The sequence below is a fragment of the Mariniphaga sp. genome (assembly GCF_041687215.1).
Classification (GTDB): Bacteria; Bacteroidota; Bacteroidia; order Bacteroidales; family Prolixibacteraceae; genus Mariniphaga.
This window is the reverse complement of sequence record NZ_JAWLCI010000048.1, coordinates 1-42,249: the sequence shown is the minus strand read 5'-3', so window position 1 is coordinate 42,249 and position 42,249 is coordinate 1. Positions and strand designations below refer to the sequence as shown.

Genomic DNA, 42,249 nt, shown 5'->3' with positions numbered 1-42,249 from the left:
AGAAGGAATGGCACAATATGCCTTTTGGGCAGCCAAAAAAACAAAATCATCTATTCTGAAAGCCGACGGCTGGCACCACCGTACCGATGCACTTTCTTCTGTTATTATTTTGATTGGAATCGCTGTGGGGAATACATTCTGGTGGACCGATGCAGTTTTAAGTTTTATTGTTGCTATTATGATTGGCTGGGCCAGTTACCAGATTCTTTCAAGTGAAATAAAATCGTTACTTGGGGAAAGCCCTTCCGAAGAACTTTTGCTCTCCATCCAAAAATCGACACAGGACGTGTTTGATGCGCCACTTCATTTGCATCACATTCATATTCATACCTACGGCAGGCACACCGAACTGAGTTGCCACATCAAGCTTCCTCCTGAAATGCCGTTAAATGAAGCCCACGAAATCTGCACGAAAGTGGAAGATATTATTATGGAAAAGTTTGGATTTGTTTCCACTGTGCATCCCGAACCCATTGAATTGTAATTCACCTGCTGACTTGAGATCAGCTGGTGAATAGTCATAATTGAGCAGGTGGACTAAGAGCCACCAGCTCAACCAGAAACGGGATCACGGCAGCTCCACAATCTTTATATTCCTGAAATGAATCTCAGCGCCCTCGGCTTCCAGGCATATGTATCCCTTCTTTTGTGACGACTTGCTGATACCGTTTACGAATTTTCCGTTCACTGAAAGTTTGACGGTTCCATCCACACAAACCACATCGTAGGTATTCCATTCCCCTTTTCCTTTACAGCGGTTTTCAACTGATTTACTGCGCACGCCTCGTGGATTATCCGGCACAATTTCCACGCCGCCAACACCGAATAATTCACCGTGAACATAGGCAATGGGCGGTTTTTCCCCGTTGCGGATGTTTTGGTTCACCCAGTCGAGTTCCAGCATTTGTACTTCCACGCCGTCAGGCAGCCGGTTTTCACCAGGTTCGGCTTTACTCCACACAAATGTGCCCGAATTTCCACCGGCTTCCATGTGCCGCCATTCAATGTGCATGATAAAATTTTCGTACTCTTTTTCGCTGCGTATAACTCCAATGGGCAGTCCGGTGCAAACCAAAATATCCTCTTCAATCCGCCAGGTTTCCGGTTCGGTATTCACCTGAAACCATTTTACAGATTCTCCGCTAACATCGCCGGCTTCAACCACATTTTGCCACGGAACTTCTTTCCCAAAAGTGGCCACCAAATCCTGCGCATTCAACAATGAAACTTTAAACAACAATACAGTGCAAAATGGCACAATGAATAATATTACTTTCCTCATCACTTTAAACTTTAAACTCTATACTCTGAACTTTGAACTTTGAACTCGAAGGACAAACTCGAAACTTTAAACTCGAAACTTTAAACTTTGAACTCTGTTCTACCCCGCAGTATTCGGAACTCCCGCCTGTGGAATTTCCTCTTTTATTTCCGGAACCGGACCAAACGCATAAGTTTTCGGCCCCAGATACAAATCGGAATTCATCATTTCTTCCCAGGTTACATCTTTGCCGGTGTAGGCGGAAATGCGCCCCATAATGGTTACCAATGTTGAGTTTATCTGAGCTTCTGCATCGCTGATGGGATTTCCGGTACGAATAGCTGTTACCAAATTGATGTGTTCCTGCACAAAAGGATTGGTCACTTTCCATTCCGAAGCGGTATCTCCCTCTTCAGGGTAAGGATATTCCCAAACCAGGTTTCCCTGTAAATCATATAATTTTCCGGCGGCATTGGCATAGCCTTTTGTTCCGTTAATCTGTTCCACTTTTTTGTTGGTACAACCGTTTATCTGACGGGCGGCGCAGTGGGTACGCAATCCGTTTTCATATTCATATTCAATGCTGAAAAAATCGTACTGGTCGCCGGTAACCCTGCGCTGGCGTCCACCCCAGCCAACCGCGCGAAGCGGATTCTGCCCGATATGCCAGTTCATTACATCCACTTCGTGAATAAACTGCTCGGTTATATGGTCGCCCGAAAGCCAGCAGAAATTCACCCAGTTGCGCAGCATGTATTCCATGTCGGTCCATTCGGGCTGACGACTTCGGAACCAAAGCGCCCCGCCATTGCGGATAATATTTGCCCCGGTAATTTCGCCAATCGCACCATTTTGCACGCGGCGATACGTTTCCATGTAATCTTTTTGAACGCGACGGATAGTACCACTAACCATACTCAACCCGGCAGCTTCCGCCTTTTTTGCCGATGCCATAACAGAACGGGCACCAACAGGATCAACTGCAACAGGTTTTTCCATAAATATGTGCTTCCGTGCATTTACAGCAGCTTCAACATGCGCCGGCCTGAAATGCGGCGGAGTGCAAAGCAATACAACATCTACTCCGGAATCGATCACTTTTTCGAAACTGTCGAAACCGATAAAGCAGTTTTCGTCCGCAATTTCCACATTTCGTTCTTCTTTCAGTTTTGCCCGGCAGTTGTCAATTTTATCCTGAAATACATCGCCTAAAGCGGTAATTTGAAGATTTGGCCCGGCATCTAAAAAATTAATGGCAGCTCCGGTTCCCCGGCCACCGCAGCCAATTAATCCGGCTTTAATCACTTTCCCGTCGGGTGCCTGATCGAGCAGTTTGGGAAGTTGGATTTCCTCTTTTTTCGACGAAGGCGCGGAACACGATGTTAAAATTCCGGCAGCACCCAAAGTGCCCAAAGCTGTTTTGGCAATAAAATTACGGCGGTCAATCCCTGGTTTGATGTTCATGATAATTATTTTTAAAATGAATGTAAAATATTCGCAGAACTCCTTATTAGTTCGCTAAATTATTAAAAACCTTGCGCGGATGAACAATTTTTTTAAAATTTATTTGGAATTTTGTGTTTGGTAATAAATCAAAAATTCGATTACATTTGTCAAAAACAACAGGAAAACTCATTGGGCAACCTAAAAAATACGACTGACGCCAAATTAACTTACCTCATTAAAACCGGCGTAAAAGAAGCTTTTCAGGAGCTGTTCGAAAGGTATGCCCCACGCATTTACCAGTTTTCCCTTTCCTATTTAAAAAACGAGCAGGATGCGGAAGAACTGGTGCAGGATGTTTTTCTGAAAATATGGGAAAAACACGAAACACTCGATAAATCGAAAAATATAAAAGCATTTATTTTTAAGGTGGCGGTAAACACCATTTACGATTTTATCCGCCGGAAAAACATCGAAAGCGTTTATAATGACTTTGCCGGTGCAAATTTTGAATCGCAACCCGACAGCACCTGGCACCAGGTTATTTTTGATGAGATGCTCGACAATCTGGATGTTCTGGTACAGCAAATGCCAACAGAACGTCAGAAAATTTTCCGGCTCAGCCGCGAAGACGGACTGACCAACGACGAAATTGCTTCAAAATTAAATCTTTCCAAACGGACCGTGGAAAACCAGTTGTACCGGGCCATCGCCTTCCTGAAAAAACATTTCAGGACCGATTCGTTGTTCGCCCTGCTTTTCCTCTACCTGTGGTGTGGTTAACCGGGTGGCGCGAATTCCGATTCGGGCATTTTGCATTGGTACAAATTGAAAAAGGAAATGCATAAATGCGTAAATGCATCAGTTTAGGATTTTGTCATTCAAAAATATTTTCCTCCAACCTTGAGTAAATCCCTTTCTTCATTCGTATTACTATTAAATATTGAATCAGAGTTTCAAAAAAAAAATTCGCAAATAGGTTAGGTTAGTTTAGTTAGACAAAACCGTTTCGGTCTTCCGGGACGGTTTTTTGAATCAATAAAACAAGATAATACCCCATATTGAATATCCAATATTCAATATCCAACCTGTCTGTATTTATATCTTTATTTTGAAATTCTGTATTGAATATTGGCTATTGATTATTTCCTTTCAACCATTTACCAATAAAACGGGCTGAAAGCCCATTTGCATCGGGCTGAAATAAGCCGGACTTTCAGCCCGAATATTCAAACACATTAAATTTTTTTCAACCGTAAATGAGTATATTGTCTATGCTATTCGTATTACTATCAACTGAGAAATAGAAATGAACAATCGAATTAAAAACATATTGCACAAAGGAAACGCTGAAAATGCCGATATTAAAGACCGGCAGGAAATGCTCGCCCTTTTTCACCAACCGGAAAAGGAATACGAACTGAAAGGTAAACTGATAAAAGAGCTGGACGAATGGAACGTTTCCGAAGACTTCCTCCCCAACCTGAAAAAAATGTTTGCCCGCCTTTGGAATACCATTGAAAAACGGGAACAGCGGAAAACTCTGAAAACCCGTTACCTGAGTGTGGCCGTGCGCGTTGCCGCGGCGCTGGTAGTCGGACTGTTTCTGGGAATTTATGTTACTTCCCTGGTCAACCGCCCGGAGCCCGTTTTTTACACCGCCCACTCCCCCATGGGTTCGGTTTCGGAATGGAACCTGCCCGACGGCACAGTTATTTTCCTGAACTCCGGTTCGGAAATCAGGTACAGCGTAAATAGCAAAAAGGCGCCCCGCGAGGTGTTCCTGACCGGCGAAGCCTGGTTTCAGGTGAAAAAGGACAAAAGACGGCCATTTGTGGTGCACACCCCGTTTTACGACGTGCAGGTTACCGGCACCCGCTTTAACGTGAAAGCTTACGCTGAAGAAAACAGAGTGACTACCACACTGGAAGAGGGTGAAGTGATCATTCATTCCGAAAAAAATCCGGAACTGGCCGAAGGCATTGTGCTGAAATCCGGACAGCAACTGACACTGGCAAGCGATGCTGAGAATCCTGAAGTTAATGAGGTGAACACCCGGTGGTTTACTGCCTGGAAAGACAACAAACTCATACTGGTGAACATGCCGCTAAAAGAGCTGATTGTATTGCTCGAACGGAAATACGGGGTGGAATTTGTAGTAAAAGACGAAAACGTGTTGAATTACCATTGCGATGCCACCTTCCAGGGAGAAACCCTGATAGAACTGATGGACATTTTAAAGGGAATGATAGCCATCGACTATAAAATTGCAGGACAAACCATTGAAATAACATCTGACAAAACCCGAAAAAAAGGAGGAGCTATGAAATGAACTGACGGTGCAGCCCGGCCCGATCCGACCGGGGAAACACCTTAAAAAAGCAGGCCGAAAGGTGCGGGAACACCTGCCGGCCCGGATTGTTTCGAATTTGGTGCCGAACCTGAATAGTGACAAGCACCAGTAAAGCTATTAATCAAAACATTTAAAAGTATGAAAAAATTTTGGAAACCGCCTTTTCAAAAAAACGAAAAGGTAAAAAAACTGATTTTAACCATGAAACTGACGGTTTTTATTTTGTTTCTAACTCTGATGCAGGTTTCGGCCACCGTGTATTCGCAGGCCACCAAATTTTCATTTCGGGCCGAAAACAAGCAGGTGGTAGAAGTGCTGCGCCAAATTGAGGAAAACAGCAATTTCCGCTTTTTCTTCCTGCGCGAGCAGGTGGATGTAGAGCGCAAAGTAACCGTTACCGCCCGCGAGGCCACCGTGGAACAAATCCTCGAAGAATTGTTCCGGGGAGAGCTCGTAAGTTACGAGTTTGCCAACGAAGCTTTGATTGTACTTACGCGCAGCGACAATCCGCTGGGTAGTGTAAACAGTTATTTACAGGGAAACATGCAGCAACCCGCTGTCTCAGGAACTGTTACTGACGAATCGGGACAACCACTGCCAGGTGTAACGGTGGTGGTAAAAGGCACCACCCGAGGAACGGTAACCAATGCTGATGGAAATTATTCTCTTACCAATATTCCTGAAGATGCCACTTTGGTGTTTTCGTTTGTGGGAATGCAGACGCAGGAAATTGAAGTAAGCGATCAATCTATAATAGATATTTCGATGCAGGAAGAAACCACCGGAATTGATGAAGTTGTTGTTGTTGGATATGGCATTCAAAAGAAATCACACCTTACCGCAGCCGTTGAGCAAGTATCGGGTGATGTTTTGGTTAATAGGCCAGTCAAAAACATATCTGAAGCAATTCAAAATACCATTGCAGGGCTTTATGTTGAACCAACCGACGGAGGGCCTGCCTCTGCTCCAAATATTAACATTCGCGGATTTACCGGATTTAACACAAAGGGAGGTCCGCTTGTTTTGGTTGATGGTGTTGAGCGCAGAATAATTGATGTAAATCAGAATGATGTTGAATCAGTTACCGTTTTGAAAGATGCAGCGGCATCTGCAATTTATGGTTCAAGAGCTCCTTCAGGAGTTATTCTAATTACCACTAAAACTGGACAGAAAGATGATCAAATTCGGGTTAATTACAGTGGGAGCTACAATATAGGTGAACCAATTGGAATGCCGCACTGGGCCAATTCATATGAATTTGCTGAAAAAATAAATGAGCAGTACCGGAATTCACTTCAAACGCCTATCTATAAAGAAGAAACGATTCAGTTAATGAGAGATTACGCTTCCGGGAAAATAGACTATAATAATATTGAGTTGCCAAATGGTCAATGGGGAGCCCACTGGGATATGTTTGCAAACAGCGAATGGTTTGATATCATGTTTAAAAGCCAAGTACCCAGCCAACAGCATAATATCAACTTTTCCGGAGGTACAAAAAATACCGGTTATTACGTAGGACTCGGGTACAATGAATCTATGGGAATTATTAAAGGTGCAGATGATAAAAAAGACAGATATACGGCTCTTTTAAAAGTAAATACAGACGCAACAGATTGGTTAAGTCTTAGGCTAAGTATGAATTATCTGAAAACAGATGAAGTAGCCGTAAACTACAGAGGCCGTGGACCTGATTATGCAGATATCTGGCAAAACGCAGCAGCTACTCTGCCTAACTGGGCCGATATAAATCCCAATGGCAGTCCTTCGTTTTTAAGTAGTGGCCCATCCTTGCGTGGCGACGGTGGAAACCAAATCAGCGATAGAAATGAAATGACCATGACAGGCGGATTTACAATAAAACCTTTTAAAGATTTTAGTTTTAGGGGAAATTATACGTGGAGGAATTTTACAAGCCATTTTAATCGCAATAGTTTTGTAATTACTGTCACAAATCCTGATGGAAGCTCCCGTAACTCAGCAAGGTCTGTAACACAAAGTAGTGTAATTCGAATGATGGACCTGCAAAATTACCATACACTTGACCTGGTAGCTGATTATATAAAACAAATTAAGGAACATTCCATAACCGCATTGATAGGTTATCAGGAAGAGTATAACCGATATACACAACTGAGTGGAACAGGTAGAGATTTATATACAAATTCGGTACCTACCATAAGCACAACCTATAATCCAAATCCATCTGTTTCCGATGCTTTAAATCATTGGGCCACACAGGGCATTTTTGGCAGGCTCTCATACAATTATGCAGAGAAGTATTTTATTGAATTTAACGGACGTTACGATGCGCATTCAAAATTCCCGTCCGATATCAGATGGGCATTTTTCCCATCGGTTTCTGCAGCATGGAATATTGCAAAAGAAAACTTCTGGTCAATTGAACAAGTAAGTATGTTAAAATTAAGAGGAGCCTATACTTCATCCGGGAATCCGGGATCGGGTAATTATTTATATTTACCTACGATGGGGACTGCTATTGGAGCCGGAGATGTGTTGCTTGACGGAACGAAACCAAATATGGTTTTTATGCCTGCTCTGGTAAGCTCTGATTTAACCTGGGCGAAACCCAGAACACTTGGTTTTGGTGTTGATATTTTGGCATTGGATAACAGACTCGATGTTACTTATGACTGGTATCAGCGTACCATTTATGACCAGGCGGGTCCGGCTAAACTTTTACCTCAAACAATTGGAACAGGTCTGCCAAGCGTTAACAACGCGGTTAGTGAAACGCGAGGCTGGGAATTTACAATAAACTGGCGCGATAAAGCATTGGATATCATGGGGAAACCATTGAATTATCAGGCTAAATTCAATATTTCTGACTATATAGGATATGTAGTTGAATATGAAGATAATATTAACGGTTTAAGAAGTTTATGGACGCCCGGACAGGTGTTTGGAGAATATTACATTTATGAGTCAAATGGTATAGCACAAAATGTTGATGAAATCGAAGCCAGTGTTCCTCAGGGAGGAGCATGGTATTACCCGGGTGATCTGATGATGAAAGATTTAAATGGAGATGGTCAGATTAATGCAGGAGAAGGAAATAGATGGTATGCCATGGGCGATCAAATTGTGGGTGGTTACAATTATCCGAGGAATTCCTATGGTGTTCAACTCTCTGCTGATTGGAACGGGTTCGACGTTTCTGTGCAATTATCAGGTGTTCCAAAATGGAAAGTATTTTCGAGCAATTTTTATGTGAGGCCTGCCGCGCATGATGTCTGGAATTCAAAATGGTTTACAGTACATCGTGAATTAGGCACATGGACACCTGAAACTCCGGATAATTATTATCCACGGCATTCATTCAAAACGTATGCGGCTAACGACCAGTACCAATTAAACCTGGCCCACCTAAAAATTAAAAATTTGCGAATCGGATACAATTTGCCAAAACTATTGGTAAACAAAGCCAGGTTAGACAGAGTGTATGTTTACACCAGCATTGAAAATTTAGGATACATTTATTATAAGTCAATAATAAAATACGAACCAGAGATTATTTCCCGATACGGCGGAATGGGATATCCTCCGCAACGTCAGTTTTCATTTGGTTTAAACATTGGCATATAACATAAAAATTAAAAATATGAAATCAAAACTTAAATATATTTCGATATTGCTTATTGTTTTTGGAATATCGTTTAATAGCTGCCAGGAGGATTTTCTGGAAAGATATCCTCTTGACGAGATGACTGATGCAACCTTCTTTACTTCAGCAAATGACTTAAAAGTAATGGTAAATGGTTTTTACAGACTTTTGCCTAGATATCATTTTCAAAACGCAGGTGGTACTGTTGCCTTTAATATTTATCTGGACGCAAATACTGATATTCAGGTTGCCACAGGAGCATCGGGAGCGTTGTTGCAAAAAGGAAGCAGCGGCGAAGCACCTGCGACAGATGGAACCTGGAATGGCAATTTTTCCTGGATAAGACAAATCAATTATTTAATTGAAAACTCGGGGCGCGTGGAAAGAGATGCAGAAGTTGACCAATATACAGGTGAAGCTTATTTCTTCCGTGCATGGGTTTATTTTAATATGTTGGTCAGATATGGTGATGTTCCTATTTACACCGAAGTCCTGGAAACAGATAGCGAAGCTTTGTACAAAACAAGAGATTCCAGATACGATGTTGCAAAATTTATTATTCAGGATTTGGATTCAGCTATTGTAAAGATGGGATGGAAAAATTCAAATTTCTCAAAACTTGGAAGAGTAAATAAAGAGGCTGCAATAGTTATGAAAGCCAGAGTAGCATTGTATGAAGGTACCTGGGAGCGTTACCACGGAGCAAAAAATACGCCTTTTGCAGTTGAAGGACAAAATGGCAATGAATTTTTACAAATCATTGAACCTGCTATATTGCAGTTAATTGACCATCAGGGAAGTACACTATTCACTAGGGGAGGTCCGTTTAATGAGGCATACAATCAACTGTTTTCACAACAGGATGCTTCTACTTCTGAAGGAGTATTTTTATATCGGGTATATGATGTCAATGGAATTGTTGGGCATAACTTTTACGACAGGGTAGTTGATAATCCACAATCTCCAACAATGAACCTGGTAGAAAATTACCTTGATAAAAACGGAGTTCCACAAGAATTAACTTCTTTGCCAATAGATTATATAAGTTTAAATAATTTAGGTGAAAATCTGGATCCGCGATTCAGACAATCAATTTGGACGCCGGACAGAGGGCCCCAAAATAAAATACCCGGTTTTGAGCCACAGGCTCTTCCTTCAAGATATCCACCAATCAATAATGTATATTCCAATAACTATGCAGCAACCGGACTTCGTTTCTGGAAAGGTGCTATTTTTGATGCCAATGAATGGAGAAATGGTTCTACCGATGATGTATTAATACGATATGCTGAAGGTTTACTGGCATTGGCAGAGGCAAAAGCAATATTAGGTACAATCAACCAGGCTGATTTGGATAAAACAGTTAATTTACTTCGCGGCAGAGTTGGAATGGCACCCATGAATTTAGCTGATGTACAAAGTTGGTCTGTATCCTATTCATTGCAAAACGGATTTGAGCCTTCTGAATCAAATATCGTTAACGAAATCAGGCGGGAACGTTTATCTGAACTTGCTTTTGAAGGACATAGGGATAAAGATTTAAAAAGATGGGCCGTTTTTCATAATGTCATTAATGGATGGAAACCCAAAGGCGCACATGCCCAGGAATTTGCAGATTATTTTAATGATCAGCAACGACTGATGGCAGATGGTTTTAGTGAAAACGATGCAAAAAGTTATGCATTGACATTAGGAGAGGATTATGACGTTTTCACCGATGGATTTTTAAATCCGTTTTTTATAACTCCTGAATTTAAATCGACAGGTGAAGGTTACTTTGTTGAACCTGGTCGAGTATATTTAGCACCAATTCCTAAAAATGAAATTGAATTGTATATGGAAGATGCTGGTGTTGAGTTAAAACAAAATCCTGGGTGGTTCTAATCCATAATTGATAATTTAAAAAGTTTACACTATGAAGAAAAATATTTTATATCTGGTTGTCTTAATGTTTGCAGGATTATTGTTTTCCTGCGAGCCCAGAATTGATTTCGATGAAGGACAATGGGGTGATACTGCATTTATTACAAATGTGGGTATTTTTACCCTTCAGGTTGATGAGCATCAGCTTCAGGAATATTACGAAAATGGTACTTTAACGCCTGCCCGAAGAAGACTTTTTATATCAACCGGAAATGCGACAATTGATAATGAAAATTTTATCGCTACAGTAACAGTTCCTGCTAATCAGGATATTACCAGAGCTGGAATTGTAATTTTTCATCAATCTGTTCGTGTGGAACCTGTTGGGAGTTCACCGGTTGCAGGTATAATAACCGATTTATCGGCGAAGGAATTTGTGTATAAACTTGTTTCTGCAGATGGAACTACTCATGATTGGACGATAGAGATTGTTCAGCAGTAGAAATAACGTTTTTAAATTAATAGATTAAGCCTTGAAATAGCAGGCTTAATCTATTTTTTTTACGCTGGGTTCCGGTTAATTTTGAAGTTTTGATATGAACGATAATTGAATCAACTAAATGAAGAATACTAAGGGTAAATTTATAATAATTGCATGGTTGTTGATCTTAACATCCAATTCCTTTTCTCAGCAATCAATTCCAATCCCAACCCCGGCCCAGCTTCAGTGGCAAAACGCCGAACTGGCAGCACTCGTCTGTTGGGATCTTCATGCACACGATGGAGAATTTTATGTGCAAAGCCAGGCTCGAATCACACCAGTTGAGGATTACAATATTTTTAATCCGCAAAAATACGATACTGACCAGTGGATAAAAACATTGAAAGAAGCTGGTTTTAAAATCGCCATATTAACGGTAAGCCATGAAACAGGCTTTTTTCATCATCAAAGCGACGCAACGCCTTATTGCATGAAAGCTCTGAAATGGCAGGATGGGAAAGGTGATGTATTGCGTGATTTCAAAGCTTCTTGCGAAAAATATGGAATTTTGCCCGGTGTTTATATCGGAACCCGCTGGAATGCGTTTTATGGCGTTTACGATTTTAAAGTCAATGGAAACAACCAGTTCGCAAAAAATCGCCAACTTCACTACAACAGCATGATTGAAAAGGTTGTAGAAGAAATATTCAGCAACTATGGCGACTGGGCCATGGTTTGGTTTGATGGCGGTGCGCACGGCCCCGAACAGGGAGGGCCAGATGTGTTGTCGGTTTTTGAAAAATATCAGCCCAACTGCCTGTTTTACCACAACCTGCAACGTGCCGATATGCGCTGGGGAGGTAGCGAAACCGGTACTGTTCCATACCCAAGTTGGGGAACTTTTCCATATCCCTCCACCGGAGCTGGCGAAAGCGCAAAAGAAGAAATTCATGCAAATAATTTCGCATTGCTAAAACACGGGGATCCCAATGGAAGCTATTACATGCCTGCCATGAGCGATGCCCCGTTGCGCGGACATGGCGGGCACGATTGGTTTTGGGAACCTGAACGTGAACACACCATTTATCCGCTCGAAAACCTGGTGGAAATGTATTACAATTCTGTAGGGCACAATACAACGCTAATATTGGGGGTAACTCCAAATCCTGAAGGATTGTTTCCCGAAGCTGACGCATCCCGGCTGATTGAATTTGGCAATGAGATTGAACGAAGGTTCTCAAATCCAATTGCTTCAACTTCAGGCAGAGGGGATATAATAAACCTGGAACTTCCTGAAATGCAAACTGTCAACCAGGTAGTCATAATGGAAGATATCGCTCACGGAGAACGTGTCAGGGAATTTATCCTCGAAGGCAAAACCAGTGATGACTGGCAGGAAATTTTCAAGGGATCTTGTATCGGACATAAATTTATTCACCGGTTTAATTCAACAGAGATAACTGAATTGCGCCTCAAAATTTCAGAATCGACAGGCACACCACAAATAAAAGGTTTCAATGTGTATAATATTGAAAAATAATGGATATGAAAAAAATAGGATTCATTGCAATCGTTGGATTTTGCCTGTTGTGTTCACTTACTTCCATAGGCCAGGAAATTAATGCCTTAAGAGAGAAATTTTCAAAAACAGAATTTCATTTCGATGAAGTAACCGGAATAGGTTTTGAAGAAGGTGTAACACGCCGCGACCCCAGCGATGTAATAAAAGTAGGTCAAACGTATTATGTATATTACACCAAAATACCTGATGCCGAGCCAAAATACTGGGGAGCCGGATATTGGGGAGCAAGCGTTTGGTGTGCCAAATCGGAAGACGAGGGATTCACATGGACCGAAGTTGGTGAAATGCTGGATGTTGGCGAAGATGGCAACTGGGATTCGCAAGCTGTTTTTACGCCAAACATTCTTTATGCCAATGGTAAATACTACTTGTATTACACGGGGGTAAAACCTACTCCGGGAAATCCCGATGGAGAATTCGAGAACAACAATATAACAGATATTACAGCCATTGGCGTTGCCGTATCCGATACGCCAACCGGACCTTTCATAAAAGTTTGCGAAGAACCCATATTAAAAGTAAGTGTAGAGCCCGAAAAGTTTGACAGTTACCGGGTTGACGACGCCTCTTTACTTTACCGAAATGGTTTGTATTGGCTGTATTATAAAGGCCGTTCATTGGTTGGCGGACAAGGAGGACCAGCTCACACAGCCATGGGTGTTGCCTTTTCAAAATATCCGGAAGGTCCTTATACCAAATACGGAAAAGAAATATTGGAAAGAAGTCATGAAGTATTAATTTGGCCGCAAGGCACAGGAGTTGGGGCCTTTGCTTCTCTCTCAGAAACATTTGAATATGCCCCTGACGGAATTGATTTTATGTCGGACAAACTGGATGTAAAAGTAGAAAAACGTGCAGTTGCACCGGGAGCTTTTCGCCCTGACTTAACGAAACCAGTTGTTGTTGGAGAAGGATTAAGATGGGGGATTTCAATGGTTCATAATAAACATGAATGCTACCTGATACTATTCGAATTAATTTCGAAATAAAAACCAGGTAAAGTAATGCAGCGAGCAGGGAAGTAACATAAGCATACCGGAAAACAATGAAAAATGACAGGAAAATGATGGAAAAATACCTGTTCCAACCGTTTCAAATAATTATTTTAGCCGGGATGAAAGTCTAAAATAAAAGAGGTAAAAAATTGTAATTATTATGCAAACCGTTTTCCATTTATTGCTGATCCTCATCATCGGAAGCTTTTTTTCATGTCAGAAAAAAGCTATTGACATTTACATTTCTCCCAAAGGAAACGACAATAATACCGGCTCAAAAAATCAACCGGTGCAGTCGTTGTCCAGAGCCCAAAATCTAACTAAAAAATATGTTGGCAATTTCCTGGTGAAGGTGATTTTGGAAGATGGTACTTATTATTTGTCGGAAACGATGGTGTTTAAGCCGGAGGATTCGGGGAGTGAGAAATTTCCGGTGACCTGGCAGGCAGCGAATGAAGGAAAAGCTGTTATAAGCGGCGGCCTGGAACTCGAACCCGACTGGGAACCTTACCGCGAAGGAATTTACCGGGCAAAAATTGAAGGTAATCATACTATTGATCAGCTTTACGTAAACGGCCAGCGGCAACGTATGGCGCGGTTTCCGAATGCAGTGGAAGGCAAAAATGTGTTTGATACCTGGGAGCTCATACACACCCGCGAACCCGATCCAGACAACGATCCCCTTAATCCGGAACGCATCGCTTCGTGGGCCAATCCCGCAGGAGCCTATATTCATGCTATGCACAATGCCTTGTGGGGCGATATGCACTGGAGGGTAACAGGACGGAATGACGATGGATCGCTTCAAATGAAAGGTGGCTGGCAAAACAACCGCCCTTCTCTTATGCACCCCCGCTACCGAATGGTGGAAAATGTTTTTGAGGAACTGGATGTTCCGGGTGAGTGGTATTTCGATGAGAAAAAAGGAATGCTTTACTATTTCCCATCGCCCGGAACAAATATTACTTCAGCAAAAGTGGAAATTGTAAGGCTGAAACATTTAATTGAATTTAACGGCACAAAGGAAAATCCTGTTCAGTTTGTCCAATTGCAGGGGCTGGTTTTCAGGCATACCGCCCGCAGTTTTATGGAAAACCGGGAACCGTTGCTACGAAGCGACTGGACAGTTTACCGCGGAGGAGCACTGGTGTTTAATGGTGCTACCGATTGTGTTGTGTCAGACTGTGAGTTCGACCAACTGGGAGGCAACAGCATTTTTGTAAATAATTACAATCGCCGGCTCACTTTTAAGTCCTGCCATATCCATCATGGTGGCGCTAACGGGATTGCTTTTGTGGGCGATCCGGAAATGGTACGCAGCCCGCTGTTTCGTTACGGCGAACAGGATTTTGAACAAATAGATCGCACACCCGGACCAAAAGGCGATAATTATCCTGCCGACTGTTTGGTAGAAGATTGCCTCATTACCATGACCGGCAGAGATGAGAAACAAACATCCCCGGTGCAGATTTCCATGTCGCATAAAGTTACGGTGCGCCATTGTTCGATTTACGATGTGCCAAGGGCGGGTATCAACATCAGTGAAGGAACCTTTGGCGGGCATGTGATTGAATACTGCGATGTATTTAATACCGTGCTGGAAACCGGCGATCATGGCAGTTTCAATTCATGGGGCCGCGACCGGTTTTGGACTCCCGACATCCTGGAAACAGCCGTTGAGATAAAAAATAATCCGGAACTGTACAAACTGGATATGCTCGATTCAAACATTATCCGGAACAGCCGCTGGCGCTGTGATCACGGTTGGGATATCGACCTCGATGACGGCTCTTCCTGGTACCGCATTTACAACAATGTTTTGCTCAATGGCGGTCTGAAAATGCGCGAGGGATACGACCGGATTGCTACAAATAACATCATAATCAATAACAGTCTCCATCCGCATGTGTGGTACCCCGAAAGTGGCGATGTTTTTAAGCACAACATTGTGTTTGGCGCCTACCGGCCGGCAGCCATGCAACGCGGACTGGCACCTGATGATAAATGGGGCAAAGAGATCGATTATAACTTGTTTGCCACCAACCAGAAAGATATGGAAAAGTTTAAGGTTAATGGTTGCGACAGCAATTCGGTAGTTGGAGACCCCCTTTTTGTCGATCCCTCTGAAAGGGATTTCCGGGTAAAAGAAAATTCACCTGCCCTAAAAATTGGGTTTCAAAATTTTCCGATGGATAAATTTGGTGTGGTTTCAGAAAATTTGAAAAAAATGGCCAAAACACCCGAAATACCTCAGGTTATTACCTCTTCAGAAAGCTCAACCGGGAAAATATACAACTGGCTGGGAGGCAAGGTAAAAAACATTGAAACCTTAGGCGAGCAATCTGCCAGTGGACTGTCTTCAATGAGCGGAGTGTCGATTCTTGATGTCCCCGAATATTCGGACCTCGCAAAATTCGGTTTTGAAAAAAGTGATGTCATTGTTGCCTGTAACGGACAGAATGTTAAAACATTCGAACAGTTGATTGGACTTCTTCAGGAGAGTGGCGATAAGAAAAGTTTCGAGTTAGCTGTGATGCGCAATCAGTCAATAAACAAGTTAAAATTTAAAAGTGAGTAAAAGTTATGTCAAAATTATTATTCGTATTCGCAGGTCTTGTTATGTGGATGTTGGGATCTGTTAAGGCTCAAAATGATCGAGATATTCCTGTTCCAACCCCGGCGCAGCTAACCTGGCAAAACGCCGAGCTGGTGGCGGTTTTTCATTATGATTTGCATGTATTTGACGGCGAAAAATACAACCAGCAGAAAAACAGGATTTCCCCCATCGAGGATTACAATATTTTTAATCCGAAAAAACTGGATACCGACCAGTGGATAAAAGCCATTAAAGAGGCCGGGTTTAAAATTGCCATTTTAACGGCTACGCACGAAACAGGTTTTGCCCTTTACCAAAGCGATGTAAATCCTTATAGTCTGAAAGCAGTGAAGTGGCGTGACGGGAAGGGAGATATTGTAAAGGATTTTGTGGAATCGTGCCGCAAATACGGAATTCAGCCCGGTATTTACATCGGTATTCGCTGGAATTCGTTTTACGGAGTGCACGATTTTATGGTAAACGGCGACAATCAGTTTGCTGAAAACCGTCAGCAATATTATAACCGCATGTGCGAAGGAATGGTGGAAGAACTCATGTCACGTTACGGCGATTTGGCCATTGTGTGGTTCGACGGTGGTGCCCACGGTCCGGAAAAAGGTGGCCCCGATGTGTTGAGTGTTTTTGAAAAATACCAGGACAACTGCATTTTTTACCACAACACCCAGCGCGCCGACATCCGTTGGGGAGGCAGCGAAACGGGAACGGTACCCTATCCAAGCTGGGGAACCTTTCCTTTTCCTTTTTCGCATTCAGCCAATCAGGAAGTTGTTTTGGCAAATAATTTTCAGCTACTAAAAGAAGGCGATCCGAACGGTGATTATTATATGCCGGCCATGAGCGATGCTCCGCTGCGTGGATACAACGGCCGTCACGAATGGTTTTGGGAGCCTGGAGATGAGGAACATATTTTTCCGTTGGAAAACCTGATGAATATGTATTACAAATCGGTGGGGCACAATACTTCACTAATTCTCGGATTAACACCAAATCCTGATGGACTGATGCCTGAACCTGATGTTAAGAGGCTGAAAGAATGGGGCGATGAAATTAATCGACGGTTTTCAAACCCGCTGGCAACTGCATCAGGCAAGGGAAATCAATATAAAATCAACCTAAAAGGCAAACAGGAAATAAATCACATTATTCTCCAGGAAAACATTGCCAATGGAGAGCGTGTCAGGAAATTTGTTCTCGAAGGAAAAACTTCTGACGGTTGGCAAACAATTTTTGAAGGTTCCTGCATCGGGCATAAATTTATTCATCAGTTTGATAATATGGAAGTTTCTGAAGTTCGTTTAACTGTTTTGGAATCAAAAGGGGAACCTCAGATCAAGAACTTTCAGGTGTTCGATTTTAGTAATACGTTAAAATAGCTACCTATGAAAGTGTTCAGTAATTACTCTTTTATTTTTGCGGCACTTTTTATTGCTTTTGTTTCCTTGCCGATTATTGGTAATGGCTGGGGCAAAGTAAGCGAAAAGATAAAGGTGGCTTGTATTGGCGACAGTATTACCTTCGGGGCCCGCCTCGACAATCCGGAAGAAGAATCCTATCCGGCGCGACTCCAGAAACTTCTGGGAGGAAAATACCTTGTAGAGAATTTTGGAGTGAGCAGTTGCACCCTTATTCGCAAGGGCATACCAACTGTGTGGACTCAACTATCCAAAATAAAGGAAGCAAATCCAAATATTGTGGTAATTAGTCTGGGCACCAACGATACCTGTGGGGAGGGTGCCTGCGGCGACCGCAAATGCTGGGAATATAAAGATGAATTTGAAGGAGATTACAACGACCTGATAGATACATTAAGAACATGGCCATCGCAGCCTAAGATTTGGATTTGTGCACCCTCGCCCATGGTGCTGGAAACACCTGGCCTTAGCGAGGAGCGTGTTCAAGGATTAAGCTTACGGAAACCACGCCTGCAGGAACTTAACCAAATCATTAAAAAGGTGGCCGAAAATAAAAAAGTTGGATTTATTGATTTGAATACTCCATTGGCGGGAAAGGCGGAATTATTTACAGAACAGGACGGTGTTCACCCGAATGAGTACGGTTATTTTGCGATCGCAAAGTTGGTTTACCGGGAAATCAAAAAGGAAATTTGACAGGAAAACATTTTTCCAAAGTTTAACTAAGTAAAATTTTTTTAGATGAAAAAGATTCTGTTTATACTTCTTATCTTTTTAGCTCGAAACTGTTTTGCCGCAATATGGTTGCCTTCGGTTATTTCCGACAACATGGTTTTGCAGCGGGATGCAGCCGTTACGATATGGGGATGGACCACTGAAACCATCGAACCGATTACGGTAACCGGGAGCTGGAATCATGTGGCAGTTACTGAAAACGCCTATCAGGGAAAATGGTCTGTTCAACTGACTACTCCTGAAGCAGGAGGACCTTACGTTGTAACGATTGAAGGACACGAAACGATTACCTTGTCGAATGTATTGATTGGTGAAGTTTGGATTGCTTCAGGGCAATCAAACATGGAGTGGTCGGCATCACGTGGTATTAACAACGCACAGGAAGAAATAAATCATGCGAATTATCCGAATATCCGTTTGTTTCAAGTTCCCAAATACCAATCGCCAAATCCCCAGGATAATACACCGGGACAGTGGACAGAATGCAGGCCTGAAACAATGAAGGATTTCAGTGCCGTAGCGTATTTCTTTGGGAGAAAACTTCACAAGGAACTTAATGTACCGATTGGGTTAATAAATGCCAGTTGGGGAGGAACCCGCGCTGAGGTATGGTTTAATGCCAAACGTGTAATTAGCGATTCCAACTTTTTTGAGGCAGAAAAACATTTCACCGAAAACAAATGGCATTCCTCTCAGCCCGGCTATATGTACAATGGAATGATTGCCCCGTTAATCCCGTTCAGAATTGCCGGCGCAATCTGGTATCAGGGAGAGGCCAACAGGTTTAAACCACAGGCGTATCCCGGTACTATGGAATCGCTAATTCAAAATTGGAGGGAAGAATGGGGGTACGATTTCTCTTTTTACTTTGTTCAGATTGCCCCCTTTAATTACAAGGAAAAGGATGCAGGCGTACTAATCAGGGAAGCTCAGCTTAAAACGTTTAAAAAAGTTCCAAATACAGGGATGGTTGTTGTAAGCGACATTGGAGATATTAACAATATTCATCCGCAGAACAAGCAGGATGTCGGGAAAAGACTTGCCAGTTGGGCTTTAGCAAAAAATTATGGATTTACTGATGTCGCTTTTTGTGGACCGGTGTACCAGCAAGTAAAACGTGAGGGCGAAGAAATGTTGGTGTATTTTGACTATGCTAATGATGGTTTGGTGAATAAGGGAGAAGAGCTAACAGAATTTGAAATTTGCGGGCCTGACAGTATTTTCTTGAAAGCCCAGGCAAGGATCGACGGCAACACTGTCAGAGTTTGGAATAGCGAAATTAGGAATCCCTTGGCGGTGCGCTTTGGGTGGGATAATATTGCCGAACCTAATCTTTTTAATCTGGCTGGATTACCAACATCCAGTTTTAGAACGGATAATTGGAAAATCGAAATGGAGAAAAATAAAGAATAACTTGTTATTAGAGCTCGCATATTTAAAATTGCGTCTGTTCTTAGATAAGATGATTTTGCCAAGACCGAGATTTAGGGCATATTTAAACTATCGTTAATCAGGAGATAAAATGAGAATAAAATCCGCTATTGTTGTCGCTACATTATTAATTTTTTCTTGTAGCTTTATTTATAAGAAAAAATCAAAAATTGATAAACCCAACATCCTGTTTATTTTAGTGGATGACCTGGGATGGGCTGATTTGGGTTATAACGGCAGCAAATTCTATGAAACCCCCAACATTGACAAGCTGGCTGCTTCAGGTTTGGTTTTTATCGATGCTTATGCAGCAAGTCCGGTGTGTTCGCCTTCACGGGCGGCAATCATGACCGGTAAATATCCTGCCCGTCTGAACCTGACTGACTATATTCCGGGAAACAGGCATTACGGCCCGCACAAAAATCAAAAACTGGCTTCTCATCCGTTTAAACTTCAGCTTGATTTGGAGGAATACACTTTAGCAGAAGCTTTCAAAGATGCTGGCTACACTACTTTTTTTGCAGGTAAATGGCATTTGGGCGAAGAAGAAAAATTTTATCCGCAGCACCAGGGATTCGATATAAACAAAGGCGGAAACAGCACCGGTCATCCTGCCGGAGGCTATTTTGCACCCTACCAAAATCCGCAACTTGAGGATGGGGAAGACGGGGAATACCTTACCGACCGGCTTACGGATGAAACGATTCATTTTATTCAGAATAATAAAGACCAATCTTTCTTTGCGTATTTATCTTTTTACACTGTGCACCTTCCATTGCAGGGAAAACCGGAAAAAGTGGAGAAATACCGTAACAAGCTCGCTCAAATGAATTATTCAGGAGAGGAGTTTATAAAAAAAGGAGAAACATACCACAAGCAATGGCAAAATATGACCCATTACGCAGCCATGGTGGAAAGTATGGATGAAAATGTGGGGCGCCTGCTTCAGGTACTTGAACAGAAAAAGCTGTCGGAAAATACCTTTGTGGTGTTTACTTCCGATAACGGGGGCATGGCCACGAGCAACCGGACGGATAATATTCCCACAACCAACCTGCCGCTGCGGGCTGGCAAAGGTTATCTTTATGAAGGAGGTATCCGGGAACCATTGATATTTTACTGGCCCGGCAACATTGAAGCCGGCACAACCACTGACTTTCCTGCAACAGGCACAGATTTGTATCCTACTTTGCTGGATGTAGCAGGAATACAGCTCTATCCCGAACAGCACCGGGATGGCATCAGTCTGAAACCCCTGCTGGAGGGCCGGGAGATGGATGAACAACCATTGTTCTGGCATTATCCGCATTACAGCGGGGGTTTGGGAGGACGACCCTCCGGCGCTGTAAGAGTGGGAGATTATAAACTCATCGAGTTTTTTGAGGATAATCGGATTGAATTGTATAATTTGAAAGATGATTTAGGGGAAGAAAAAGATCTTTCTGAAGCTCATCCTGAAAAGGCGGAAGAATTAAAACAATTGTTACACCAATGGCGAAAGGATGTTGGCGCACAAATGCCTTACCCAAATCCGGCGTATATTGAGCAGGAATAAAAACAAGCAAGTATCTGTAATTTAAAATCAGTTTTATGAAAAAATTTTATTTGCTTCTCATTTTTTTCATTTCAAGTGCTTCTGTTCAGAGTCAGAGCAGCAACTGGCCCATATTAAAGCATTACGACGAAAACCACATTTCAAAAGTGGCGCTTCCAATGGGTGGCATTGGCACAGGAACAATATCCCTTAACGGGCGGGGCAGTCTGGTTGACTGGGAAATTATGAACCGTCCGGGAAAAGGCTTCAGTACGGTAACACCGGGAAACGACGCCCCGTTTTTTGCAATTTATGTTGATACCGGTGAAAAAAGTTATACTAAAGGTTTGATGGGACCGCTGCTGTATTATGAATACGAACACATGGAAGGCAGGCCGGTGGATCATCACGGTGTTCCCCGTTTCGAAAAAGCTACCTTCGATGCGGCCTATCCTTTTGGAGTGGTAAACCTGTCCGATTCAAATCTCCCGGTTGATGTAAAAATAAAGGCATTTAATCCTTTAATTCCCGGTGATGCCGATGCAAGTGGAATCCCAATTGCCATTTTACGTTACGAAGTGTCGAATAAAACCGATAAACCAATAACTGTTTCAGTTTGCGGTTCCATTCGAAATTTTATTGGGAAAGACGGCAGTAAATTTCATTACGACTGGAAAGGGGATAAAATTTATGAAGGTGCTGTGAAAAACCAGAATAAGTTTCGCAGTGATACCCGTTTTAAAGGAATATTTTTTCAACCCGGCGAAGTGGATAAAACTGATCCCGCCTGGGGTACGATGGCATTAACCACCGATGCCCAAACAGGTGTTAGCTATCGGACTTCCTCGGTTCACAATGCCTGGAGCAATGCCATTCTGGATTTCTGGGACGATTTTAGCGATGATGGGAGACTGATTGAAAAAACAGAACTGGCAGATGACGACCCCATGGCTTCATTGGCAGTTCAGCAGGAAATTCCGGCCAATGGGAAAAAGGTATTTCAGTTTTTTCTGACCTGGCATTTTCCCAACCGCAAAGCCTGGTCGAATGAGGTGGTTGGAAACTATTACACCATGCAATACAACGATGCCTGGGATATAATTTCAAAAACGTATCCCGAACTGGAAAATTTGGAACAGAAAACCCTTGAATTCGTCAATGCATTTCTCGACTCCGACTTTCCTGAAGAGGTAAAAGAAGCCGCACTTTTTAATCTGAGCACCTTACGTTCGCAAACGGTTTTCAGAATAAAGAGCGGGCACATGATGGGCTGGGAAGGATGTATGGATACGAACGGTTCTTGTGCTGGCTCATGCACCCATGTTTGGAATTATGAACAGGCTACCGCATTTTTATTTGGCGATTTGGCTAAAACCATGCGCGATGTGGAATTTAATTTTGCCACACGAGAAAACGGAGGAATGGCATTTCGTGCGGCTCTTCCGCTAATTACTGACCAGACCGGCGGGACCGCAGCCGACGGCCAAATGGGCACCATCATGAAAATGTACCGCGACTGGCAGCTTTCCGGCGATACCGAATTTCTGAAAAAAAGCTGGCCAAATGTAAAAAATGCACTCTCTTTTGCATGGCTCGAAAACAGTTGGGATGCCAATGCCGACGGTGTGATGGAGGGCAGCCAGCACAATACGATGGATGTAAACTATTCCGGGCCCAATCCGCAGATGCAGTTTTGGTACCTCGGTGCATTAAAAGCTGCCGAAAAAATGGCAATTGCCTTGAATGATAATGATTTTGCAGAGAAGTGCGCGGAAATTTACCGGTCCGGTAGCAGATGGACCGACGAAAACCTGTTTAATGGTGAATATTACGAGCACATGGTATTGGACCCCGAAACCAAGAAAGAAATAACTGATTTTTCAGCGCCCAACATGCCCCGGTACCAGTTGGCCAAAGGTTGTCTGGTTGATCAACTGGTTGGGCAGTATATGGCTCACATTTGTGGTCTGGGTTACCTCGGCTCAAAAGAGAACATGAAAACCACGTTAAGCAGTATTCTTAAATACAATTACCGCGAAACCATGGCCAATCATTTTAACAACATGCGTTCGTACGCACTGGGTAATGAATCGGCGCTGCTGATGGCAAGCTGGCCAAAAGGACGGCCCAAAGTACCATTCCCATACTTTTCGGAGGTGATGACGGGTTTTGAATATACCGCCGCTGTGGGAATGCTTTACGAAGGAATGGAAGAAGAAGGCCTTCAGGTTATTCGCAACATCCGTGCACGTTACGATGGTTCAAAACGTAGTCCGTTTAACGAAGCCGAGTGCGGACACCATTATGCCCGGGCTATGGCAAGTTGGGCAAGTGTGTTGGCTTTAACAGGGTTTCAGTATTCGGCTTTAGACAAAACAATAAACTTTAAAAATCAGGTTGGAAAATGGTTTTGGAGCAATGGCTATGCATGGGGTACCTGCGAAATTTTAGAAGATTTTATTACGCTGTCGGTAAACAAAGGAACAATAAATGTTGGTAAAGTAATGCTTGAAAATGAGATCGTGTCGGAATTTAAGGGTGTGCAACACATTGAAGAAGGTGAAAAATTGAAGATTAAAATAAGTAGATGATGAGAAAAATTATTTGTGTAATTTCAATACTGGTATTATTTTCCTGTTCCTCAGAGCCTGTCGCAGGTCCTGAGGAAAAGTACAACCTTGAATTTACTGAACTCGCCATCACCTGGGATGAAGCCATGCCGCTCGGAAACGGAATGCTGGGTGCTTTGATATGGCAAAATGGTGATCAACTGCGGTTTTCGCTCGACCGTGTTGACCTGTGGGACCTCAGACCTGTGGATAACCTGTCGAAACCCGAATTCAGCTTTGAATGGGTACAGGAGCAGGTAAGAAACAACACCTACAGCCTTGTGCAGGAGATGTTTGATGTTCCTTACGACAATATGCCGGCACCTTCAAAAATACCCGGAGCAGCACTGGAATTTAATGCAAAACTCCTGGGGCAGGTAAAATCAGTGAATCTCGATTTATCGCAAGCACTTTGCACGGTGGAATGGGAAAATGGTGTTACCCTCGAGACCTTTGTACATGCCTCTGAACCTTATGGTTGGTTTAGATTTGAAAATGTGCCCGATGGTTTTTCGCCCGCTATAATTCCACCCCAATATCAAAAACTGATTGCCAGTGGAGAAGATAGCCCGGTTGCCGGTCAGGACCTTCAGCGGCTGGGTTATGAACAAGACAGCGTAAATGCAGAAAACAACAGGCAGGTTTACCGGCAGAAAGGATGGGGAAGTTTTGAATACGAAGTGGCCGTCAACTGGGAAACCACCGGAAATACGATGACCGGAGTTTGGAGTATTTCATCAACTTTGTCTGAGCAGGAAGGCAATCCTAAGGCAGGAGAACTAACAACTCAGCAAATCGGGCAAAACAAATTTGAAAATTCACTGAACACACACCGCACATGGTGGCAAAACTATTGGCACCGCTCTTCTGTGTCGCTTCCCGATTCCATTCTTGAAAAACAATACTACCTCGAAATGTATAAGTTTGGATCGGTAACCAGGGCTGACGCTCCGCCCATTTCGCTGCAGGCAGTTTGGACAGCCGATAACGGCAGACTCCCGCCATGGAAAGGTGATTTTCACCATAACTTAAACACGCAGTTGAGCTACTGGCCCGCTTACACCGGCAATTACCTCGACCTTGAAGAGGGTTTTTTAAACTGGATGTGGAAATACAAAGACACCTTTGAAGAATATACCAGAGCATACTTTGGAACGGCGGGACTGAATGTTCCGGGTGTCACCACCCTTACCGGCCAGCCCATGGGCGGATGGATTCAGTACTCATTTGGACCTACGATTGGTTCGTGGTTGGCCCACCATTTTTATCTCCACTGGATATATACAAAGGATGAAATATTCTTGAAAGAAAAGGCTTATCCGTGGTTACGTGATGTAGCTGTTTTTCTAGATGAAATTTCAGTCAGTGACGAACAGGGAATGCGCAAACTGCCCATCAGCTCAAGTCCCGAAATTTTTGACAATTCAAGAAAAGCCTGGTTTGATGAAACAACCAATTTTGATTTGGCACTTATCCGCTGGACGTATGAAAAAGCTGCGGAAATGGCCCGTGAACTCAATTTAACAGAGGAAGCTGAGAAATGGGGACAAATAAATGCTGAATGGCCGCAGCTCGCGGTCGATCCGGAAACCGGACTGATGTTTTCCCCATTAGTTCCCTACGAGCAGTCGCACCGGCACTTTTCCCACCTGATGGCATTTCACCCGCTTGGGCTTATCGATTTTTCCAGTGGGGAAGAGGACAAGGAAATCATTCAAAATACCCTGAATAATCTGGCGGAAGTTGGTCCCGATTACTGGACCGGCTATTCTTACAGTTGGCAGGCCAATTTATATGCCCGTGCATTTGAAGGCGAAAAAGCTGCCGAAGCACTCCGCATTTTCGCAGAGTGTTTTTGCCTGAAAAATTCGTTTCATGTAAATGGCGATCAATGCAAAGCAGGTTACTCCAAAATGACGTACCGGCCATTTACACTGGAAGGGAATTTTGCTTTTGCTTCGGCCGTACAGGAAATGCTGATACAAAGTCATGCCGGAGTGGTGAAATTGTTTCCGGCGATTCCTTCAGATTGGCAGGAGGTTTCATTCAATACCCTTCGTACCTACGGTGCATTCCTCGTTTCTGCCAACATGGAGAATGGCAAAGTAAAAAAAGTGGAGATTGTCTCTGAAAAAGGTGGTGAAATAATTTTGGAGAACCCGTTTGGCGATGCTGATTTTTCGTGCGATAAAGAATTTGAAAAGGACGGGAAGTTGATTAAATTAAATTTGGCAGAAGGAGAGAAAGTAGTATTTGAAATCTAATAACAGTATTCCTGAAAATGGTACATTTAACTAAACAAATATGCATTTCCCTGCTCCTTCTGTTTTTTTTTCCATTTATTTCCACGGGGCAAAAAACGCTTGATCTTTTTATCCTGGCCGGACAATCAAATGCACAGGGCTGGATGGGAGATGCTGCATATTATCCGGAAGATGGGAAAGAACTCGATGATTCAATTCTATTAAACTGGACTTTTGTGGACAATGAAAGTTCAGGTGGAGAGTGGCTTACTATGCAACCTCAAAAAGGCAGGTTTCCTAATGGACATTTTGGTCCGGAAGTTAGTTTTGCCCGGGAACTCAAAAAGGTAGGATATAAACCGGCAATATTTAAATACACCAAAGGTGCAACGGGTCTGGCCCGTGATTGGAAAGCGCCAGGTGAAGGCGGTATTTACGACAGCATGGTGACTGATTTAAAAACTGCGATGCATGAACTGGGGAAGCAAGGATTGGAGGTAGAATTGCGCGGATTTATCTGGATTCAGGGAGAAACGGATGCCGGCGATGAAGAAGCAGCAAAAAATTATTATCAGAACCTGAAGCAGCTAATTTCTGATTTGCGAAATAATGTGCTTCATGAACAGGACCTGAAAATAATTCTCGGAGTTGATGAACAGCATTCATTTGTGAAAGAGCGCCCGGTGGTGGTAGAAGCTCAGCGAAGATTAGCTGAAGAGGATTCAACTATTGAATTTACAAGCATGCTTGGCCTCCCAAAAGCGGATGGAACCCATCTCACCCCTGCCGGTTTGGTTGAACACGGGAAGCGGATTTTTGAGTCTTATACATCTGCGTTCCCCGGTAAGATTCTTAATTATAAAAACTACCACAATTATAGAAGAAGCATCAGAAACAGCCTGCTTAAATTTCAGCAGGAGAAAAAAGGGCGGGTGGCTTTTCTCGGCGGTTCCATTACTTACAATGGAGGCTGGCGAGACAGCATTTGTAACTACCTGCAAAACCGTTTTCCCGATACTGAATTCGAATTTATTGCTGCAGGCATTCCTTCCATGGGGACAACTCCGGCTGCCTTCCGGCTGGAACGCGATGTGCTTGCAGGCGGACCGGTTGATTTGTTGTTTGAAGAAGCAGCAGTAAACGATGCAACAAACGGAAGGACCAGCCTCGAACAAATCAGGGCCATGGAGGGAATCGTCCGGCATGTGCGAAATGAAAATCCGGCAACAGATATTGTTATCATGCATTTTGTCGATCCGCAAAAAATGGAAACCTATCGCTCAGGGCAAGTGCCGGAAGTCATTCAGAATCATGAAAAAGTAGCTGCTCATTATCATATTCCAACCATCAATCTGGCTAAAGAAGTAACCGAGCGTATAGATGCTGGTGAGTTTACCTGGGATGATGATTTTAAAAACCTGCATCCCTCACCTTTTGGGCAGGAGGTTTATTTTCGTTCGATGAAAGCATTTCTCGAAAAAGCGTGGGCCGAAACAGTTGCAGAAGATGATAAAATTGAAACTCACCCGCTACCCGAACCAATTGATTATGCGAACTATGACAGCGGAAAACTAATTTTGGCAGAAAAGGCAAAAGTAATTAATGGCTGGAAGCTGGTTGAAAACTGGAACCCTGAGGATGGAAAGGGAACACGCCAGAATTATGTGAATGTTCCCATGTTGATTAGCCAGGATGAAGGCAGTACGCTGGAATTTCAATTTAACGGAAATGCGGTTGGAATAGCTGTAGCTGCCGGTCCCGATGCCGGGGTGATTGAATTCAGGATTGATGAAGGGGATTGGCAAAAACAGGATTTGTTTACAAAGTGGAGCTCAAACCTGCATTTGCCGTGGTATTATACACTGGCAGCGGGATTGCCCGATGGTGAACATATTTTGCAAATACGCTTTTCGGGTGAAAAGAATCCGCAAAGCAGAGGAAATGTATGCAGAATAAGGTATTTTTATGCCAATAACTAAAAACTTAAAATTCAAAAAATGAAAAATGCAATTGTTTTAATCGTGTTGTTATTCACTGTTTTGGCTGGTAATTGCCAGAAGAACTATTTAAATGAATCAAACAAAGAGTTCGAAAAACGAATGAAGTGGTTTTTGGATGCAAAATACGGTATGTTTATCCACTTTGGCTTGTACAGCCAGCTTGGGGGAATTTACGAGGGAAATGAAGAAGGCCGTTATGCGGAATGGATTCAGGCAAATCAGCAAATTCCGCAGTCTGATTACATGAAACTGATTGATACCTGGACACCTCATGACTTTGATGCGGATAAAATTGTCAGCCTGGCAAAAAAAGCGGGGATGAAATACCTGGTAGTAACTTCGAAACACCATGAGGGATTTTGTTTGTGGGATTCAAAATATACCGAATACGACATCGCCAATTCGCCCATGAAAGGTCGCGATTTTATGCAGGAACTGTCTGATGCCTGCAAAAAGCAAGGCATTCATTTTGGTACGTATTACAGTATAATCGACTGGAATCATCCGTCGCACAATATTCCTGATGCCGATGCCAAAGAAGTAACACGCAAACGCTGGCAAAATCCTGAACTACACGAAGGGAAAAAAGCAGAATATGTGCAGTACATGAAAAATCAGGTAAAAGAATTAATTGAAAATTATGATACGGAAATTCTTTGGTTCGATGGCGACTGGGCTGACTACTGGACCCTTGAGGACGGAAACGAGTTGTATCAATATATTCGTGAATTGAAACCTGAAATTATCATCAATAACAGGGTATCCAAACGCAAAATATTTAAAAAAGATTTTGGTACACCCGAGCAGGAACATCCCGGAGAATCGCTCGATCATTACTGGGAAGCCTGTTACACCATGAACGATTCTTGGGGATTCAAAACAAAAGACACAGACTGGAAAAGCCCGGAGGTTGTTTACGAAAAATTGCAGGACATTAATGATAAAGGCGGAAATTTTTTGCTTAATGTGGGGCCCGATGGAAATGGCGAAATACCAAAAGCTTCTGTTGATATTTTGCTTGAGGTGGGCAAAATGTTGCGGGAGAATAATTGAAGGAATATTCAACAATTTAAGCCAGAAACCAATCGATAATAATAAAGTTTAAATGGCTATGAACAAAACAACTATTATTACACTCACCGCATTATTTGCAATTACCTTTTTCTCCTGTTCAGAAAAAAGAGAAAAAAGCGAAATGCCCAACATTGTATTCATTCTGGCCGATGACATGGGATATGGAGATGTTTCGGCATACAACGAAAACTCAAAAATAAAAACTCCTTTTATCGATCAACTGGCCGAAGAAGGATTGATGTTCACCGATGCACATACCAGTTCGGCGGTTTGCACTCCAACCCGATACGGTATCCTGACCGGTCGCTACAATTGGCGTTCTACTTTGAAAAGCGGTGTTTTAAGTGGTTACAGCAAGGCGCTTATTCCACAGGAAAAAACTACTGTTGCCGAGTTTTTGAAGGATGCAGGCTATAAAACAGCCTACTTTGGTAAATGGCACCTGGGGTGGGACTGGAGCATTGTTGAAGACGATGATAAAAGCCGCGATAATTTAAATGCGAAACCAAATGTCGATTTTTCGAAACCGGTTAAAAACGGGCCAAAAACCCAGGGATTCGATTACAGTTACGGTTTTTGCGGTTCGCTGGATATGCCGCCCTATGTTTGGGTGGAAAATGACATGCCAACCATGGTTCCCACAAAAACCACTGTTGATACCGGCGACCAGTCGTGGTGGCGAGAAGGGTTGACGTCAGATGATTTTGACCATGAACAGATGCTCCCTGAAATCACCCGAAAAACAGTGGGTTTTATTGAGAAAAATGCAGCGGGTGACCAGTCTTTTTTTGTTTATATGCCGCTGCCGGCACCGCATACACCAATTCTGCCAACAGAACCTTTCCATGGTAAAAGTGGTTTGGAAAATCCGTATGGCGATTTTGTGATAATGGTTGACTGGGTAGTGGGGCAGGTGATGAAAGCGCTGGAGGATAAAGGAATTGCAGAAAATACGCTGCTGATTTTTACCACGGACAATGGATGTTCGCCACAGGCCGATTTTGAGCAACTGGCTTCAAAAGGTCATTCCCCAAGTTATATTTTTCGGGGGCATAAAGCGGATATTTATGAAGGCGGTCACCGTGTTCCTTATGTGTTGCGCTGGCCCGCAAACGTAAAACCGTGCAAATCGGAACAGCTTGTTTGCACCACCGATTTGTTTGCTACACTTGCAGATATTATTGGCCGGGAGTTGCCGGACAATGTGGCGGAAGACAGTTTTAGTTTTTTGCCCGCACTGAAGGGAAAATCAGGTTCCCGCGAAAGCATTGTCCATCACTCAATAAACGGTTCGTTTGCCTACCGCAAAGGCGACTGGAAAGCAATTTTCTGCCCCGGTTCAGGAGGTTGGAGTGCTCCCAGACCTAATTCAGAAGGAATTGAGAATCTACCTGCTGTTCAGTTATATAATTTAGCAAATGATATTGCCGAGGAAAATAACCTTCAGGCTGAAAATGGAAACCTGGTAGAACAGTACCGCAGTGAGCTGGCTAAAATTATAACCGATGGCCGCAGTACGCCGGGTGGATCTCAAAAAAACGACGGCGAATATCCGTGGGCGCAAATAGAATCAATCGTTTACAAAAACCAATAGGTTAATTAATGGATATCCATATTATCTTCGGAATCTTACTAATCGCCACCGGTGCTTTTTCTGCCGGAAGTTTTGCCGTTCCTTTCGGAAAAATAAAAGGCTGGCAGTGGGAAACATACTGGATGGTTTACAGTCTGGGTGCTTACATCATTATGCCGCTGCTGGCTTGTCTCCTGTTTACTTCCGATTTCATAACAATCATCCGCTCAGCACCTGACGATACCATAATTTTGGTTTTTATCCTCGGTGCAGTTTATGGTGTGGGCAACCTCTCTTTTGGTTTGGCGTTGCGTTATCTTGGGCTTTCCCTGGGCTATGCCCTTTCGCTGGGCCTAATGCTTGCAATCGGAACTTTGATTCCCCCCTTAATCGACGGACGGTTGACAGTGATGATTGAATCGTCAGGAGGCAACCTGTTGCTGGCAGGAATTGCAGTGGCTGCCGTTGGCATTGCTTTTTCGGCATGGGCCGGCATCGCAAAAGACAAGTCGGTAACACAGGAAAAAAAGCAGGAAAGCATTGGTGAATTCAACCTTGTGAAGGGGATTCTTGCCGCCTTGCTGGTGGGAGTTACCGGTTCGGCCATGGCGCTTGGTTTTGAGCAGGGATTACCCATCTCCGGCGTTGCAGAACTTAGCGGTATCGACCCGCTCTTTTCCATGATGCCGGTTTATCTGGTCCTTTTATCGGGAACATTTGTTTCTACGCTGGCGTGGTGCATTTTTCTCGGGATTAAAAACAAATCGGTAAAAAACTATGTAAGTGCAAAAACCAGTAAAAAGCTGGTGCTGAATTACGGATTTGGGTTACTGGCCGGATTATTATGGTTCAGCCAGTTTATTTTTTACGGAATGGGGCAAAGCAAAATGGGACCTTTTACCTTTACGTCGTGGGGAATCCTCATGGCGCTTACCATCGGTTTTGCTTCGGTCTGGGGATTAATCCGCGGAGAATGGAAAGGAGCACCGGGCAGGGTTTATGTTGTTATGGCTTTATCGCTGCTTATTTTAATTGCTGCTTCTTTTATGATTGGCATCAGCGGTTCGGTTTAGGTATGCTCGCAAAGCCGTTAAGCCGCAGAGAGGGAAAAAGAGAGAATCAAATTAAAAAATACTTTGCGTCTCCGCGTCTTTGCGAGAGAAAATAAATGTTAAGAAATAAAACATGAATAAAAAAACAATGACATCACGCGAACGGATTTTAGCCGCCATAAATCACCAGATACCCGACAGGATTCCTGTTGATTTGGGATCAACTCCCAGTTCCGGAATTTCGGCCATCGCATATAGTAATCTTGTAAAACACATCGGTATGCCTGAATTGCCGGTTCAGATTTACGATGTGGTGCAGCAACTGGCACAACCCGACATGAAAGTTCTGGGTAAATTCGGAATAGATGTGCTGGATATCGGACGGGAATTTAATGATAAACCCTCGGACTGGAAACCAATAACCCTTGCCAATGGTGCTTCTGCGTTTTATCCGAAATGGTTTAATCCCATAAAGCTGGATGACGGTTCGTTTGCCACTTATGATGACGACGGAAAAACCATGCTTTCGAGAATGCCTGTCGGGGCTACTTTTTTCGACCAGACTTATTTTCCGTATCTGGATGGTTATCCCGATAATTACGATAACCTGGATGCAGAAATGGGCCGCATCATGTGGGCCCGTGATGCACACAGCCCTTGGGATCACGCCGGTGACGATGGATTCTGGGAAACTTTACGTGAGAAAACGTTGCATCTGCGGCAAAATACCGACAAAGCGTTGCTGGTTGTTTGCGGTTGCAACCTGTTTGAATGGGGTACCTTTCTCAGAAGAATGGATAATTTTCTGATGGATTTGATGTGCGACCATGAAAATGTGGAAAAACTGCTCGATGAATTGATGAAACGCCACCTGGTCACACTGGAAAAGGTTTGCAATGCCGTGGGCGATATCGTGGATATTATTCGGTTTGGCGACGATTTGGGAATGACTCAGGGCCCGTTTATGGAACCTGAAATTTACCGGCAATTGTTTAAACCGCGCCATAAAATTTTGTGTGACTATGTGAAAGAACACAGCCAGATGCACACGTTTATCCACTCCTGCGGCTCCATCTCCTTGCTGATGCCCGATATGATTGAAGCAGGCATTGAAATCTTCAACCCGGTGCAAACCAACGCTTACCTAATGGAACCTGCGTTCCTCAAAAAAGAATTTGGAAACGACTGCACTTTTTGGGGAGGGGGTATTGAAAACGTTGGTGTGCTGAACAACGGTACCCCGCAACAGGTGCGAGACCAGGTTTTTGAAAGGCTGGAAATATTTTCAGAAGGGGGCGGTTTTGTTTTCAATACGGTGCACAATATCTTGCCCGATGTACCGCCTGAAAATATTGTTGCCATGTACAATGCAATTGATGAGTTTAACAATAAAAATCAAAAATAATGAAACGATTTGGACAGCTAATCGGTGTAAAACCGGAACGGTTTGAGGAGTACAAACAATACCATGCGGCAGTTTGGCCCGAGGTATTAGAGCAAATAAAGAAGTGCAATATTCAGAATTATTCCATTTTTCATAAAGACGGGCAATTGTTTGCCTACATGGAATATTCCGGCAATGATTTTGAAGCCGACATGCAAAAAATGGCTGCTGACCCGAAAACCCAGGAGTGGTGGGCCATTATGGAACCCATGCAGCAACCGGTTGAAAACAGAAAAGAAGGTGAGTGGTGGGCCAATATGGAAGAGGTTTTTCATTTGGATTGATTTTTTTCACTTTGGGTATATCATCCACCAACTCATTCAAGTAGGTGCAGATCTTGTTGCTGATGAATTTCTAGTTTGAAACATTATTTTATCGCATCATTTTTTTACAGACTAAAAAAGCAAGACTAAACTTCTATATTTAGGGTTTTGATTATAATTAAAAAATGGATAATAAAACTTTTCCCGTTATTCAATTAGCAGTAATATTTCTGGCAATGTTTTTAACCTTTGGTATTAATAATATTGCAATTGCGTCACAACCCAAACACACCGTAAAGGTTATCTTCGATACCGACCTCGACTCCGATGTGGACGACATAGGCGCACTTGCCATGCTTTATAATCTGCACCATGCCGGTGAGATTGAACTGCTTGGCGTAATTGTTACCAGCGATGATCCTTATGCTCCGGTTTGTGCGGCCGCATTAAATACCTTTTACGGGTTGCCTGAACTTCCGGTGGGATTTCTGAAAAATCAGACTGAACTGAAGCATCACTCGCGCTATACAAAACAAATTGCAGAGGAGTTTCCATCGGGAATAAAAACCTGGGAAGATGCAGAAGATGCCGGGCAACTTTACAGAAAATTGCTGGCCGGAAATCCGGACGAATCTGTAAGTATTGTGACTGTTGGCCATTTGAGCAGTTTGCAGGAATTGTTGCAATCTGAACCAGATGTTCATTCAGAATTAAACGGCAAACAATTGGTTGGTAAAAAGGTTAAAAAGTGGGTTTGCATGGGAGGCCAATATCCGCAGGGAAAAGAGGCCAACTTTTACCGGCCCGATCCCGCATCCACTGTATATTGTGTAAGCAACTGGGAAAAGGAGGTGATTTTTTGCGGTTGGGAAATTGGAAATCCTGTTATTACCGGAGCAAACTGGTTGAAAGAAAAACTGGACTCCAATCATCCGGTTTACCGGGGATATGAATTGTACAACGGTTTTGCAGGCCGCCAAAGCTGGGACCAGATTGCTGTTTTACAGCTTTTCAGTCAGGGCAAAGATTTATTCTCAACGATAAAAGGAAATTGCATTGTAGCCCCCGATGGCAGCAATACCTGGGAGAATACTGAAAATGGCCGACACCAGTATGTTGTTTTCAAGCAGGGAATTGCGCCAGAAACAGTAAGCAAGTATATTGACAAGTTGATGGCAGGAGAAATGGAAATTCTAAAAAATTAAGCTGCCAAGCAGGAAATGACAATTGACAAAAAACAAATCACAATCAATTTCCAAATACCAATTCATTAAATTCCAATTTGTTTCATCTTGTTGATGATTTTACTTTTTAGAATTTGGAATTTATTTGGTTTTTGATGATTGATATTTGAATATTTTGCCAAAAAAATACACGAATATTATTGTTAAAACAATATAAAAAGATTTCACGCCACAATTTCCACCCGGTTTCCGTCAGGATCGAGAACTACACTTTCGTAATACCCATCGCCTGTGGTACGGGGCTCGCCTACCACCTGAAAACCGTCGTTTCTGATTGTTTCTGTTAACCGGTCAACTTCGGTTTTACTGCCCACTTTAATGGCAAAATGTGCCAGCCCGGTGTAAAGTTTTGCCGGGTCATTTTTCGATTTGGCTATGTTTGGCATTTCCATAATTTCGAGCCGGCAATCGTCATCAAAAAGCAAAAAGTAGGAGCGGAATTCTTTGGAATGGTTGTAATAAATTTCTGTGGAAGAAGCATCGAAATAATGCATGTAGAAATTCCGCAACCCTTCAAGATTGTAGGTCCATATGGCAAGATGTTCTATTCTCATTTTTAATTCCGCTTAAACGTCAAATTTACGATAAAAAACGAATTTAAGTTGCTCCAATTTCGAACCACTCCCTGAAAAATTCTTCCAAATACTTTTCCATGAAACTGTGCCTGTTTTCGGCCAATTTTCCTGCAGTTTTTGTATTTAACCTATCTTTCAGCAACAATAATTTTTCATAAAAATGATTGATGGTAGGCCCATTATTCTTTTTGTACGCTTCAAAATCAGCATGTTTTACGGGTTTAATTTCCGGATCGAAAATCAATCTTCCCTTGCTTCCTCCGTAGGCAAACGTGCGTGCAATGCCAATGGCGCCAATGGCATCGAGCCGGTCGGCATCCTGAACAATTTGTGCTTCCAGTGAAGAAGGTATCGTTTCAACCCCTGCCCCTTTATACGAAACCTGACTGATAATTTCCGTTAGCAGGAAAATGGTTTCTTTGGGAAGTTTCAGGGCTTCCAACCATTTTTTAGTTCTGGAAAAATTCCCGTCACTACTTAGTTTCCAGTCATCAAGATCGTGAAGCAGCGCAGCCATTTCAATCAAAAAAGGGTCACCACCTTCCAATTTCGAAATTTTCAGTGCCAAATTCCGTACCCGGTAAATGTGCCACCAGTCGTGCCCGGATCCGTCATTTTCCATTGCCTGGCGTACATATTTTTCTGTTTCAGAAATTATTCTTTTGGGTTCTTTCTTTTTTTCCATTAAACGAATTTAGCCAAATTGCCGGTATATTTCCATTTATATGAGATGTTAAAAATAATTTAAACAGAATATAAAAAGTATTTATCCGGCGTTTATTGCTAATTTTGCAGGCTAAACATTTGCAAGTAAATTGTTGTTAATGAATTGGAAATTAATACGAGAACAACAGAATGACAAATAAAACAAAATATACTATCCCTGCCGTACTTCAGGAATCTGTAAAAAGTTTTGCTGACAAAACATCGCTTGTTTATGTAGGAGAAGAAAACTATACTTACAGGCAACTTGGGGATGATGTGCTAAAGATTGCAGGATTGTTAAAAAAACTTGGAATCAAAAAAGGAGACAAGGTCGCTCTTTTAAGCACCAATATGCCGAATTGGGGCAAGGCTTTTTTTGCCATTTCATGGGTGGGCGCAACGGTAGTACCCATCTTGCCCGATTTTCACACCAACGAAGTGAAAGCAATACTTAAACACTCGGAAGCAAAAGTTATGTTCGTTTCGGAGGGACTATTCGCCAATCTTGATGATGAAATCACCGGGATGTTAATTCACCTTGTTTTAGTTGAAAATTTTGCTGTTATTCCCAAAGATACTTCTGCCAATAAATTGCTGAATCTGAAAAGTTCACTGTCGGATTCCCACGTTCAAACTGTTCCTGAAAAAGTTAACGAAGAAGATCTTGCATCAATAATTTACACTTCAGGAACCACAGGCAATTCAAAAGGGGTAATGTTAACGCATAAAAACCTGATGTGGACAGCCGAAAAAAGTTATACATTACAGGATATCAGCACTGAAGACCGGTTCATTTCAGTATTGCCGCTATCGCACACATTTGAAAATACACTTGGGTTTTTATTCCCCGTTATGTTTGGCGCATCGGTACATTATCTGCGGAAACCCCCGGTTGCATCGGTTTTACTGCCTGCACTGCAAAAAGTGAAACCCACCATCATGCTGGTCGTTCCTTTAATCATTGAAAAAGTTTTCAAGAGTAAAATTTTACCCAAATTCCAGAAAAGTCCGGTAACCCGGTTTTTATACTCACTTCCGCCCATACGGAAAGTTTTACACCGTGTGGCAGCAAAAAAGCTCTACGAAACATTTGGCGGTAAATTACGGTTTTTTGGAATTGGTGGCGCCAAACTCGATCCTACTGTGGAACGGTTTTTATATGAAGGAAAATTCCCTTATGCCATTGGTTACGGACTGACCGAAACATCGCCTTTGCTGGCCGGTGCGGTGGGTAAAAACGTTCGCATTGGCTCCACCGGAATTGCTATGGAAGGCGTTCAACTTCGGCTTGGCGATGCCGATTTGGCTACCGGAGAAGGAGAAATTCAGGCCAAAGGGCCCAATTTGATGAAAGGCTATTACAAAGCACCTGAAATTACAAAAGAAGTATTTACAGATGACGGATGGTTTAAAACCGGCGATAAAGGCTGGTACGACAAGGACAATTTCCTCTACATAAAAGGCCGCATAAAAAATATGATTGTGGGTGCCAGCGGCGAAAACATTTATCCTGAAGAAATTGAATCGGTTATAAACAAAATGAGATTTGTTTTGGAATCGCTCGTTGTGGAGAAAAAAGGGAAACTTGTGGCCATGGTACACCTGAACATGGAAGAGGTTGAACAGCAATTCAAACATCTGAAAGAGGAAGCTCAACAATACATCCAGGAAAAATCAGATGAAATTTTAAAAGAAATTCATAAAAAGGTTAATACCCAGTTAAATAAATTCAGCCGGATTCAGCAGGTAGTTTTACATCCTAAACCATTTGAAAAAACGCCCACGAAAAAGATTAAGCGGTTTTTGTACTGGAAGGAATAACAGTTTTTGCCTCAACCTATGATTCTATTTCAGGCAATTAATATTTATTCCTTACCAGATAAACTTTCTTTCAGACAACACAAAATGCCCTAAATTTGTTAATTTTGTGGCCTTAAAATCATTTGGATGGTTACCGAATCAAGATACAATGCCCGCGGGGTTTCAGCATCAAAAGAAGATGTACACAGCGCCATAAAAAACATCGGCAAAGGATTGTTTCCCAAAGCCTTTTGCAAAATTGTGCCCGATATTTTGGGTGGCGATCCGGCGTGGTGCAACATTATGCATGCCGACGGTGCCGGCACCAAATCATCGCTGGCCTACATGTACTGGAAAGAAACCGGCGACCTTTCGGTGTGGAAAGGTATTGCACAGGATGCACTCATAATGAACATTGACGACCTGCTTTGCGTGGGCGCCACCGACAACATTCTCGTTTCATCAACCATTGGCCGCAACAAAAACAAAATTCCGGGCGAAGTGATTGCAGCCATCATCAACGGTACTGAAGAGACATTACAAAACCTGCGTGATTTGGGAATCAGTGCATGGTCAACCGGCGGAGAAACAGCCGATGTAGGCGATTTGGTCCGCACTATTATTGTGGATTCAACCGTAGTTTGCCGCATGAAACGCGACGATGTCATTTCTGCCGGAAACATTGCTACCGGTGATGTCATTGTGGGACTCTCTTCATCGGGACAGGCAACTTACGAACAGCATTGCAACGGTGGCATGGGCAGCAACGGGCTCACTTCAGCCCGGCACGATGTTTTTGCCAAATATCTGGCTGAAAAATATCCCGAAAGTTTCGACCCGGAAGTGCCTTTAGATTTGGTTTATTCGGGGAAATACAAATTAACTGACGAAATTGAAGGCCTCAGCATAAATGCCGGTCAACTTGTTTTGTCGCCAACAAGAACCTATGCACCGGTTATTAAAAAAGTACTGGAAAAGTACAGAAAAGATATTTCGGGAATGATTCACTGCTCGGGCGGAGCACAAACTAAAGTACTTCATTTTGTGGAAAATGTGCATGTAATAAAAGACAATATGTTCCCCGTTCCGACGCTGTTTGAAATTATTCAGGAACAGTCGGGAACAAACTGGCAGGAAATGTACAAGGTGTTTAACATGGGACACCGGTTCGAGATTTACACCAATCCGGCAGTGGCACAGGAAATTATTACCATTTCCAAATCGTTCAACATCGATGCACAAATTGTTGGGAAGGTTGAACCTTTTGATGGAAAAAAACTAACGATAGAAGCACAAAAAGGAATATTTGAATATTAAATTTCAACATCATTCTAACAGAAAACAATGAATAACATTATTTCATCAAATATTGAAAAAATCAGGCAATTTTTTGAAATGCATAAAATCGAAAGAGCTTTTATTTTCGGTTCTGCCGTAACCGAAGATTTTAATGAAAAGAGCGATTTGGATTTCCTGGTGCGGTTTCAGCCTGATTTAGAACCGTTGGAAAAAGGTGAATTGTGGTGGAATTTGCACGATAAGCTTCGGGATTTTTTTAACCGCGAAATTGATATCGTAACAGAAAATTCCTTAAAAAATCCTTATTTTATTAAGGAGTTGGAAGAAACAAAAGAACTGATTTATGAAAAACAAAACTAAAAAGCTTCTTTTCGATATACACATTTTGGAAGAAAAATAAAAGATTGTAATTCAGAAAACAATGGCAGAATACGCATTATTAGAAAAATACGAATCCATCAGGCACCGGTTTGAAGAGGTGCAACAGCAAATTACCGATCCGGCAATTATTGCCGACATGAAGCGCTATGTAAGGCTGAACCAGGAATATAAAAGCCTGGAGAAATTGCTTGGCGTTTTCAAAGAGTACAAAAGTATGGTGGATACCATCTATTCGGGAAAAGAGATTCTGGCGGAGGAGAGCGACAATGAATTGCGCGAAATGGCTCACGAGGAGATTGAAATGGCAGAAGAAAAAATTCCGGAGATGGAAAAGAAAATCAAAATGTTACTGGTTCCTGCCGACCCGGAAGACAGCAAAAATGCCATTCTGGAAATCAGAGCTGGTACCGGCGGCGACGAAGCCAGTATTTTTGCCGGCGACCTGTTCCGCATGTACTCCAAATTCTGCGAGAAAAAAGGCTGGCGTATGGAAGTGACCAACGTAAACGAAGGCACTGCCGGTGGTTACAAGGAAATTGTGGCCAATGTTACCGGCGAAGGTGTTTACGGAATTCTGAAATACGAATCTGGCGTTCACCGGGTTCAACGGGTGCCGCAAACCGAAACCCAGGGACGAGTGCACACTTCGGCAGCCACCGTGGCTGTTTTGCCCGAGGCTGAAGAGTTCGATGTGGAACTAAAGGAATCCGATATTAAAAAAGACACCTACTGTTCTTCGGGACCTGGCGGACAGTCAGTAAACACTACTTACTCAGCCATTCGATTAACACATATTCCCACAGGAATTGTTGTAACCTGCCAGGATGAAAAATCGCAATTGAAAAACCTGGCCAAGGCGATGAACGAACTGCGTACTCGAATTTACAACATGGAGTACCAAAAGTACATCGACGAAATTTCATCGAAACGGAAAACCATGGTTTCCACCGGCGACCGTTCAGCAAAAATACGCACCTACAACTGGCCGCAGGGACGCGTTACCGATCACCGGATTAACCTGACCATGTACAACCTGCAGGCCATCATCAATGGTGAAATCGACGAAATCATTGAAAAACTGATGATTGAGGAAAATGCCCAGAAGTTGAAGGAAGCTGAAATTTAAATAATTTGTTGCAGGTTGCAGGTTACATGTTGCCTGTTCCACCTGAAACCTGTAACATGAAACCTGTAACTGAAAAAACAATGAATCAGCAACAACTCTTCCAGCAAATTCAGAAAAAGCGCAGTTTCCTCTGCGTTGGCCTCGACACCGATATTTTGAAAATTCCGAAACACTTGTTGGATACTTCCGATCCGGTGTTTTCATTCAACAAGGAAATTATTGATGCAACCGCTGAATTTACAATAGCTTACAAACCCAACCTGGCTTTTTACGAAAGTCTGGGGTGGCAAGGTTGGCAGAGCCTCGAAAAAACAGTTCATTACGTTCGCGAAAATCACCCGGAAATTTTCCTGATTGCCGATGCCAAACGGGGCGACATTGGAAATACCTCAAATTTATATGCCCGTGCCTTTTTCGAAAAACTCGATTTTGATGCCGTTACCGTGGCGCCATACATGGGCGAAGATTCAGTAAAACCATTTATGACTTATCCCGAAAAGTGGGTTATTTTGCTGGCACTCACTTCCAACAAAGGCGCTGCCGATTTTCAGTATTTGAAAAATGAAGAAACAGGCGACCAGCTTTTTGAATTAGTTTTAAAAACTTCACAAAACTGGGGGACCACCGAAAATATGATGTATGTGGTTGGCGCCACCAAAGCCGAAAAATTAAAAGAAATCAGGCAAATTGTACCCGACCATTTTTTGCTGGTGCCCGGTGTGGGTGCACAGGGAGGCAGTTTGCAGGAAGTGGCACAAAACGGCATGAACAGCCAGTGTGGCCTGCTGGTAAACTCTTCACGTGGAATCATATACGCCTCAACCGGCATTGATTTTGCAAAAAATGCAGGCGAAACAGCAAGAGCCGTGCAACAGGAAATGGAAGTTTTACTGAAAGAAAAAAAGCTCATTTAAAAATAATTTTACAAAAACTCGAGGTTGAATAACAAATTAGTTTGGACGATTTTGGAACAACATACATTGCTATGACTGATAAAGATTTTATGACTCGTGCCATTCAACTAGCTGAGTATGGAATGGGAAATGGCTCAGGCGGACCATTTGGTGCAGTGGTGGTAAAAGACGGTAAAATTATAGGCGAGGGATTCAACAATGTCATTTCAAAAAACGACCCCACTGCCCATGCGGAGATTCTTGCTATAAGAGAAGCCTGCAAAAATCTGGACAGTTTTCAGTTGGACGATTGTACCATTTATACTTCGTGTGAGCCTTGCCCCATGTGCCTGGGAGCCATTTACTGGGCCAGGTTGAAAAAAGTATTTTTTGCCTGCACCCAGGAAGATGCTGCAGATATTGCCTTCGATGACCAGCACATTTATGAAGAACTGGAGAAAAAAACTGACGACCGAACTATTAAATTCGAAAATTTGTTGCGAAATGAAGCGCTGCCACTTTTCAAGAAGTGGAAAAACAAACCGGATAAAACACCCTATTAAGTTGCTGAATAAAATGATTCGCAAATAGACGCTCCACAAATCACTAACTTCAGAAAAAATTAATTTTGTACTC

The 42,249-nt window shown here is 42.8% G+C and carries 32 protein-coding genes; 28 read left to right on the top strand and 4 right to left on the bottom strand.

Annotation, left to right across the window (positions count from 1 at the left end):
- A partial coding sequence (locus ACESMA_RS15465) for a cation diffusion facilitator family transporter (protein ID WP_372949756.1) occupies positions 1-484 on the top strand: 484 nt, incomplete at its 5' end.
- An 84-nt stretch (positions 485-568) separates the two neighbouring features.
- On the opposite strand, the gene ACESMA_RS15460 is transcribed toward ACESMA_RS15465, so the two are convergent.
- A complete protein-coding gene (locus ACESMA_RS15460) occupies positions 569-1,282 on the bottom strand; it encodes a DUF1080 domain-containing protein (RefSeq protein ID WP_372949755.1) in 714 nt (237 codons plus the stop codon).
- 99 nt (positions 1,283-1,381) lie between these two features.
- A complete protein-coding gene (locus ACESMA_RS15455; protein ID WP_372949754.1) occupies positions 1,382-2,725 on the bottom strand; it encodes a Gfo/Idh/MocA family protein in 1,344 nt (447 codons plus the stop codon).
- A gap of 171 nt (positions 2,726-2,896) precedes the next feature.
- Here ACESMA_RS15455 and ACESMA_RS15450 point away from each other — a divergent pair, with 171 nt between their 5' ends.
- The 21 genes from ACESMA_RS15450 (at position 2,897) to ACESMA_RS15350 (ending at position 34,795) form a co-directional block, all read left to right on the top strand.
- The gene (locus ACESMA_RS15450) at positions 2,897-3,487 is read left to right on the top strand and encodes an RNA polymerase sigma factor (RefSeq protein WP_372949753.1); all 591 of its coding nucleotides are present in this window, start codon (positions 2,897-2,899) and stop codon (positions 3,485-3,487) included.
- A 526-nt stretch (positions 3,488-4,013) separates the two neighbouring features.
- On the top strand, positions 4,014-5,036 hold the full coding sequence (locus ACESMA_RS15445) for a FecR family protein (RefSeq protein ID WP_372949752.1): 1,023 nt from the start codon (positions 4,014-4,016) through the stop codon (positions 5,034-5,036).
- A 159-nt stretch (positions 5,037-5,195) separates the two neighbouring features.
- Positions 5,196-8,663: a TonB-dependent receptor gene (locus tag ACESMA_RS15440; RefSeq protein ID WP_372949751.1), complete on the top strand. Its 3,468-nt coding sequence runs from the start codon at positions 5,196-5,198 to the stop codon at positions 8,661-8,663.
- A gap of 16 nt (positions 8,664-8,679) precedes the next feature.
- Complete coding sequence (locus ACESMA_RS15435; RefSeq protein WP_372949750.1) at positions 8,680-10,566, top strand: RagB/SusD family nutrient uptake outer membrane protein; 1,887 nt, start codon at positions 8,680-8,682, stop codon at positions 10,564-10,566.
- A gap of 31 nt (positions 10,567-10,597) precedes the next feature.
- The gene (locus ACESMA_RS15430) at positions 10,598-11,047 is read left to right on the top strand and encodes a DUF5018-related domain-containing protein (RefSeq protein WP_372949749.1); all 450 of its coding nucleotides are present in this window, start codon (positions 10,598-10,600) and stop codon (positions 11,045-11,047) included.
- 118 nt (positions 11,048-11,165) lie between these two features.
- Entirely contained in the window at positions 11,166-12,566 is a 1,401-nt protein-coding gene (locus ACESMA_RS15425; RefSeq protein WP_372949748.1) for an alpha-L-fucosidase, read from the top strand.
- Between the two features lie 5 nt (positions 12,567-12,571).
- Positions 12,572-13,597, top strand: a complete 1,026-nt coding sequence (locus ACESMA_RS15420) for a family 43 glycosylhydrolase (RefSeq protein ID WP_372949747.1) — start codon at positions 12,572-12,574, stop codon at positions 13,595-13,597.
- Between the two features lie 166 nt (positions 13,598-13,763).
- The gene (locus ACESMA_RS15415; RefSeq protein WP_372949746.1) at positions 13,764-16,181 is read left to right on the top strand and encodes a hypothetical protein; all 2,418 of its coding nucleotides are present in this window, start codon (positions 13,764-13,766) and stop codon (positions 16,179-16,181) included.
- A 5-nt stretch (positions 16,182-16,186) separates the two neighbouring features.
- A complete protein-coding gene (locus ACESMA_RS15410; RefSeq protein WP_372949745.1) occupies positions 16,187-17,593 on the top strand; it encodes an alpha-L-fucosidase in 1,407 nt (468 codons plus the stop codon).
- Positions 17,594-17,599: 6 nt separating this feature from the next.
- Entirely contained in the window at positions 17,600-18,328 is a 729-nt protein-coding gene (locus ACESMA_RS15405) for a GDSL-type esterase/lipase family protein (protein ID WP_372949744.1), read from the top strand.
- A gap of 45 nt (positions 18,329-18,373) precedes the next feature.
- Positions 18,374-19,780, top strand: a complete 1,407-nt coding sequence (locus tag ACESMA_RS15400) for a sialate O-acetylesterase (protein WP_372949743.1) — start codon at positions 18,374-18,376, stop codon at positions 19,778-19,780.
- Between the two features lie 109 nt (positions 19,781-19,889).
- A complete protein-coding gene (locus ACESMA_RS15395) occupies positions 19,890-21,353 on the top strand; it encodes a sulfatase (RefSeq protein ID WP_372949742.1) in 1,464 nt (487 codons plus the stop codon).
- A gap of 35 nt (positions 21,354-21,388) precedes the next feature.
- Entirely contained in the window at positions 21,389-23,923 is a 2,535-nt protein-coding gene (locus ACESMA_RS15390) for a GH116 family glycosyl-hydrolase (RefSeq protein ID WP_372949741.1), read from the top strand.
- A complete protein-coding gene (locus tag ACESMA_RS15385) occupies positions 23,923-26,205 on the top strand; it encodes a glycosyl hydrolase family 95 catalytic domain-containing protein (protein WP_372949740.1) in 2,283 nt (760 codons plus the stop codon). The genes ACESMA_RS15390 and ACESMA_RS15385 overlap by 1 nt, the downstream gene beginning before the upstream one ends.
- A 17-nt stretch (positions 26,206-26,222) precedes the next feature.
- Positions 26,223-28,163 (top strand): sialate O-acetylesterase, encoded by a 1,941-nt coding sequence (locus tag ACESMA_RS15380; RefSeq protein WP_372949739.1) that lies wholly within the window; start codon positions 26,223-26,225, stop codon positions 28,161-28,163.
- An 18-nt stretch (positions 28,164-28,181) separates the two neighbouring features.
- On the top strand, positions 28,182-29,237 hold the full coding sequence (locus tag ACESMA_RS15375; RefSeq protein WP_372949738.1) for an alpha-L-fucosidase: 1,056 nt from the start codon (positions 28,182-28,184) through the stop codon (positions 29,235-29,237).
- A 58-nt stretch (positions 29,238-29,295) separates the two neighbouring features.
- Positions 29,296-30,852 (top strand): sulfatase family protein, encoded by a 1,557-nt coding sequence (locus ACESMA_RS15370; RefSeq protein ID WP_372949737.1) that lies wholly within the window; start codon positions 29,296-29,298, stop codon positions 30,850-30,852.
- 8 nt (positions 30,853-30,860) lie between these two features.
- Positions 30,861-31,904, top strand: coding sequence for an L-rhamnose/proton symporter RhaT (locus ACESMA_RS15365; protein WP_372949736.1), 1,044 nt, complete (start codon positions 30,861-30,863; stop codon positions 31,902-31,904).
- A gap of 112 nt (positions 31,905-32,016) precedes the next feature.
- Positions 32,017-33,288, top strand: a complete 1,272-nt coding sequence (locus ACESMA_RS15360; RefSeq protein ID WP_372949735.1) for a uroporphyrinogen decarboxylase family protein — start codon at positions 32,017-32,019, stop codon at positions 33,286-33,288.
- Positions 33,288-33,611, top strand: coding sequence for an L-rhamnose mutarotase (locus tag ACESMA_RS15355; RefSeq protein ID WP_372949734.1), 324 nt, complete (start codon positions 33,288-33,290; stop codon positions 33,609-33,611). The genes ACESMA_RS15360 and ACESMA_RS15355 overlap by 1 nt, the downstream gene beginning before the upstream one ends.
- Positions 33,612-33,775: 164 nt before the next feature.
- Positions 33,776-34,795: a nucleoside hydrolase gene (locus ACESMA_RS15350; RefSeq protein WP_372949733.1), complete on the top strand. Its 1,020-nt coding sequence runs from the start codon at positions 33,776-33,778 to the stop codon at positions 34,793-34,795.
- Positions 34,796-34,998: 203 nt separating this feature from the next.
- Here ACESMA_RS15350 and ACESMA_RS15345 read toward each other — a convergent pair whose 3' ends face one another.
- Both ACESMA_RS15345 and ACESMA_RS15340 read right to left on the bottom strand, forming a co-directional pair.
- Positions 34,999-35,388, bottom strand: coding sequence for a VOC family protein (locus ACESMA_RS15345; protein ID WP_372949732.1), 390 nt, complete (start codon positions 35,386-35,388; stop codon positions 34,999-35,001).
- A 43-nt stretch (positions 35,389-35,431) separates the two neighbouring features.
- Positions 35,432-36,094, bottom strand: coding sequence for an HD domain-containing protein (locus ACESMA_RS15340; RefSeq protein WP_372949731.1), 663 nt, complete (start codon positions 36,092-36,094; stop codon positions 35,432-35,434).
- Positions 36,095-36,264: 170 nt separating this feature from the next.
- Here ACESMA_RS15340 and ACESMA_RS15335 point away from each other — a divergent pair, with 170 nt between their 5' ends.
- The 6 genes from ACESMA_RS15335 (at position 36,265) to ACESMA_RS15310 (ending at position 42,176) form a co-directional block, all read left to right on the top strand.
- Positions 36,265-37,935 carry an AMP-binding protein gene (locus ACESMA_RS15335; protein ID WP_372949730.1) on the top strand — a complete coding sequence of 557 codons (1,671 nt, stop codon included), beginning with the start codon at positions 36,265-36,267 and terminating at the stop codon, positions 37,933-37,935.
- A 126-nt stretch (positions 37,936-38,061) separates the two neighbouring features.
- Entirely contained in the window at positions 38,062-39,231 is a 1,170-nt protein-coding gene (locus tag ACESMA_RS15330; protein WP_372949729.1) for an AIR synthase related protein, read from the top strand.
- A gap of 27 nt (positions 39,232-39,258) precedes the next feature.
- A complete protein-coding gene (locus ACESMA_RS15325) occupies positions 39,259-39,573 on the top strand; it encodes a nucleotidyltransferase family protein (protein ID WP_372949728.1) in 315 nt (104 codons plus the stop codon).
- 61 nt (positions 39,574-39,634) lie between these two features.
- Positions 39,635-40,720, top strand: a complete 1,086-nt coding sequence (prfA, locus tag ACESMA_RS15320; protein ID WP_372949727.1) for a peptide chain release factor 1 — start codon at positions 39,635-39,637, stop codon at positions 40,718-40,720.
- A 56-nt stretch (positions 40,721-40,776) separates the two neighbouring features.
- Positions 40,777-41,634, top strand: a complete 858-nt coding sequence (gene pyrF, locus ACESMA_RS15315; protein WP_372949726.1) for an orotidine-5'-phosphate decarboxylase — start codon at positions 40,777-40,779, stop codon at positions 41,632-41,634.
- Between the two features lie 71 nt (positions 41,635-41,705).
- A complete protein-coding gene (locus tag ACESMA_RS15310) occupies positions 41,706-42,176 on the top strand; it encodes a nucleoside deaminase (protein WP_372949725.1) in 471 nt (156 codons plus the stop codon).
- Positions 42,177-42,249: the final 73 nt, after the last annotated feature.

Excerpts from the sequence above, each read along its gene's own strand:
- ACESMA_RS15460 (WP_372949755.1), bottom strand. The coding sequence starts at position 1,282 with ATGAGGAAAGTAATATTATTCATTGTGCCATTTTGCACTGTATTGTTG.
- ACESMA_RS15455 (WP_372949754.1), bottom strand. The coding sequence starts at position 2,725 with ATGAACATCAAACCAGGGATTGACCGCCGTAATTTTATTGCCAAAACA.
- ACESMA_RS15445 (WP_372949752.1), top strand. The coding sequence starts at position 4,014 with ATGAACAATCGAATTAAAAACATATTGCACAAAGGAAACGCTGAAAAT.
- ACESMA_RS15440 (WP_372949751.1), top strand. The coding sequence starts at position 5,196 with ATGAAAAAATTTTGGAAACCGCCTTTTCAAAAAAACGAAAAGGTAAAA.
- ACESMA_RS15435 (WP_372949750.1), top strand. The coding sequence starts at position 8,680 with ATGAAATCAAAACTTAAATATATTTCGATATTGCTTATTGTTTTTGGA.
- ACESMA_RS15430 (WP_372949749.1), top strand. The coding sequence starts at position 10,598 with ATGAAGAAAAATATTTTATATCTGGTTGTCTTAATGTTTGCAGGATTA.
- ACESMA_RS15425 (WP_372949748.1), top strand. The coding sequence starts at position 11,166 with ATGAAGAATACTAAGGGTAAATTTATAATAATTGCATGGTTGTTGATC.
- ACESMA_RS15420 (WP_372949747.1), top strand. The coding sequence starts at position 12,572 with ATGAAAAAAATAGGATTCATTGCAATCGTTGGATTTTGCCTGTTGTGT.
- ACESMA_RS15415 (WP_372949746.1), top strand. The coding sequence starts at position 13,764 with ATGCAAACCGTTTTCCATTTATTGCTGATCCTCATCATCGGAAGCTTT.
- ACESMA_RS15410 (WP_372949745.1), top strand. The coding sequence starts at position 16,187 with ATGTCAAAATTATTATTCGTATTCGCAGGTCTTGTTATGTGGATGTTG.
- ACESMA_RS15405 (WP_372949744.1), top strand. The coding sequence starts at position 17,600 with ATGAAAGTGTTCAGTAATTACTCTTTTATTTTTGCGGCACTTTTTATT.
- ACESMA_RS15400 (WP_372949743.1), top strand. The coding sequence starts at position 18,374 with ATGAAAAAGATTCTGTTTATACTTCTTATCTTTTTAGCTCGAAACTGT.
- ACESMA_RS15395 (WP_372949742.1), top strand. The coding sequence starts at position 19,890 with ATGAGAATAAAATCCGCTATTGTTGTCGCTACATTATTAATTTTTTCT.
- ACESMA_RS15390 (WP_372949741.1), top strand. The coding sequence starts at position 21,389 with ATGAAAAAATTTTATTTGCTTCTCATTTTTTTCATTTCAAGTGCTTCT.
- ACESMA_RS15385 (WP_372949740.1), top strand. The coding sequence starts at position 23,923 with ATGAGAAAAATTATTTGTGTAATTTCAATACTGGTATTATTTTCCTGT.
- ACESMA_RS15380 (WP_372949739.1), top strand. The coding sequence starts at position 26,223 with ATGGTACATTTAACTAAACAAATATGCATTTCCCTGCTCCTTCTGTTT.
- ACESMA_RS15375 (WP_372949738.1), top strand. The coding sequence starts at position 28,182 with ATGAAAAATGCAATTGTTTTAATCGTGTTGTTATTCACTGTTTTGGCT.
- ACESMA_RS15370 (WP_372949737.1), top strand. The coding sequence starts at position 29,296 with ATGAACAAAACAACTATTATTACACTCACCGCATTATTTGCAATTACC.
- ACESMA_RS15365 (WP_372949736.1), top strand. The coding sequence starts at position 30,861 with ATGGATATCCATATTATCTTCGGAATCTTACTAATCGCCACCGGTGCT.
- ACESMA_RS15360 (WP_372949735.1), top strand. The coding sequence starts at position 32,017 with ATGAATAAAAAAACAATGACATCACGCGAACGGATTTTAGCCGCCATA.
- ACESMA_RS15355 (WP_372949734.1), top strand. The coding sequence starts at position 33,288 with ATGAAACGATTTGGACAGCTAATCGGTGTAAAACCGGAACGGTTTGAG.
- ACESMA_RS15350 (WP_372949733.1), top strand. The coding sequence starts at position 33,776 with ATGGATAATAAAACTTTTCCCGTTATTCAATTAGCAGTAATATTTCTG.
- ACESMA_RS15345 (WP_372949732.1), bottom strand. The coding sequence starts at position 35,388 with ATGAGAATAGAACATCTTGCCATATGGACCTACAATCTTGAAGGGTTG.
- ACESMA_RS15340 (WP_372949731.1), bottom strand. The coding sequence starts at position 36,094 with ATGGAAAAAAAGAAAGAACCCAAAAGAATAATTTCTGAAACAGAAAAA.
- ACESMA_RS15335 (WP_372949730.1), top strand. The coding sequence starts at position 36,265 with ATGACAAATAAAACAAAATATACTATCCCTGCCGTACTTCAGGAATCT.
- ACESMA_RS15330 (WP_372949729.1), top strand. The coding sequence starts at position 38,062 with ATGGTTACCGAATCAAGATACAATGCCCGCGGGGTTTCAGCATCAAAA.
- ACESMA_RS15325 (WP_372949728.1), top strand. The coding sequence starts at position 39,259 with ATGAATAACATTATTTCATCAAATATTGAAAAAATCAGGCAATTTTTT.
- prfA (WP_372949727.1), top strand. The coding sequence starts at position 39,635 with ATGGCAGAATACGCATTATTAGAAAAATACGAATCCATCAGGCACCGG.
- pyrF (WP_372949726.1), top strand. The coding sequence starts at position 40,777 with ATGAAACCTGTAACTGAAAAAACAATGAATCAGCAACAACTCTTCCAG.
- ACESMA_RS15310 (WP_372949725.1), top strand. The coding sequence starts at position 41,706 with ATGACTGATAAAGATTTTATGACTCGTGCCATTCAACTAGCTGAGTAT.